Annotated in this window: 53 protein-coding genes and 1 riboswitch; of the genes, 46 read left to right on the top strand and 7 right to left on the bottom strand. The window is 41.1% G+C overall.

Annotated elements, in window-relative coordinates; translation table 11 throughout:
- From ACLOR3_RS06270 to nth, 20 genes are all read left to right on the top strand, one after another.
- Positions 1-460, top strand: a 460-nt coding sequence (locus ACLOR3_RS06270; RefSeq protein WP_412037074.1) for a hypothetical protein, incomplete at its 5' end; no start/stop codon positions are given.
- Between the two features lie 98 nt (positions 461-558).
- Positions 559-843 (top strand): hypothetical protein, encoded by a 285-nt coding sequence (locus tag ACLOR3_RS06265; RefSeq protein ID WP_061563717.1) that lies wholly within the window; start codon positions 559-561, stop codon positions 841-843.
- A 54-nt stretch (positions 844-897) separates the two neighbouring features.
- On the top strand, positions 898-1,461 hold the full coding sequence (locus tag ACLOR3_RS06260; protein ID WP_238656059.1) for a hypothetical protein: 564 nt from the start codon (positions 898-900) through the stop codon (positions 1,459-1,461).
- 27 nt (positions 1,462-1,488) lie between these two features.
- Positions 1,489-2,184, top strand: coding sequence for an SMI1/KNR4 family protein (locus ACLOR3_RS06255; protein ID WP_238656061.1), 696 nt, complete (start codon positions 1,489-1,491; stop codon positions 2,182-2,184).
- Positions 2,185-2,345: 161 nt separating this feature from the next.
- Entirely contained in the window at positions 2,346-3,086 is a 741-nt protein-coding gene (locus ACLOR3_RS06250; protein ID WP_411400593.1) for a hypothetical protein, read from the top strand.
- A gap of 83 nt (positions 3,087-3,169) precedes the next feature.
- Entirely contained in the window at positions 3,170-3,568 is a 399-nt protein-coding gene (locus tag ACLOR3_RS06245) for an NTF2 fold immunity protein (RefSeq protein ID WP_411400591.1), read from the top strand.
- Between the two features lie 89 nt (positions 3,569-3,657).
- Entirely contained in the window at positions 3,658-4,587 is a 930-nt protein-coding gene (locus ACLOR3_RS06240; RefSeq protein WP_411400589.1) for a hypothetical protein, read from the top strand.
- Positions 4,588-4,688: 101 nt separating this feature from the next.
- On the top strand, positions 4,689-5,048 hold the full coding sequence (locus ACLOR3_RS06235) for a hypothetical protein (RefSeq protein WP_411400587.1): 360 nt from the start codon (positions 4,689-4,691) through the stop codon (positions 5,046-5,048).
- Positions 5,049-5,102: 54 nt separating this feature from the next.
- Positions 5,103-5,690, top strand: coding sequence for an SMI1/KNR4 family protein (locus ACLOR3_RS06230; protein WP_411400585.1), 588 nt, complete (start codon positions 5,103-5,105; stop codon positions 5,688-5,690).
- Positions 5,691-5,713: 23 nt separating this feature from the next.
- Entirely contained in the window at positions 5,714-6,265 is a 552-nt protein-coding gene (locus tag ACLOR3_RS06225) for a hypothetical protein (RefSeq protein WP_239681764.1), read from the top strand.
- Between the two features lie 59 nt (positions 6,266-6,324).
- Entirely contained in the window at positions 6,325-6,930 is a 606-nt protein-coding gene (locus ACLOR3_RS06220) for a DUF6707 family protein (protein ID WP_048715526.1), read from the top strand.
- A 39-nt stretch (positions 6,931-6,969) separates the two neighbouring features.
- Positions 6,970-7,449, top strand: a complete 480-nt coding sequence (locus ACLOR3_RS06215; RefSeq protein ID WP_411400582.1) for an NUDIX hydrolase — start codon at positions 6,970-6,972, stop codon at positions 7,447-7,449.
- A gap of 7 nt (positions 7,450-7,456) precedes the next feature.
- Positions 7,457-8,185, top strand: a complete 729-nt coding sequence (locus tag ACLOR3_RS06210; protein WP_048715530.1) for a GNAT family N-acetyltransferase — start codon at positions 7,457-7,459, stop codon at positions 8,183-8,185.
- A 41-nt stretch (positions 8,186-8,226) separates the two neighbouring features.
- Entirely contained in the window at positions 8,227-9,126 is a 900-nt protein-coding gene (locus tag ACLOR3_RS06205; RefSeq protein WP_411400580.1) for a putative PEP-binding protein, read from the top strand.
- Entirely contained in the window at positions 9,071-9,511 is a 441-nt protein-coding gene (locus ACLOR3_RS06200; protein ID WP_411400578.1) for an ASCH domain-containing protein, read from the top strand. Before ACLOR3_RS06205 ends, ACLOR3_RS06200 begins: the two co-directional genes overlap by 56 nt.
- 377 nt (positions 9,512-9,888) lie before the next feature.
- Entirely contained in the window at positions 9,889-11,268 is a 1,380-nt protein-coding gene (gene glmU / locus ACLOR3_RS06195) for a bifunctional UDP-N-acetylglucosamine diphosphorylase/glucosamine-1-phosphate N-acetyltransferase GlmU (protein WP_411400576.1), read from the top strand.
- A 9-nt stretch (positions 11,269-11,277) separates the two neighbouring features.
- The gene (locus ACLOR3_RS06190; RefSeq protein WP_411400574.1) at positions 11,278-11,826 is read left to right on the top strand and encodes an NUDIX hydrolase; all 549 of its coding nucleotides are present in this window, start codon (positions 11,278-11,280) and stop codon (positions 11,824-11,826) included.
- A gap of 18 nt (positions 11,827-11,844) precedes the next feature.
- Positions 11,845-12,183, top strand: a complete 339-nt coding sequence (macP, locus tag ACLOR3_RS06185; RefSeq protein WP_411400572.1) for a cell wall synthase accessory phosphoprotein MacP — start codon at positions 11,845-11,847, stop codon at positions 12,181-12,183.
- Positions 12,184-12,210: 27 nt separating this feature from the next.
- Entirely contained in the window at positions 12,211-12,903 is a 693-nt protein-coding gene (locus tag ACLOR3_RS06180) for a 5'-methylthioadenosine/adenosylhomocysteine nucleosidase (protein ID WP_411400570.1), read from the top strand.
- Positions 12,904-13,065: 162 nt separating this feature from the next.
- On the top strand, positions 13,066-13,695 hold the full coding sequence (gene nth / locus ACLOR3_RS06175; protein WP_125375054.1) for an endonuclease III: 630 nt from the start codon (positions 13,066-13,068) through the stop codon (positions 13,693-13,695).
- A gap of 25 nt (positions 13,696-13,720) precedes the next feature.
- Here nth and ACLOR3_RS06170 read toward each other — a convergent pair whose 3' ends face one another.
- The 3 genes from ACLOR3_RS06170 to ACLOR3_RS06160 form a co-directional block, all read right to left on the bottom strand.
- Positions 13,721-14,314, bottom strand: a complete 594-nt coding sequence (locus ACLOR3_RS06170; RefSeq protein WP_411400567.1) for a helix-turn-helix domain-containing protein — start codon at positions 14,312-14,314, stop codon at positions 13,721-13,723.
- Positions 14,315-14,484: 170 nt separating this feature from the next.
- A complete protein-coding gene (locus ACLOR3_RS06165; protein ID WP_129822255.1) occupies positions 14,485-14,871 on the bottom strand; it encodes a bleomycin resistance protein in 387 nt (128 codons plus the stop codon).
- A 10-nt stretch (positions 14,872-14,881) separates the two neighbouring features.
- Positions 14,882-15,709 carry an exodeoxyribonuclease III gene (locus ACLOR3_RS06160; RefSeq protein WP_411400565.1) on the bottom strand — a complete coding sequence of 276 codons (828 nt, stop codon included), beginning with the start codon at positions 15,707-15,709 and terminating at the stop codon, positions 14,882-14,884.
- 315 nt (positions 15,710-16,024) lie between these two features.
- Here ACLOR3_RS06160 and pbp2b point away from each other — a divergent pair, with 315 nt between their 5' ends.
- The 10 genes from pbp2b (at position 16,025) to ACLOR3_RS06110 (ending at position 27,867) form a co-directional block, all read left to right on the top strand.
- Positions 16,025-18,106: a penicillin-binding protein PBP2B gene (gene pbp2b / locus ACLOR3_RS06155; RefSeq protein ID WP_411400563.1), complete on the top strand. Its 2,082-nt coding sequence runs from the start codon at positions 16,025-16,027 to the stop codon at positions 18,104-18,106.
- Between the two features lie 10 nt (positions 18,107-18,116).
- Positions 18,117-18,713 carry a recombination mediator RecR gene (gene recR, locus ACLOR3_RS06150; RefSeq protein ID WP_117745019.1) on the top strand — a complete coding sequence of 199 codons (597 nt, stop codon included), beginning with the start codon at positions 18,117-18,119 and terminating at the stop codon, positions 18,711-18,713.
- 171 nt (positions 18,714-18,884) lie between these two features.
- Positions 18,885-19,931 carry a D-alanine--D-alanine ligase gene (locus ACLOR3_RS06145; RefSeq protein WP_411400560.1) on the top strand — a complete coding sequence of 349 codons (1,047 nt, stop codon included), beginning with the start codon at positions 18,885-18,887 and terminating at the stop codon, positions 19,929-19,931.
- Between the two features lie 88 nt (positions 19,932-20,019).
- Positions 20,020-21,390 carry a UDP-N-acetylmuramoyl-tripeptide--D-alanyl-D-alanine ligase gene (locus ACLOR3_RS06140; protein WP_347087860.1) on the top strand — a complete coding sequence of 457 codons (1,371 nt, stop codon included), beginning with the start codon at positions 20,020-20,022 and terminating at the stop codon, positions 21,388-21,390.
- Positions 21,380-21,991: an NUDIX hydrolase gene (locus ACLOR3_RS06135; protein WP_006596691.1), complete on the top strand. Its 612-nt coding sequence runs from the start codon at positions 21,380-21,382 to the stop codon at positions 21,989-21,991. The genes ACLOR3_RS06140 and ACLOR3_RS06135 overlap by 11 nt, the downstream gene beginning before the upstream one ends.
- A gap of 30 nt (positions 21,992-22,021) precedes the next feature.
- Positions 22,022-22,723 carry a YwaF family protein gene (locus tag ACLOR3_RS06130; protein WP_006596941.1) on the top strand — a complete coding sequence of 234 codons (702 nt, stop codon included), beginning with the start codon at positions 22,022-22,024 and terminating at the stop codon, positions 22,721-22,723.
- 28 nt (positions 22,724-22,751) lie between these two features.
- Positions 22,752-23,441, top strand: coding sequence for a YwaF family protein (locus tag ACLOR3_RS06125; protein WP_411400557.1), 690 nt, complete (start codon positions 22,752-22,754; stop codon positions 23,439-23,441).
- A gap of 12 nt (positions 23,442-23,453) precedes the next feature.
- On the top strand, positions 23,454-24,134 hold the full coding sequence (locus tag ACLOR3_RS06120; protein ID WP_195214095.1) for a YwaF family protein: 681 nt from the start codon (positions 23,454-23,456) through the stop codon (positions 24,132-24,134).
- A 60-nt stretch (positions 24,135-24,194) separates the two neighbouring features.
- On the top strand, positions 24,195-26,120 hold the full coding sequence (locus ACLOR3_RS06115) for a DUF2207 family protein (RefSeq protein WP_411400555.1): 1,926 nt from the start codon (positions 24,195-24,197) through the stop codon (positions 26,118-26,120).
- 202 nt (positions 26,121-26,322) lie between these two features.
- Complete coding sequence (locus ACLOR3_RS06110) at positions 26,323-27,867, top strand: peptide chain release factor 3 (protein WP_129822246.1); 1,545 nt, start codon at positions 26,323-26,325, stop codon at positions 27,865-27,867.
- A gap of 398 nt (positions 27,868-28,265) precedes the next feature.
- On the opposite strand, the gene thiT is transcribed toward ACLOR3_RS06110, so the two are convergent.
- Entirely contained in the window at positions 28,266-28,838 is a 573-nt protein-coding gene (gene thiT / locus ACLOR3_RS06105) for an energy-coupled thiamine transporter ThiT (RefSeq protein WP_411400553.1), read from the bottom strand.
- 81 nt (positions 28,839-28,919) lie between these two features.
- Positions 28,920-29,044: riboswitch (TPP riboswitch) on the bottom strand.
- A 101-nt stretch (positions 29,045-29,145) separates the two neighbouring features.
- On the opposite strand from thiT, the gene ACLOR3_RS06100 reads away from it, so the two are divergent.
- From ACLOR3_RS06100 to ACLOR3_RS06040, 13 genes are all read left to right on the top strand, one after another.
- Positions 29,146-29,526 carry a PH domain-containing protein gene (locus ACLOR3_RS06100; RefSeq protein ID WP_006596927.1) on the top strand — a complete coding sequence of 127 codons (381 nt, stop codon included), beginning with the start codon at positions 29,146-29,148 and terminating at the stop codon, positions 29,524-29,526.
- Positions 29,527-29,608: 82 nt separating this feature from the next.
- Positions 29,609-30,517 (top strand): magnesium transporter CorA family protein, encoded by a 909-nt coding sequence (locus ACLOR3_RS06095; protein ID WP_411400550.1) that lies wholly within the window; start codon positions 29,609-29,611, stop codon positions 30,515-30,517.
- A 693-nt stretch (positions 30,518-31,210) separates the two neighbouring features.
- The gene (gene cshA, locus ACLOR3_RS06090; RefSeq protein WP_126403975.1) at positions 31,211-32,785 is read left to right on the top strand and encodes a degradosome RNA helicase CshA; all 1,575 of its coding nucleotides are present in this window, start codon (positions 31,211-31,213) and stop codon (positions 32,783-32,785) included.
- A 326-nt stretch (positions 32,786-33,111) separates the two neighbouring features.
- Positions 33,112-33,858 (top strand): DeoR/GlpR family DNA-binding transcription regulator, encoded by a 747-nt coding sequence (locus tag ACLOR3_RS06085; protein WP_126403976.1) that lies wholly within the window; start codon positions 33,112-33,114, stop codon positions 33,856-33,858.
- A 207-nt stretch (positions 33,859-34,065) separates the two neighbouring features.
- The gene (locus ACLOR3_RS06080) at positions 34,066-34,542 is read left to right on the top strand and encodes a PTS sugar transporter subunit IIA (RefSeq protein ID WP_270288801.1); all 477 of its coding nucleotides are present in this window, start codon (positions 34,066-34,068) and stop codon (positions 34,540-34,542) included.
- 39 nt (positions 34,543-34,581) lie between these two features.
- Positions 34,582-34,887 (top strand): PTS sugar transporter subunit IIB, encoded by a 306-nt coding sequence (locus ACLOR3_RS06075; protein ID WP_006148587.1) that lies wholly within the window; start codon positions 34,582-34,584, stop codon positions 34,885-34,887.
- 96 nt (positions 34,888-34,983) lie between these two features.
- Entirely contained in the window at positions 34,984-36,459 is a 1,476-nt protein-coding gene (locus ACLOR3_RS06070) for a PTS galactitol transporter subunit IIC (protein WP_048715587.1), read from the top strand.
- Between the two features lie 103 nt (positions 36,460-36,562).
- Positions 36,563-37,447, top strand: coding sequence for an aldose 1-epimerase family protein (locus ACLOR3_RS06065; RefSeq protein WP_048715588.1), 885 nt, complete (start codon positions 36,563-36,565; stop codon positions 37,445-37,447).
- A gap of 69 nt (positions 37,448-37,516) precedes the next feature.
- Entirely contained in the window at positions 37,517-37,942 is a 426-nt protein-coding gene (lacA, locus tag ACLOR3_RS06060; protein ID WP_023026584.1) for a galactose-6-phosphate isomerase subunit LacA, read from the top strand.
- Between the two features lie 16 nt (positions 37,943-37,958).
- Positions 37,959-38,474: a galactose-6-phosphate isomerase subunit LacB gene (gene lacB / locus ACLOR3_RS06055; RefSeq protein WP_023026585.1), complete on the top strand. Its 516-nt coding sequence runs from the start codon at positions 37,959-37,961 to the stop codon at positions 38,472-38,474.
- A gap of 11 nt (positions 38,475-38,485) precedes the next feature.
- Positions 38,486-39,415: a tagatose-6-phosphate kinase gene (locus ACLOR3_RS06050; protein WP_023026586.1), complete on the top strand. Its 930-nt coding sequence runs from the start codon at positions 38,486-38,488 to the stop codon at positions 39,413-39,415.
- Position 39,416: 1 nt separating this feature from the next.
- Positions 39,417-40,397 (top strand): tagatose-bisphosphate aldolase, encoded by a 981-nt coding sequence (lacD, locus tag ACLOR3_RS06045; protein ID WP_123159363.1) that lies wholly within the window; start codon positions 39,417-39,419, stop codon positions 40,395-40,397.
- Between the two features lie 251 nt (positions 40,398-40,648).
- A complete protein-coding gene (locus ACLOR3_RS06040) occupies positions 40,649-41,287 on the top strand; it encodes a GNAT family N-acetyltransferase (protein ID WP_129268762.1) in 639 nt (212 codons plus the stop codon).
- Positions 41,288-41,361: 74 nt separating this feature from the next.
- Here the strand turns inward: ACLOR3_RS06040 and ACLOR3_RS06035 are convergent, their stop codons facing one another.
- The 3 genes from ACLOR3_RS06035 to ACLOR3_RS06025 all read right to left on the bottom strand — a co-directional run bounded on the left by ACLOR3_RS06035 (position 41,362) and on the right by ACLOR3_RS06025 (position 44,808).
- Positions 41,362-41,634 (bottom strand): GIY-YIG nuclease family protein, encoded by a 273-nt coding sequence (locus ACLOR3_RS06035; protein WP_048689170.1) that lies wholly within the window; start codon positions 41,632-41,634, stop codon positions 41,362-41,364.
- Positions 41,624-42,370 carry a tRNA1(Val) (adenine(37)-N6)-methyltransferase gene (locus tag ACLOR3_RS06030; RefSeq protein ID WP_129268764.1) on the bottom strand — a complete coding sequence of 249 codons (747 nt, stop codon included), beginning with the start codon at positions 42,368-42,370 and terminating at the stop codon, positions 41,624-41,626. Before ACLOR3_RS06030 ends, ACLOR3_RS06035 begins: the two co-directional genes overlap by 11 nt.
- 98 nt (positions 42,371-42,468) lie before the next feature.
- Complete coding sequence (locus tag ACLOR3_RS06025; RefSeq protein ID WP_129268766.1) at positions 42,469-44,808, bottom strand: HAD-IC family P-type ATPase; 2,340 nt, start codon at positions 44,806-44,808, stop codon at positions 42,469-42,471.
- 137 nt (positions 44,809-44,945) lie between these two features.
- Here ACLOR3_RS06025 and ACLOR3_RS06020 point away from each other — a divergent pair, with 137 nt between their 5' ends.
- From ACLOR3_RS06020 to ACLOR3_RS06010, 3 genes are all read left to right on the top strand, one after another.
- Entirely contained in the window at positions 44,946-45,689 is a 744-nt protein-coding gene (locus tag ACLOR3_RS06020; RefSeq protein ID WP_154852376.1) for a lysophospholipid acyltransferase family protein, read from the top strand.
- A 102-nt stretch (positions 45,690-45,791) separates the two neighbouring features.
- Entirely contained in the window at positions 45,792-46,475 is a 684-nt protein-coding gene (locus tag ACLOR3_RS06015; protein WP_411400544.1) for a helix-hairpin-helix domain-containing protein, read from the top strand.
- Positions 46,459-47,026: DUF4131 domain-containing protein (locus ACLOR3_RS06010; RefSeq protein ID WP_412037073.1), on the top strand; the 568-nt coding region annotated here is incomplete at its 3' end. The genes ACLOR3_RS06015 and ACLOR3_RS06010, both read left to right, overlap by 17 nt.

Below are 47,026 nucleotides of genomic sequence, written 5' to 3'. Positions count from 1 at the left end.
GAATGATGGAGCACAAACAATGAGTGACTTAAAAAAGAAATTATCCTTGTTAAAAGTGAAAAGACGAATCAAGAGTTTGAAGGGGATAAAGGATGTCCATTTTCTGACCGATAAACCTAAAGAAATTGCTTGGTATGCTGGGGAGTTGAATCCTATCGATTCTCCGATTCCATGCCTTTATGAGTTTCCTGTTGCCCACACTACTCAAGATTTAAGTAGGTTAATTCAAAGTCTAGTTGGCAATAGCAGGCAGTTTATCCTAGTTTTTTGGGAATTTTCACCGATTTATGTCTTGTTTCAAATGGAGTCTCTGGATGAATTTTTGCCCTCTTATTTTAGTGAATTTTCTACCAGAGACTTGACGCTATTCTTTAAAGACCAGGAAAAAGTATTGGATCTCCATTTAGCGGAGGATAAAGTAGAAGTGAGAGTCTTGGAAAATAAGGCTAAGAACCGGTAAATTCTATAAATTGAAAATGAACATAGAATTAGTCGATGAAAGAGACAGAGAGGAAAGAATGCCATTCTTGGAGAGACAAATGGTAAAGGAAGATTCTAATGTGTGAAAAAGAATATTATTATTATGGCAATAGTGAGTTTATGTCAGGCCTAGGAGTTATTTATACAGAGTTTACTGGTCAGCGTGCGAGTCGACAAATTAACGTTTTGAATGGGCACTCTTATGCTTCCTCTTGCCTACAGGATTATGTTCCAGAAGTAGGGTTTCTACTCTATGATGGTCGAAAAGATGAGTTGGATCTATCAGACTCCATCAAGATTAGTCAAGAGGAATTTGAACGAATTTGGGCTCAGGCTGTCGCTAGCGGTCAGAATGATACGTAATCGTCAGTTGAAAATAGCCAAATATAATCCCAAAAATGTGAGAGGAGTCTAATAATGATGTTCAATTTGTTGAAGGAATTCGTAGAAGTCTATCATAGAAACAAGGGCTTAGGAGAGCTTGTATTTACTAGTGACTGTTTCCATGTCGAAAAGCCAGATTTGTCTGGTCAATTGAAAGAGTTCTACCAGCATTTAGACTTTGATGAAGAAGCTTATTTTAGAGGAGCTCCCTATGATCTTGCTCTAATTCCTCTCCCTCTATGTGAAGCTGCATCAGAAGGATGGCAGGATCCTAGCTGGAAAGAGAGTTATATGGTTTTTGCTCACATGATGGGCGATGAGCCAATTTTTTGTGATCTTACTAGCGAGCGTAGTCCTGTATTTGGCAAGATTCCTGGGAATTCCAAGCTCTATTGCTTAAGCCCCTCTTTATCTACTTTCTTGTCTACCTATAGTCAGATGAAAAAGCTAGAAATCACCAAGTTTGAGAATGACATCTACATTGATGAGGACTTGTCGGACTATAAAGAAGGTTTTTTAACAGGAATCATGGCTATTATCGAGGAGCAACTTCCTGAAGCCTATCGAAAAGACTTTATTGAATTTATGCTTGGCTAAAGCCAAAGATGAAGAGATGAGAAGCAAATGAAAATGAAGAATTTTTTAAAATGTTGTGAGGATCTGGTCATACAAGAAAGTGGGGCCTCAGCTTTTGAACTAGAAAAACTCAAAGCCAGACAATTTCCTCAAGCTCACCTGGATTTGCTCTCCATGACCAATGGCTTGGAGTTTTATGGTGGCTATTATCGCTTGTTTGGGACGGATTCTACTCAAGCTATTACGCTAGATTCCTGGAATTCGGATGAGCTATGGAAAGACGTCTGGAGAGATTATGCATCAGACTACTATTTTTTTGGTATGTCTGCTATTGGAGATCAATTCGCATATAGATTGAAGGATGGGAATATTCAAAGTAATCAAGTTTATTATTTAGATGGGATTACTATGGATGTCATCGAGATCTACGACAGTTTTGAAGCATTTTTTGAGAGGGAATTTGTTCTGAAAGCCCAAGGTGGAATGGAATCTATTTTTGTTTCTGCTAGGGAACGATTTGGAAATCTAGACTTCTCCAGAAGCTGTATTTATTCTCCTTCCTTAATGATAGTGAATGATCCAAGTGTTGAAAATCTCATGCTTTTACCGACAAAGGATGTCATGACTATCAATGGGGATTTGCTTGTTCAATTATCTGATTCGGAGGAGTCGATTACGAAACTAGAGCAATATCTAGACGCTTCGGGTAGAGCCAGAGTCAAGGTTATCTTTGATCGAGATTGAGCAAGCAGGATAAGGTTTATATAGAAAAGAATATTCTTGAGATTTATGATGTTAGTTTTTGCGACAAGAGATGGCTTAGTTTTCTTGTAAAAGTGTCATTGTAAAAATAGATAGGTTGAACAAAGAAAACGAAGCATGATATTCATGGAAAGAGGTGAATGATGACCGGTTTAGATAAATATTTAGAGATCATTAAAAAAGGATTTTCCGAAAGAGAGAATCTAATGGCCATGGAGCCCTTGCATTCTATTGAAGAGATTGCACCATTATTGGACGAAAAATTGACTTATAAAGAATTCATCACTATCAATCGCCTATTAAGACAAAAGTACATTGTTGAAAACCCAGAGGATATGCTGAAGGATGTGGATTTTAATCAGCTTTCGTTACCTAGCAATACGAGAGTGATTTACTTGATGGGAAGTAAATCTGATGTGCTAGACTTTTCAAAATATGAACAAGTAGAAAAGATTTTAATAGTTGGGGCTAGAAAAGTAAGAAAGATCATCTTACCCCAAAATGATTGTGTGAAAGCTCTAGGGATATCTTCCATGACAAATTTGGAAACGATAGAGAACATTTCTTTTCATAAAGGCATGCGTTATCTGCACGTTGATTATGGTGTAAAGTTGCCGGACTTTTCTTTTATTAGAGATTTAAATCAGTTGCTCTATCTTTCATTTACAGCAAATAAAAATTTACCAGAATTGGATTTTATCCAGCCCTCTAGCGAGCTTCGTTTTTTAGATTTTGTTGACACGTCTATTTTTAACTACGCATCAACAGTTAGCTACCTGAAGAGTCTGAAACATCTCCGATTTTTAACAACGGGAAGAACAAATCAAAAGCAAAGGGAACTTCTTAGAAGAGAGTTACCACATGTTTGCATGCGAGAGGGGTAAAAAATGCCTTTAATACAGCTTTTTATGACCGATGTCTTCATAATAAACGAACCTTTAGTCCCGTTGTTTAAGTAGGAGGAATTATGAGCCATACGAATCTAGCAAAAGAAACCTTACTCCAGTTTATGCAGGCTATGTATACTTGGGAAAGAAAAGCCACTAAGAGTCTAAGAAACCAAACCTATAAAGAGATGTTGAAGGATGAATTAGCTACGATTTTTGATCAGTTTTGTACATCTAAAAAAACACTCAGAGCAAGGGAAGTATCTTTATCCGTCCGGTTTCCGTTTGACTATAAATTAGAAACACATCCCATCGTTGATGAAGAGCATGACGGGAATCAAGCTTATTTCTACATCAAGGAGAATCGTTCTGGTATAGAAACCCTCTATCGTTTTCGAATGGTGTTTCAAGAAGGACGATGGTGGATTGATAAGAAAGAATGGCTTGGTGATGGGAAGTGGATCAATTCTTCTTTGTGATATACTGAAGAATGTAGGAAGACAGGAAGAAATGTGTTTCAAAAGACAGTGGTAGTCTAAGTGTAAGTAATGAAATGTTAGAGGTCAATATGAATAAAACACTTTCAAATCAAAAAAGAAAATTAACAACCACTAGAAATCAAGTACTAAAGGCGAGAGATTTTGATCTTGAAAAAGCACAGCTTTTTACTACTAAAGCAATTTTAGAAGCATTAAAAGCAGGCAAAAAAAGCCTTGAGATCAATTGGGAGGAAAACGGGAAAACAGAAACTTACTCCTATAAACATGTACGGATGGTTCATGCTATTAAACCATATACTTTGGTTTCTGAGTTCATTGAAAACAAGACCTCTGAAACCTATCAATCTTTGCTAAATGGCTGTTTTTGTTCTGTAATGGCAGATATGGCTTCTGCTAAATATTTAGCGAAAGGGGGCTCAAACTTTGATACAGATATTTGTTTGAATATCTTATTTGCCCTTGCCTATTTAGATGATACTTATGTAGAGTTTTTAATTGATAAATTAGTTTATTTTAAAGATGCTCAAGTTGAAAAAGGGAAGAAACCTATTTTCTTTTCATCAAAAAGTTTATTGCCTTTAGTCGTTTTTCTTTATGGAAATGGACAGGGAGAGCGGTTAGCTAGCTTGCTCGAAAATGCCTGTGATGCTAAATATAAACCCTTGGACTCCAATCCTTATCATAATGTGAATGATGCCTATAAACAGGTTATGGAAACTATTTTTTCAGAGGATGTTGGTGTTTTTAGAGAAACAATTATATCCATGTGTGATTATCATTTAGCGAATACCAGAGATAGTCATTTAGTAGATTTCAATACCTTACTATGGCAGTATTTCCCAATTGAAATCTTAGTTTTACTAAAAGAACGTCAGAAAAGAGGCCTCCCAATCGACGGGATTAGCCATCCCTTGCTTGATGACTTTCTGCCCTATTTCATGGATGAATTTCAGCTATCTGAGCAAAATAAGATGATACTTGGCACAATCATAGAGTAGCAGTGTGAAATGATGAGCAATCGATTTATAGTAGTATCAATGTATAAGAAACATCCTCTTGAGGGAGTGATATTTCAATAGTAACAAAAAAGAGATAATTAATGAAAACCTATTTACTGGACGAAAGGATATTCCAGTATCCTGAATCGTTTAAAAAATTGATCGAACTCAATTTAGTTGATTTTGATTGTTGGTATCTATTGGATTCAGAATGGGCCCTGTCTTTGTATGAGGGATTGCAGGAAAGGTATCCAAGCAGAAAGTTGATTCCATTTGCTAAAAGAGGAGACTGTGATGATACAGCTTGTTTTGAAATAGGAAAGGGCAATAAGGTCCAACTCATTCATGATTTTGCTGCCGAAGGATGGGAGCAACGGAAAGAGTTTAACGACTTTTGGGAATGGGTAGAATATGCGGTAAAATGCATGATAGAGTATAACAAAGAGGATGGGATTGAATAATCTTCTAGGGACGAAGGAACTCGTCCCTAATAATCTACAAGGTAAGGAGAATAAATGGAAGTGATCACCCAATTATTAAATGAGATTGAAAAAAGTCTCCAACAGCTACATCATCCTTGTGTAGAACATCTAAATCCGGGACTTACTTCTCAAAAGATACAAGAATTATTTGAGGAAATCCCATTACAGCCCAACCAGGACTTGCATGCCCTATATGCTTGGAGAAATGGATCAGAAGATAGTGACGGAATCACACTCGGTGAGCTGGCATTTTTTCCTGGTTTCTATTTGATGTCTCTGGAAGAAAGTATCCAGACCTACTTGGAACTAATAGAAACGGATACTTGGGAGAAGTCTTGGTTCCCAATTTTTGCTAGCGGAGGGGGAGATTTTTATGCCATGATCCTGGCTCCAGAAGCTCAGGGGCAAATACTTGGTTTTTATGTATTTGAAGAAGAGGCTCAGGTCGAATACCGGTCATTGAAATCTATGCTCACAACCTTTAAAGTATGTTATGAACAAGGTATTATTTTCCGGAATGAACAAGGCTACTTGGCTATGGATTATAGGAAGCATGCTGAGGTAGCGCATGAGATAAATCCAGAAGTGAAGATATGGCAGGAATTCTTAAGGGAGATGTAAGAAGAATGACCAAGGAGAAAAAAATGGCAGTAGTTACTGTATTAAAAAAGATCATTAAACTCTATGAGGAAACAACGTTTATTGCCCAATCGGTGAGTTTTTCAGATGAAAAATTGAGAATCCAATCCTCAAATTTGACAGGAGAATTGCTTGATTACTATCAACACATAGTGTTCAAAGAGGATTTATTTTTTGCTAATCAAAATTTTAATATCGTTTTGTTGCCATTAGATTCTCCCGCAAGGACAGTTGAATGCTGGGCCTTACAAGATGTTCTTCAATTTTGTGAAGGGCAATACCAAATATTCGCTACTACAGATACAGACGATATTCTTTTCTGTGATATGAAAGATGACAGTTCTCCAGTTTACGCAGGCAGTCCTGGAGATCCTAACTTCTATAAACTCAGCGCAAGTTTGACGGAGTTTTTTGAGTTCTATTTTGCTTTTTCAAATTTCTGGGGGCAAAGAGAAGATGTCCCTCTGGAGGAATATATTGCAGGGACAGGTGACTTGATAGAGCGCTACCTTTCCCCGGATGTCCAAACAACAGCGAAAGAATATCTATTTCGGTAAGATTGACCTGAGAAAAGCCTTTCTCAATAACAAAAAGTGAACTGGATAGGAGAAAAGAAATGAAAGTGAAAGAACTAATCGAAGAGGTTGAAAATGATGCTGAGTTAGTATCGTATTTAAACCAGGTTCCCAAAAAGAATAAGAAAACTCAAGCTAGCTATCTCGAATCGCTAAATCATCTGGCCTATCTACTTTATCTGGATGGTCAAGAGGAAATGGCTAAGGAATTATTAGATAGGATCATACAAGTTCCATTTGAAGGGAATTATAACACTTGGACCTTTGTTGCTAGCTCTCTGGTTTTATTGGTCTATCTGGAAAGAGAGGCAGAAAATCAAGTATTCGTCTATAAAAAACTCCTTTTATCTCCGTTAGACCAAGGGGAGGAATCCACTCAAAACATAAGAAGGAGAGTTCATCAGAGATTTTTGAATGGTGATAGCTTGGAGCAAAAGCTTGCAAAAATCGAGCAAGCTTCAAGTCCTGAATCGGAAATGGAACGTCGTCTGCTATACTTAACAGATCTACTGAAAATTTACCTCTTTATTACTGAGTCGACTTGTGAAGAGACTGATATCAAGGCAAAAATCGAAGAGAATATGGAGATACTGAAGAAGTATATCAAAGAGCATGAAATCTATAGCCTCTTTCCTTTTAAGGGATAAGGTGAGCTAGCGATCTTTGACTTATAGAAAGAATGGAATATGGAAATCAAAAATCACTTTGGTGTATATGGAATCTGTCTTCAAGACGGGAAATTGCTTTGCATTGAAAAAACGAGAGGACCTTATCAGCATCGTTTTGATTTACCGGGTGGTAGTCAAGAACCAGGGGAAGGGCTGACAGAAACTCTCAAGAGAGAAGTTCTGGAGGAGACAGGCTATACGCTTAGCGAGTATTCAAATCCTAGGATGTATGATGTGCTGGTTCAAGAAGAAGGGCAAGACTTCGCTGTGCACCATATCATGGCCTTTTATGATATCGTACTCGATTTCGAGAGCTCTCAACAATCCCTTCCTCAGGAGGTTCATGATGGAAGCAATGATTCAGCAAATGCAATTTGGGTCCCTATTGAGCAGATGACCCAAGAAAATGCCTCACCCTTAGTATTGAAGGTGAAGGCAGAGTTACGAGGATTTCCAGAATTAGAACTGACAAGCTATTGGAATTGGAAGGTAAAATAGAGGGATAATGGAACTATTTAAAACATGGAAGAAATATATGGTTCTCTATGGACTTAAATCTCAAATCGGTACTGTTTATCGAAACAGTGATAGGACAACGAGCTTTTATGATATTGGAAATTTTCTATACCTAGCAGGGGAGTTGGATTCCAGATTTTGGGAAGATTTTGTTAGGCAATATGGTTTAGATTATAAGATTATTATTTCAGAAGACACTAAGTGGCAAGATTTTCTGCATCGGCAAGGTGGGTTAATTTCTTTTACTCGCTATTCTTTTAAGGATAAGGCAAATTTTCAAGTTGAACTTCTAAATGATCTAGTTACTCATATAGAGGAAGGTTACAATATTGTGCCTATTGATAATCGTATTTATAACAGCCTTTCTGAGGAAGAATGGTCACAAGATTTACAGGGGGATTTTGAGTCCTACCAGGATTTTGCTTTAAAAGGTGGATTTGGCTTTGTTATTCTTAAAAATAATGAAGTGATTGCTGGGATTTCCTCAGGGTTAGTTTACCACGGAGCAGTTGAAGTGGAAGTTGCAACTAGACCAGACAAACAAGGAAATGGATTTGCTAAAAAACTTGGTGCTGCAATGATTCTAGAGAGTTTAAATAGAGGAATGTTCCCACTTTGGGATGCTCATAACGAGGCTTCCAAAAAAGTAGCAGAATTTTTAGGATATGAGTTAGTTGAACCTTATGAAGCTTTTGAACTAGAGGAAAGTGTCGTATAATGATATCTGATATTGTATCTTTTAAGACGAGGTGAATGAACATGCAAAATCAACTAGCTCTTAGTGGAGAACGAATTGTTGAAAAAGTTTATTCCCATTTATTGCACCACGTCGGCTTGATTCGTGGGGAATACTTGTTGAGAGAACTAAACCAAAACATACTATTACCAAATTGTCAGCAATTTGTAAAAGATTATCTAGACACTATTTGTCATTTGTACTCAGATGAAGAAGTCTGGTATCGCTTTTCAGAGTTAACAAATGCAGAAGCAAATAGTCTAGACGGGACTAAAGAGTATTTTGACGAACGCCACCCCTTATTTGGATACAGAGGTATCAGGCGTTTGTTGGCATGTCCAGATGAATTTCAGGCTGAGACAAATGTTGTTACAGAAGTTTTTCAAACCAATCCCAATCTGTCTGTTATTTTTCCTTTTGTCAATGATGCCGACCAATTAAAACAAGCTATTACAGTGTTACGTCAGCATGGTTTTACTGGGAAAGTCGGTACGATGATCGAATTACCGTCAGCTTATTTTGACTTAGACAGAATACTGGAAACTGGTATTTCAAAGATTGTAGTTGGAATGAATGATTTAACTTCTTTTATTTTTGCGACTGTGAGAAACAGTCAATGGCATGATATGGAAAGTCCAATTATGTTAGATATGTTGAGACAGATGCAGGATAAAGCAAGGAATAACAAGATTGATTTTGCTGTAGCAGGCTATCTGAATACTTCTTTCATACAAAAAATGAATCAGATGGGTATCGAATGTATTCTCCATTACAGCTCTATTCCAGAGATTTTTGATTTAGAAATTGACCATGCAGACCATCTTAAACATATAAAAGAGGAAAGTAAAAAATTACAAAGGAGAACCCATGACACCGCAAGAAATGTGGAATGCATACAAGAAAATCAATCTCTCTATCGGTGATGAGATAGACGCCTGGGCTTTTGGAGTAGAGGCAGATCTCTTGGCTGACTTGGTTCTAAGAGGCGAAAAGACTGCAACCGCCTCAGCCTACGACCTCTATACAGTAGAAGATGAACCCCTTCCACAAGAAGGGACTTTCGATGTCATTTTAGACAGTCAAGATCAGGCTGTCTGCATTGTCGAACTTACAAAAGTTTCTGTTCAACCTTTTCATCAAGTGTCAGCCGACCATGCCTACAAGGAAGGCGAAGGAGACAAATCCTTAGCTTATTGGCGTCAGGTTCATGAAGACTTTTTCAAAGCCTGTCTAGAAGAAGCAGGTCTGACGTTTACACCTGATAGCAAGGTGGTTTTAGAAGAATTTCGCAAGGTTTATCCATTATAGATACGCTCTCCATTTAGAAAATCAGAAAAAAAAAATAACTGTTTTTATACAAAATAGGCCTAGTGATTGTGACAAGTTAAAAATACTGCCCAGTTCTTAGAACTATTAAAATATTTTTTGAGACTTTCCGCTGTGAGAAAAGCGCTTGAAACCTAAAGTTTCAAGCGCTCGGGAGTTTTGAAACTTTAGGTTCAAAACTAAATCATGGAACTTCGAAGAAGTTCGCTGATGTCCGTACTCACCTAAGGAAAGTCTCAACGAAGATATGATCTTAATCTGGCTCTCCTTTTAGGAGAGTTTTTTGATCTACGTCAATTTTTCAAATCAGCTAAAAAATGGTATAATGTAAGCGATATTGTACAGAAAAGAGAAATGTTATGCCAAATTATGCCATTATTTTAGCAGCGGGAAAAGGTACCCGTATGAAATCAGATTTGCCTAAAGTTCTTCACAAGGTCGCAGGGCTCTCCATGTTGGAACATGTTTTCCGTAGTGTTGGAGCCATCTCACCTGAAAAGACTGTGACGGTTGTGGGCCACAAGGCGGAATTGGTAGAACAAGTATTAGCGGGACAAACAGACTTTGTTAAGCAAACGGAGCAGTTAGGAACTGGTCATGCGGTTATGATGGCGGAGTCAGTTTTGGAAGGTCTTGAAGGTCACACCCTCGTCATTGCAGGAGATACTCCTTTGATTACGGGTGAAAGCCTCAAACACTTGATCGACTTCCATATCAATCACAAGAATGTGGCAACGATTTTAACAGCCGAAGCGGCTAATCCATTTGGCTATGGTCGGATTGTCCGTAATGATAATGCGGAAGTGCTTCGAATCGTCGAGCAAAAAGATGCGACAGAATATGAGCAACAAATCAAGGAAATCAATACAGGGACTTATGTCTTTGACAATGCGCGTCTCTTTGAAGCTTTAAAGAATATCAATACTAACAATGCCCAAGGAGAATACTATATCACAGATGTGATTGGGATTTTCCGTGAAGCTGGCGAAAAAGTCGGAGCCTATACGCTCAAAGACTTTGATGAAAGTCTTGGGGTTAATGATCGCGTAGCTCTTGCGACAGCAGAAGGTATCATGCGTCGTCGCATTAACCAAGTCCACATGGTTAATGGAGTGAGCTTTGTTAACCCTGATGCGACCTATATCGATATCGATGTCGAAATCGCATCAGAGGTACAAATTGAAGCCAATGTCACCCTAAAAGGACACACAAAAATTGGGGCTGAAACAGTCTTAACCAATGGAACTTATGTCGTGGACAGTGAGATTGGTGCAGGTGCTGTTATTACCAACTCTATGATTGAAGAAAGCACTGTAGCTGATGGTGTGACAGTGGGACCTTACGCCCATATTCGTCCAGGATCTAGCCTTGCCAAAGATGTCCATATCGGAAACTTTGTCGAAGTCAAAGGTTCGTCTATCGGCGAAAATACCAAAGCGGGCCATTTGACCTATATTGGTAACTGCCAAGTCGGCAGCAACGTCAACTTTGGTGCAGGAACTATCACTGTCAACTATGATGGGAAGAATAAATACAAGACCCTTATTGGCAACAATGTCTTTGTTGGCTCAAATTCGACCATCATTGCACCAGTTGAGTTAGGCGACAATTCCCTAGTCGGTGCTGGATCCACCATTACCAAGGATGTACCAGCTGACGCGATTGCGATTGGTCGTGGCCGTCAAGTCAATAAGGATGAGTACGCTACTCGCCTTCCTCACCATCCTAAAAATAAATAGGAGATTTTCATGCAATTTGAAGAAAAAACCATTGATCGCAAGGAGATTTACCAAGGACCGATTTTCCAAGTAGTTACAGATCAAGTGGAACTGCCCGATGGAAAAGGTCAAGCGCAGCGTGATTTGATTTTTCATAATGGAGCAGTAGCGGTTTTACCGATCACAGATGAGGGCAAGACCATTTTGGTCAAGCAGTACCGCAAGGCGATCGAGAGAACTTCTGTAGAGATCCCAGCAGGCAAGTTGGAAAAGGGTGAAAATGCGGATCCCCAAGCAGCTGCTTTGCGTGAATTGGAAGAAGAAATTGGTTACACAGCGGATCTAGAGTTGTTGTATGATTTTTATTCTGCCATTGGATTTTGTAACGAGCGAATCAAACTCTATCTTGCGACCAATTTGAAAAAAGTGGAAAATCCTCGCCCTCAAGATGCAGATGAGACTTTGGAACTCTTTGAGGTGACTTTAGCAGAAGCTGAGGAGCTGATCCAAAGGGGTGATATCTGTGATGCCAAAACCATTATGGCAATTCAATACTGGAAACACCTACAAAACAAATAAAGAATAGAGGAGAAACCGATGGGCAAACCTTTATTAACAGATGAAATGATTGAGCGGGCAAACCGGGGAGAAGCGATCTCTGGTCCCCCGCTCTATGATGAGGAAGAGACAAAAATTCTCCCGACAGGGAACAGAGGCTTTGGTTATGAACGGCCAGTGACCTCAAGAGAAGTAGATGGTGGACGAGGAACCTCCTATCCTCAGGAGACTATTCCAATCAGAGTCCAACCTACAGTGACCAAGAGCCGTCGGATTGAAAACCAAAAGGATGAGGTTTTTCAATCAAAATTAAATAAGATTTTATTTTGGGTCATCTTGCTCCTCATCTTGTTAATTCTTGCAATCTGGCGCTTATAAGGAGCGTCTACCAAAGGAGTGACGATTATGAAAGTTGGAATCATTGCGGCCATGCCACAAGAGTTAAAAATCTTAGTGGAAGCTTTGCAGAACGGAGAGAAGCACCTTCGCTTAGGAAAAGTCTACTATACAGGATCGATTGGTCGCCATGAAGTGGTCTTGGTTGAAAGTGGTATCGGCAAGGTCATGTCTGCTATGAGTGTCGCTGTATTGGCCAACGATTTTAAGGTGGAAGCCATTATCAACACGGGCTCTGCAGGTGCCGTAGCACCAGGGATGGCTGTTGGAGATATCGTCCTAGCAGACAAATTGGCTTATCATGATGTGGATGTGACAGCATTTGGCTATAAGTATGGTCAAATGGCAGGGCAACCACTTTACTTTGAATCCAGTCGCTATTTTGTATCAGAAATGAAAAAAGTGCTAGCTGAGGAACGAACACCAACTCATGTTGGCTTGATTGCGACTGGGGATAGCTTTATTGCGAGCGAAGAAAAAGTCGCTTCGATTCGGGAGCATTTTCCAGAAGTCTTGGCAGTTGAGATGGAAGGGGCAGCCGTTGCCCAAGCGGCTCATGCAGCTGGGCGTCCTTTCATGGTCATTCGGGCTATGAGTGATACGGCAGATCACGCGGCTAATATCTCTTTTGATGAATTTATCGTAGAGGCTGGCGAACGCTCTGCTCAAACCTTGATGACTTTCTTGAAGAGATTGGTGTAAAACAAACAATAGAGGCTAGGCGCCTCTACTATATGTAGGAAGTGGGACAGAATGAATATCATTTAAATTTCATTCTGTCCTACTTCCTTTTCTGAAGCTGATTCCTTCAGAAATAGACGGACTTCATGCTATAATAAAGTCTAGTAATACAAAGGAGACGTTATGGTTTTATCAAAAAAACGGGCACGACATGTGATTGAAGAAATTATTGCCCTCTTTCCAGATGCTCAGCCAAGTTTGGATTTTCGTAACCATTTTGAATTATTAGTAGCGGTCATGCTCTCTGCTCAGACGACGGACGCAGCGGTCAATAAGGCAACGCCCGCTTTGTTTGAAGCTTTCCCAACTCCTCAAGACATGGCGGTCGCCAGTGAAGCTGACATTGCTAAGCATATTTCCAAATTAGGCCTCTATCGAAACAAGGCTAAATTTCTCAAAAAATGTGCCCAACAATTGTTGGACAACTTTGATGGCCAAGTCCCTCAGACACGGGAGGAACTGGAGAGTTTAGCCGGAGTGGGACGTAAAACAGCCAATGTGGTCATGAGTGTCGGTTTCGGAATTCCTGCCTTTGCTGTTGATACCCATGTAGAGCGGATTTGCAAGCACCATGACATCGTCAAGAAATCAGCAACACCATTAGAAGTGGAAAAACGAGTCATGGACGTTCTTCCTCCTGAACGCTGGCTCCCAGCTCATCAGGCCATGATCTATTTTGGACGGGCTATCTGCCATCCTAAAAATCCTGAATGTGATCACTATCCGCAATTGTATAACTTTAAAGACAGTTAAAAAGCGAGGTCTAATGACTTCGCTTTTATTTGATAGGGAAGAAAGTAAGTAAGAGCCAAGAAATCAGTAGAGTAATAGCGCCAATTCCAAGGACAAATAGAATAGGAATGAGGATTCTTTGGTAGGGATCTTTACCCCTTTCTTCAGCTTCTTCAATCTCGCTCAGACTGCGTCCTTGTTCATAGGCGACAAGCTGGCGATAAGTACGAAGATTATGCTTTTTCTTGAATTTTTCAATGCGTAGGGCGTAGAATATACCGACAGCAAGAATCAAGCAACTAATAGCGATGCCGTATCCATCCAAATAAAGAATGAGGGGAATGCTAATGATAGGACTGCCAATTAGCAGTAAGCTAAAAACCACTTCATCTTTTTGATAGCGCATAAATTCTTGGTCGTGAATAATTTGTTTCATGGTTTCCAAATCTCCTTTGACTAGTTTGTCCAATGACACTCCAAAGACCTTGCTTAGTAAGAGCAGGTTTTGAATATCAGGATAGGTTGCGCCGCGTTCCCAGTTGGAAATGGATTGACGGCTGACAAAGATGATTTCAGCTAATTCGTCTTGAGATAAGTTTTTCTCTTTACGATAGTGCTGGAGTTGTTTTCCGACTTGCATAAGATTTCCTCGCTTCCTGATTTCATTCTACTCAATTTTATAAAAAAGGGCTATCAAAGTTCTTTGACATGTTGATTTCATAGGGTTTAGCAACTGTTTTTGACTATAGATTTACAAGCCTGTCAATGGATAGTTAGCTAGCGAAAAAGAGGCCAAGAGCCTCCTTTTTCTTATTCGCTAAATCTTAAGAAATAACCATCTGGATCCAAAATCGCAAATTCCTGGGGATAGATAAAGCTATCTCCGACTCGAAATTTTCTTTGTATCAACGGACGATGGATGGGATAGTTAGCTTCCAACAGTTTTTGGTGGAGTTGTGGGACATCCTTGATACCAAAGGAGATATTTATACCGCGACCGAAAGGATAGGTCAGTTGGGATAATTCTTCTGCGTTGCCTTCTTCTAGCATAAGCTGGCAGTCTTCAAGCGAGAGGAAGAGAAATTTCTCCTCTGGACGTTCGTATTCGACAGAGAAACCCAGCAAGTCGCAGTAGAAGTGGCGCGACTTTTCGATGTCAGATACTACAAATTCAGGGATGACGGCTTGATAGTCCATTGTTTCCTCCTTAGAGATTAATCTCCATTACAATTGGTGTATGGTCTTGACGAGCTCCTGAGTCAATCATATCTGACTTGGTAACCTTGTCTGCCACACGGTTACTTGTGAGCCAGTAGTCAATTCTCCAGCCTGTGTTGTTGATTTTAGATGTCTTGCTACGTTGTGCCCACCAAGTATATTGATCTGGAAGGTCCCCATGCAAGTGGCGGAAGGTATCAGTGAACCCTTTGGCTAGCAAGTTAGTAAAGCCAGCACGCTCTTCATCGGTAAAGCCTGGGGAACGACGGTTGCTGGCTGGATTGGCCAAGTCGATTTCCTTGTGGGCTACGTTGTAGTCTCCTGTTGCCAGAACAGGCTTTTGCTGATCTAGTTCTGCCAAGTAGTCTGCATATTTGGCATCCCAGATTTGGCGTTCTTCCAAGCGTTTGAGCCCATCTCCAGCATTCGGAGTATAGACCTGGGTCACAAAGAAGTCATCAAATTCAAGGGTAATAATCCGACCTTCGACGTCCATGGTAGAAGGAGCACCGATTTCTGGGAAGGTTACGGTCGGTTTCAATTCTTTTTTGTAGAGGAACATGGTTCCTGCGTAGCCTTTACGGGCTGGTTCTACAGAGGACCGCCAGGTGTTTTCATATCCAGGGAAGAGTTCTGCTAAGACCTCTAAATGTTTTTTTGTTGGTCCTTTGGCAGATAATTTTGTTTCCTGAATGGCAATGATATCCGCATCCTCTGCAACCAAGGTGAGGAGGACGTCTTGTGAGAGCTTTGCGCGTGCAGAGTCACTCGTCAAGGCGGCATTCAGTGAGTCAATATTCCATGAGATTAGTTTCATATCGTTTCCTTTACTAACTTTTTCGATGTTTCTATTATACCAAAAAATCTCCTATCACTTGTCTCCTGTGATTTGAGGAAGGAGCTATTTTGCAGTCAAGAGCTATGCATCCTGCATATGTATAAAAGGATGCTTGCTAAGGAGTTCAGAATGACGATTATTTTATCTGGTCTAGCGACTCGTGTCTGGATGAAATGTGCTATAATGGAAGTTGAGTTTAAAATAGAAATATTCCTCAGATTCCCTTTAAAGTTATCCTATTTTTACCAGGTATTGTTAGGGACTGGGGCTGAGAATCACAGTGAAAGGAGAGGTATGGCGCAAAAATCTAAACGTTCAAAAAAAGCGAATGCTAAGGTGAGAAAATTTGATAATCGGTGGATTACTAGACGACTTTATTTGTTATTCAGTATCGTCTGTACCCTCTTTTTGATTTTAATTGCTCGACTAGGCTATATGCAGATTACTCATCAAGGCTTTTATACACAAAAATTAGCAAAAGCCACAAAAAAACATTTAACAAGGGGAAGTCTCCGGGGACAGATTTATGATGCTTCTGGTCAGCCTCTGGTAGAAAATGTTGACAAGAAGGTCTTGTCTTTTACCCGAAGCAATAAGTTTACTGCAGAAGAAATGCGTCAAACAGCTCAGCTTCTTCTGAATTATGTAAGTGTTTCGAATCCCCAAATCACCAAGCGTCAAGAGATCGACTTTTATCTCGCAAATTCGGAAGTCTATAAAGAGGTAGTGGATAAGTTGCCCAAGGAGGAGCGTATCGACACGGACGGCAACCCACTTCCAGAAGCAACTATCTATCAGCATGCTGTTGATAGTATTGAGACTGAAAAATTAGGTTATACAGAAGAAGAAAAGAAGGCCATCTATCTCTTTAGCCAAATGAATGCCGTTGAAAACTTTGCCAGTGCTACGATTGTGACCGATCCGATGTCCGATGAGCAGGTAACGACGGTCAAAGATCATTTAAAAGAATTTCCAGGATTTGAAGTGATCACGAGTTGGGATCGAAAAGTGGTTGATAGCCCCTTGGCTTCCATCGTCGGTAGTGTGTCGACAGAGCAAGCAGGTCTTCCAGCTGAAGAAGTGGATGATTATTTGGAAAAAGGCTATGCCTTAAATGATCGCGTCGGAACTTCTTATCTAGAAAAACAATATGAGTCTGTCCTTCAAGGAGAACGGGTTGAAAAAGAAATCCATTTGGACAAGAATGGCAATGTCGAAAAGATCGAAACCCTCTCCAAAGGAAGCAAGGGAAACAATATCAAGCTTTCCATTGATTTGGATTTTCAAAGAGGAGTGGAAGACATCTTGAAGAAGTCCTTCCAGGCAGAATTGGCCGCTGGCAATGCCACCTACTCAGAAGGGGTCTATGCTGTTGCCTTAGATCCAAAAACGGGTAAAATCCTTGCGATGGCGGGGATGAAACATGAAGCAGGTTCACAAGATCTTTCTCCCGATGCTTTAGGAACAGTGACCAATGTCTTTGTTCCAGGATCGGTTGTGAAAGCAGCTACTTTGACAGCAGGATGGGAAAATGGGGTGATTTCTGGGAACCAAGTCCTATTGGATCAACCAATCTCCTTTTCTGGTTCAGCTCCAATCACTTCGTGGTTCACCCAGTTTGGAAGCCAAGAAATCAATGCGGTGCAAGCATTGGAATATTCTTCCAACACTTATATGGTGCAGATTGCACTTGATTTGATGGGGCAACCCTATCAGCCAAACATGAGCTTGAAGACTGACCAATTGGATCCAGCTATGAACAAATTGCGTTCGACCTTTGCCTCTTATGGTCTAGGAACAGAAACAGGGATTGACCTTCCGAATGAATCGACAGGCTATGTTCCCAAAGAGTACACTATTGGCAATTACCTAACAGATGCCTTTGGCCAGTTTGATAACTATACACCTATGCAGTTGGCTCAATATGTTGCAACTATTGCCAATGATGGGAAACGCGTGGCTCCCCATCTGGTACAAGGGATCTATGAAAATGATGCCAAGGGAGGTTTGGGACCTCTGAAAGAAGAAATTGCAACAAAAGAACTCAACCAAGTGGCTCTAACACCTGAAAATTTAGCCATCATCAAACAAGGTTTTTATCAGGTGGTATATGGAACCAGTGGCTTAACAACTGGTAAAACCATCGGAGAAGGTGCAGCGGTTCCAATCAGTGCAAAGACCGGGACTGCGGAAACATTTGTAAATGGTGGGACCCCTGCTGTAAACACCAATGTTATCGCCTATGCTCCCTCTGAAAATCCTCAGATTGCAGTAGCAGTCGTCTTCCCTCACAACACCAATCTCCAAGCGACTGTTAGTCACAGTATTACCAGAGAGATTATCAATCTCTACCAGCAAAAACATCCTATGAATTAGAAAGGAAGCTATGCTCTATCCAACACCTATCGCAAAATTAATTGAAAGTTATTCGAAGCTCCCTGGTATTGGGATCAAGACAGCAACTCGTCTGGCCTTTTATACTATTGGAATGAGTGATGACGATGTCAATGAGTTTGCTAAAAATCTCTTGTCAGCAAAGCGGGAATTAAGCTATTGTTCCATCTGCGGGAACCTGACAGATGAAGAAGAGTGTGCCATTTGTCGAGATGAGACACGCGATCCATCGATCATCTTAGTAGTGGAAGATAGTCGAGATGTGTCGGCTATGGAAAATATTCAGGAGTACCACGGTCGCTACCATGTCCTTCATGGCTTGATTTCGCCCATGAATGGGGTTGGACCGGATGATATTAACCTCAAATCCTTGATCACACGATTAATGGATCATGAGGTCCAAGAAGTCATTGTGGCGACCAATGCAACAGCAGATGGTGAAGCAACTTCTATGTATATCTCACGCGTCCTCAAACCAGCTGGTATCAAAGTGACCCGTTTGGCACGTGGATTAGCTGTCGGAGCAGATATCGAGTATGCGGACGAAGTCACTCTTCTTCGAGCTATTGAAAATCGAACCGAGTTATAAGCGGTTACAGAAACTGGAGGGAAGCCTCCAGTTTTTTGTTTTTTAGGTGTTCTCTCTCGTTTTCTTTCTTTTTAAAGTGTGGTATACTAGAGGGACGAACTCGTATGTGAGGAGTGCTTCTGACAAGTCAATTAGGAAGCACAAAATTAAAAAAAGGATTAGGATCAAACAATGGCAAAAGAAAAAATTGTACTTCTTTATGGTGGCCGTAGCGCAGAGCGCGAAGTGTCTGTGCTTTCAGCTGAAAGCGTCATGAGGGCGATTAATTATGACAAGTATTCTGTTGAGACCTATTTCATTACTCAGGCGGGAGACTTCATCAAGACCCAAAGATTTGAAGAGAAGCCTGCTGAAACAGAACGCTTGATGACCAATGAAACCATTGATTGGGATGCTAAAGTAACTCCGAGCAGCATCTACCAAGAAGGAGCGGTTGTCTTTCCAGTCCTTCATGGACCAATGGGAGAAGATGGATCGGTTCAAGGTTTCCTAGAAGTATTGAAACTCCCTTATGTGGGATGTGATATCCTTTCTTCTAGTGTGGCGATGGACAAGATTACCACCAAACGGGTCCTAGAATCTGCAGGGATTCCACAAGTTCCTTATGTGGCTGTCCTTGAAGGAGATGACCTAGAGGCCAAGATTGCCTTAATCGAAAAGGAATTGACCTATCCGGTCTTTACCAAGCCTTCTAATATGGGTTCTAGTGTCGGGATTTCAAAAGCAGAGAACCAAGCAGAACTTCGTCAGTCTTTGGAATTGGCCTTTAAATACGATAGCCGTGTTTTGGTTGAGCAAGGTGTCGTAGCCCGCGAAATTGAAGTGGGATTGTTAGGCAACTACGATGTCAAGAGCACCCTCCCTGGTGAAGTGGTCAAAGATGTAGCCTTCTATGACTACGAAGCCAAATACATCGATAATAAGATTACGATGGCGATTCCAGCTGAAATTCCTGCAGAAGTTGCTGCGGCCATGCGTCACAATGCAGAACTAGCCTTCCGTGCCATTGGTGGGAAAGGTCTCTCCCGTTGTGATTTCTTCTACACAGAGGACGGGGGTATCTACTTGAATGAGCTCAATACCATGCCTGGCTTTACCCAATGGTCTATGTATCCTTTACTTTGGGATAACATGGGCTTGGCCTATCCTGATTTAATCGAGCGCTTGGTAGAATTAGCCAAAGAAACCTTTGAAAAGCGTGAAGCGCACTTACTTTAAGAAACTGTTCCTAGCGGGAGTGGGAGATGAAGTCAACTCATAGAGGAGTCGCTTTTCTTCCTGCTCCCACTTTTTAGAGGAGAATACCATGAATGTAACCTTGCACGAAGTGGCTCGTGTCCTGGCTGTTCGCAATGATATCAGTCAATTTGAAGATTTTGCTTTACAGAAGCCAGAATTTGATAGTCGTCTTATTGGTCCGGGGGACCTCTTTGTTCCTCTCAAGGGGGCGCGTGATGGGCATGATTTTATTGAAACCGCCTTTGAAAATGGGGCTGTAGCGACCTTGTCTGAAAAAGAAGTAGAAGGCCACCCGTATTTGTTGGTAGATGATGTTCTAGGAGCCTTTCAAAAATTAGCACAATATGTTTTGGAGAAGAGTCAGGTAGATGTCTTGGCGGTCACCGGTTCAAACGGTAAGACAACGACCAAAGATATGTTGGCTCAATTATTATCTACTACTTATAAAACCTATAAAACACAAGGGAACTACAATAACGAGATTGGCCTTCCTTACACGGTTCTCCATATGCCAGAAGGAACAGAGAAGCTTGTCCTTGAAATGGGACAGGACCATCTGGGAGATATCCATCTCCTCTCAGAAATTGCCCATCCAAAAGCAGCAATCGTGACCCTCATTGGGGAAGCTCACCTGGAGTTTTTCAAAGATCGCACAGAAATCGCTAAAGGGAAATTGCAAATTGCGGACGGCATGCCAGCTGGTGGCTTGCTTCTAGTACCGGCCGATCCGATTGTAGAGGATTTTTTACCCAATCAACAAGAGCTTGTGCGCTTTGGTGAAGGAGCAGATATCCGCATTACCAAATTGGACGAGCGCAAGGACAGCCTGACCTTTGAAGCGAATTTTTTAGAAGAAGCCATTGACCTGCCTGTAACAGGCAAATACAATGCGACCAATGCCATGATCGCTTCCTATGTTGCCTTAAAAGAAGGGGTGAGCGAAGAGGCTATCCGTGCAAGCTTTAAAGGCCTAGAGCTTACTAAGAACCGCACAGAATGGAAGAAGGCAGGTAATGGAGCGGATATCCTATCCGACGTCTACAATGCCAACCCAACTGCCATGCGCCTGATTTTAGAAACCTTCTCAACCATTCCTGCCAATCCAAATGGTCGCAAGCTAGCGGTCTTGGCAGATATGAAAGAGCTAGGGGAGCAATCCATTGATCTGCACAACCAAATGATTCTCAGCCTGTCACCGGATGTCTTGGATACAGTGATTTTCTACGGTCAAGACATTGCGGGCTTGGCTCAATTAGCGAGCCAGATGTTCCCACTCGGACATGTCTATTATTTCAAAAAGACCGCTGAGGAAGATCAATTTGAGGACCTGGTCAAACAAGTCAAGGAAAGCTTAAAAGAGCAGGACCAAATCCTCATCAAGGGAAGTAATTCCATGAATCTAGCCAAATTGGTAGAGGAGTTGGAGAATGGCGAGTAATAATGTACTAAAGAACATTCAGCGCTTGATTTCAATCACCAATACAGGCTTAGCGTTCTCAAAAGATCCATTTGATCAAGAGCGCTATCAGGATATTCGTGCCATTTTACAGGATCTTGTCAGAGAAGCGACTGATTTGAATCCACAAGAATTATCGGATTTGTTTAGACCGACAGACCATTACGACACTCCCTTGATTGATGTTAGGGCATGGATTGTCAAAGATGGAAAACTTTGTCTGGTGAAAGGTCAGGGAGAAGAGACCTGGGCCTTGCCGGGTGGCTTTGGTGAGGTTGGCTATTCTCCGACGGAAAACATTTTAAAGGAAATCCAAGAAGAAACGGGCTATTCTGCGCGTGTAATCAGATTGTTGGCAGTATTTGATACCAATCGCTACCAATTGCAAAGCCGCCAATATGTGAAATTGGTATTTGAATGTGAATTATTAGATGGAAATTTTGAAAAGAACCAGGAAATTTCCGACCTTGCCTTTTTTGAGAGAGAAAAAATGCCTGCTCTTTCTACCAAGCGCAATACAGAAGAACAATTGAACTTCCTTTGGGAGGTCTATGATGGGAAACGAGATTTGTATTGTGATTAAAAACGATCTATAAATTAAAGGAATATGAAAATGACACTTTGGGATTTATTGTTTACGAACCAAAAATCAGCCCCGCCTGAATTTGGGCTCTGGTATTTCATTCTGCCAGCTTCTTTGTTGGTGGTTGGCTACTTTTCCATCAGATTTGCGCAGTCCAAAAGCTACCAACGCTTTTGGTATTGGGCACAGTTGATCCAAGTCTTGACCATCAATGCTTGGTATATTCTTGCCCACATGCCTTTGACGGATAATTTGCCTTTCTATCATTGCCGCTTGGCCATGCTGGTGATTCTCTTTGCCCCTAAAGGGACCTATATCAAGCAATATTTTGCTCTTTTGGGAGTTTTGGGATCGATTGCGGCCTTGGTGTATCCAGCCTTTGATCCCTTCCCATTCCCTCATATCACTGTGTTGAATCTGATTTTTAGTCACTGGGCCTTGCTTGCTAATAGTTTGATTTACCTGCAGGATCATTATCAATCTGAAAAACAAGACGGTTTGAGAATTTTCAAGATCACCTTTGGCATGAATGCTTTGATTTTCTTGGTCAACCTTTTGACGAAAGGGGATTATGGCTTCTTACGGCGTCCACCAATCATTGGGGACCACGGTGCACTTTTGAACTACCTTTTGGTTAGCTTTGTGATGGTAGCTGGAATTTTCTTGGTCAACCAACGGTATAAGTACAAATACAAGATGGTTGAAGAGACTGTTATTTCCCGATCAGAATAGAAAATAAATGTGAAGGGGGAAGGAAGACATGACGCTTTGGGATTTGTTTTTTACCAGTCAACCAACAGCCCCTCCTCAATTGGGGGCTTGGTATTTCTTGTTGCCGACCTCATTGGTAGTGGTGGTCCTTCTATCTATTCGATTTGCCTCTTCCAAAGGCTATCAAACCTTTTGGTATTGGGGTCAATTGATCCAGTTGCTGATGATCAACGTTTGGTATATTGCAGCACATTTGCCTTTTTCAGAGAGCCTGCCCTTCTATCATAGTCGGATGGCCATGTGGATTATTCTCTTGGCTCCCAAGGGAAGCTTCAAGCAATATTTTGCTCTTGTTGGCGTCTTTGGCTCCATCATGGCCTTGGTTCATCCTGTCTTTTATCCCTATCCTTTTCCTCATGTATCCTCAATCAACAATGTTTTTGGCCACTGGGCCCTCTTGGCCAATTGCTTGATTTATCTGGTTCAATCCTACCAGGTGGAAGAAAGAGATGCTTGGAAAATCTGTCAGATGACTTTTGGGGTCAATGCTATTATTCAGCTGGCTAATCTCGTAACGGGTGGAAATTACGGATTTATGCGTCGTCCTCCTGTAATTGGCAATCATGGGCTCGTGCTCAACTATTTGATCGTGACGATCCTGATGACAGGGACCCTTATCCTGATCAATGCAATCGTTAAGTCCAGTAAGAAAAGAAAAAGAACATCTGAATCCGTTTAATAAGGAGATCCTATGCATCATTTTTTTACAACTGAATCCACTGCACCACCTGTTATCCCGCTCCTCTGGTATGGGGTCATGGTTCTTTTAATCCTAATGGCAGTTTGGGCTTCATTACGTTACTATCAAAATGAACAATTTCGGAAGATCTTTCGAAACTTACAAATATTTCAATTGATCTGTCTCTATATCTGGTATTTTGCTTTTCAACTTCCCTGGTCCAATAGTTTACCCTTGTACCATTGCCGTTTGGCCATGTTTGCTGTCTTGCTGTTACCAGACCGATGGAAGAGCAAGCAGTTCTTTGCCTTGATGGGAGTCAGTGGGGCGATCTTTGCCTTGGGCTATCCAGTCTTTGATCCCTATACCTTCCCTCATATTACGAGCTTTTCTTTCCTCTTAGGGCATTACTGTCTCTTGGTTAATTCCTTGATTTATCTCTTGAGATGGTATGATTCGAGGCTCTTAAAAAATCGAGAAATTGTTCTTTATACCTTCGTCTTGGATTTATTCCTTGTGGGAGTCAACCAAGTCACTGGAGGCAATTATGGACTTATGGCACGGCCACCAATTATCAAGGGGGACAGCCTCCTGGTGAATTATGTCGTGGTTTCCAGCATCCTAGCAGCAGCCTTGCTTCTCTTTAATGTATTTTTCAGTCGCAGACTTGCTAGAGAAAGAGTTGTTCGATAAAAAGAAAAAGGAGGGTGGGACAATCAGTCTCAGCCTTCTTTTAGTTAATAGGAGTTTGAAATGAAGAGGTTTTTATTAGTCCTTGCTATCTTGTGTGGCTTATTTTGTACGGTTAGTCCGGCCCAGGCAGATGATGAAGTTCGTTATTCGATTGAGTCCTATGTGGGACACCTCCACTTGCAGGAAGATAACCAGGCGACATTCACACAAGAGATTAGCTATGTTTTTTCAACAGGCTACAATGGGCAGTATGTAACTTTAGGGAGTGTAGATCCCCTTCCCAAGGGGTTTAAAATCCATGAAAATCCTCAAGTTGAAGCCTATGTGGATGGTGAAAAACGAGAGATCCGTGTAGAAGAATCGGATCTCGGGGATGGACGTCTATTAAAAATCTACAATTCAAGAATCGTTGGGGGCAAAGTTACCATCAAGGTCGTATGGAAGATTGATCATATTCTAGAACTGTATTCCGATATAGCCGAGCTCAATTGGTTCCCTATTTCAGATGGGGATGAGGACGTCGCGAAATTAGATTTTTATGTGGATGGCTTGGATGCCAATGAGGGAGAGTTGTATGCTCATACCGGTTTTTTTAATCCACCAGCCCAGATTGAACGGACTGCGACTGGCTATCACATTCAGTTAAGAAACTTCCCAAAGAATGGAAAATTGGAACTCCACGCCTATTGGCCCATGACAGAAGCTCTGCGTCGAGGCCAATCTAATGAGATTAAAAAGGAAAAGGGAAAAGAGACATTTCTAAAAAAAGAGAGATCCATTCAACAAAAAACATTCATCTACAAGACACTGTTTCTCAGAGTCGTGCCAATTGTATCGATTCTTTTATTTGTCCTAGCTTTTATTCCATGGATTCGCTATATGATCAGTACCAGAAATCGTCGGATTGCAAAAGGAGTAAGATTATACGAACCACCGCAGAATTTACCACCATTAGTTCTAGCTAAGGCGCTGTATCAACTTGATTTTGAACAAATGGTGATATTTAGAGAGAAAGGTCAATTAAAATTTAACCATCTCATTCAAGCAACAATGTTAGACCTCATTGACCGAGGAAATCTTCGTTTGACTAGGAATGAAAACGGGGAAAGGTTGACCTGTCTTCACCATGAAGGCTTGGCTGATTTTGAATTGAAGTTTATTGACATGATCTTTGATCAAGAAACGGAAATCAATATCAGCGAGGTATTCTCAAAATATAAAATTAATCAAGTAGCTCTAAAAAAAGATTTTCGGGCTGCTAAAACAGAGGCGCAACGAGATCGCATTCGAAAGGTCGGAAGTGATGTTCAATCGCTTTTAAAAAAAGATGCCCAGCAATTGTCAAAAGGTGTTGACAAGGAGATTGCGAAATTAGGATTGCCCTCTTATTTTAGAGACTTAACTGAGAAAGAAGAAGCTTTTTCAAAAACAGGCTGTGCCTTACACTTTTGGCTCTTACTGATCTTATTTGTGAGCATGTGTTTCTTAACATTTGGATTTGGTTCACACCTATCTTCATTCTATTTTTGGATCATTTTACTTTTGGTTCTGTTATTCATTCCATTTTATATTGTTGTGAAAATCCGTGAAGATCATCTACAATCCTTAGAGAACTTGGATTCGCAATTCCAATGGATGGCTTTTAGAAATATGATCGAAAGTATTCCAAATTTCAACCAAGCAGAACTTGAGAGTGTGGTCCTATGGAATCGTATTTTGGTGTACGCGACCTTGTATGGTCAAGCTAAAAAAGTGAGTCAGGTACTCCAAAATCATCAGATTTCCTTACCATATGAAGACTGGGATGCTCTTGTTTGGCTAACATCCTCTTCAAATACCTTTCTAGATGGCTCTACTTTAATGGCCTATGCAGATAATTCCTATAGTGTTTCAAACTTCTCTATTAACTCTTCAGATGGCAGTGGTGGCTTTGACGGCGGTGGTTTCTCTGGAGGTGGTGGAGGAGGAGGATTTGGCGCCTTCTAATAGTACTTGTTATTTAATGAAGTCTAGGATGTAGAACTATTGTAGTTCTCACTCGGGCTTTTTAAATTGTAACTATACTGACGATTGAAAAAAGGCTCTATTTCCGCTATAATAGGTTAGTTAAGGTAAAAGGAGAGAACCAATGTAGAAGGATCCTACCTACTAAAAAATACGTTTTAAAAAAATAACTGAGGAAGAAAGAATGACAATAACTGACGAAATTAAAAAACGCCGTACCTTTGCCATCATCTCCCACCCGGATGCTGGTAAAACGACGATTACAGAGCAGTTGCTCTACTTTGGGGGAGAGATTCGGGAAGCCGGTACGGTAAAAGGAAAGAAAACAGGTAACTTTGCTAAATCTGACTGGATGGATATCGAGAAACAACGTGGGATTTCGGTAACTTCATCCGTGATGCAGTTTGACTATGATGGAAAACGGGTCAACATCCTAGACACCCCAGGGCACGAGGACTTTTCAGAAGATACCTACCGTACCTTGATGGCGGTAGATGCTGCAGTCATGGTGGTGGACTCTGCCAAGGGTATCGAGGCCCAAACCAAGAAATTGTTTGAGGTTGTCAAACACCGTGGCATTCCAGTCTTTACCTTTATGAACAAGCTGGACCGTGACGGTCGCGAGCCACTGGACCTCTTGCAAGAACTGGAAGAAGTCTTGGGCATCGCAAGTTACCCAATGAACTGGCCGATTGGGATGGGGAAAGCCTTTGAGGGACTCTATGACCTTTATAACCAACGCTTGGAGCTCTATAAAGGAGATGAGCGTTTTGCTAGTCTAGAAGATGGGGACAAGCTTTTTGCTAACAATCCTTTCTACGAACAAGTGAAAGACGATATCGAACTCTTGCAAGAAGCTGGAAATGAATTCTCAGAAGAAGCCATCCTTGCGGGTGAATTAACACCAGTCTTCTTCGGATCAGCTTTGACGAACTTTGGAGTACAGACTTTCTTGGAAACCTTCCTTAAGTTTGCTCCAGAACCACATGGCCACAAGAAGACAGATGGAGAGCTTGTCGACCCTTATGACAAGGATTTCTCAGGCTTTGTCTTTAAAATCCAGGCCAACATGGACCCTCGTCACCGTGACCGGATCGCCTTTGTCCGTATTGTATCGGGTGAATTTGAACGCGGGATGAGTGTTAACCTCCCTCGTACTGGTAAGGGAGCCAAACTTTCTAATGTCACTCAGTTTATGGCCGAAAGCCGTGAAAATGTGACCAATGCCGTAGCGGGAGATATCATCGGGGTATACGATACTGGTACTTATCAAGTTGGGGATACGCTGACTGTTGGAAAAAACAAGTTCGAATTTGAACCACTGCCAACCTTTACCCCTGAAATCTTCATGAAGGTATCTGCTAAGAATGTCATGAAGCAAAAATCCTTCCACAAAGGGATTGAGCAATTGGTGCAAGAAGGGGCCATCCAGCTCTATACCAACTACCAAACAGGTGAATACATGTTGGGAGCTGTCGGGCAACTACAGTTTGAAGTCTTCAAACACCGCATGGAAAATGAATACAATGCAGAAGTGGTCATGAGCCCAATGGGTAAAAAGACCGTTCGCTGGATCAAACCAGAGGACTTAGATGAGCGCATGTCTTCAAGCCGGAACATCTTGGCTAAGGACCGCTTTGACCAGCCTGTTTTCCTCTTTGAAAACGACTTTGCCCTCCGTTGGTTTGCGGACAAATATCCAGATGTTGAACTAGAGGAAAAGATGTAACTCAGCACCAACAATTGGAACTAAAGTCCCTAATTGTTGGACGCTAGCCACTATTATGTGGGCTAGCTAACTGTCTTTCAGATTACTTTGGGATAGTTAAAAAACCAGCTCAAGCGAGCTGGTTTTGTGATATCGACAAATTTTCTTTTTCCATAAAAACCAAGTGGTTGTTCAATAAATAAAAATAATTCTATATTTTTTGTGTTTTTAAAGCAAGGACTGAAACTTTCCGCTGTGAAAAAAGTTCTAGAAACAATAGTGTTTCTAGAACTCGGGAGTTTTGAAACCTTAGGTTCAAAACTAAGTCATGGAACTTCCTGGATTGCTGAAATCATCCACCGGATAATTTCACCTAACTTCCGTTCTCACATAAGGAAAGTTTATAAGAATACTTATTATTATTCTGTAATTAGGAGTCTTCCCAAAAATTCTTGTAAGATAAAGAAGACAATGAGGCTGGCAATAGTCTCGCCTAAGAAGGAGGAGCTATTTACAATTAGAGAGTAGAGGTAGGCACTTTGGCCTGCCGGTGCGTAGCTTCCCCAGAAGATGACCCCTGCAATGTAGTGAATTGTGTAACGTGCGAACCCTCCTAAGACGACTCCAATAGTAATATAAGTGAGTGTCTGAACTCGTTTCTTATCTCTGATAGCCTTGTCAAGCGTAGGTTTGACAATTCCACTCAGTCCAATCAAGCTGAAGGCTACAAAGTATTCTAAGAAACCTTGGATTGGAGTCAACCAACCACCAGCTGCTTCCCCCGTTACGACTTGCAACAGTCCCCAGAGGAATCCCCCCATGGCACCAGCCTTAACGCCCCAGCGGAAACTGAGGAGAAAGATGGGAACCATCTTAAAAGATAGAGAAATCCAAGGACCTAAGGACATGGGTTGAGTAACCAAATCCAAAATATAAGCAATGGTCGCTAAAAGAGCAACCTCAATCATTGGTCGAATCGTAGTTTTCGACATAAAAAAACCTCCTATACCAATCGTTTTGATTGGCTCATTTGTTGCCACATCAAAACGTTGTCATAGAAGTTCTCTATTTCATTCTGTTTTGAGACACATCCCTACGCAGGTCCTAACCTGATCAGGTGGTAAGAGTTTAGGCCAGCAACGAACACCTCTGGTATCCAAGTTAGCCAATCTCAGCAATTGCTCCTCTTGTGACTCTCTCATTATACTATCAAAAAAACGTTCCCGCAACTTTTTAACTCGTAAAAAATATGGTATAGTTATTAAGATAGAAAATGCACAAGTTGTGGAGGAAAAAATCATGGGTATTTTTGCAGGTTTGATGGGCAATGCTTCTCAAAAAGACGTCGATAAGGTTGAAAAAGATTTAGGAGATATCCTGGTTCCAGGTGAGCAAGTAACTCTGGCTTTTAGTTTGATTCGTGACTTGATTGTCTTTACGGAGTACCGTCTGATTTTGGTGGACAAGCAAGGAATGACAGGGAAGAAAACATCTTATAAATCCCTCCCCTATCGTTCCATTTCACGGTTTTCAGTAGAAACATCTGGTCATTTTGATTTGGATGCAGAATTGAAAATTTGGGTTTCATCAGCTGTAGAACCATCAGAAACACTTCAATTTAAGAGTGATAATAGTGTTATCGAGATCCAGCAGGCCTTAGCAGCCGCTGTATTGCGTTGATCAGTGAATGAGGACAGGACTCATCTAGCGATTTCGGATAATTGGGTAGGAGTACTGGTAGATAAGGTAAAGAGGAAACGAAATGTTCGTTGAAAAAAAGTTAGGAGATGGTCGGAGTTGGATCAATATTGATTCTGACTTGATTGCAGAAACATCCCAGTTGTACCAAAAGTATGGTATTGATCAAGAAACCATTGAATATGCACTGGATAAAAATGAACGTGCCCACATGGATTACAACCGTGAAAATGGAACTGTGACTTTTATCTATAATGTATTGGATATGGAAAAGGAAAAGGAATATTACGAAACCATTCCGATGACTTTCATTGTCCAGGGGCCACGTCTTGTGACTATTAGTAACCGAGACAACGCCTATATTATTGCACAAATGGAACGCTATGTTGATGCTCATGAAATTTTATCCACCTTTAAACTCTTGTTTGCGGGGCTTGAGATGATTAGTAATGCTTATTATCCGATTATTGAGCGTCTAGATAAGCACAAGGATGAGATTACTCGTCTCTTACGAAAAACGACAACTAGTAAGAACCTTTATGCTCTTTCTGATGTGGAAACAGGTATGGTCTATCTAGCATCCGCTGCCAAGCAAAATCGCATGCTTCTGGAACATATCAAGGCTCACCTAATCTACCGCCAATTTGATGATGTGGAAAAAGAACAATTTGATGATGCCATGATTGAGGCCAGACAGTTGGTATATATGACGGAGTTGAACTCTCAGGTCTTGCAGCAATTGTCTAGCTCTTACAATAACATCCTAAATAATAATTTGAATGATAATTTGACCACCCTGACCATATTAGAAGCTCTGTTAGCGGTCTTAGCAGTTGTCACTGGTTTCTTTGGAATGAATGTTCCATTGCCGTTTACAAATGATCCCAATGCCTGGATTTATATTTCGGTCGCTAGCTTCGTCTTGTGGTTGATGTTATCACGAATCTTGCGCTGGATTGCCCATAAACGATAAAAAAAGAGAGGTAGGGAAGAAATTCCTTACCTCTTTCGTATCTTGGCTATTTCAGAAAATCCTTCATTTTTAACTCTGCCTCCCCTAAGAAGAAGAGGCAGTTTTGATACAAGTGATCGACTGTACAAAATCTTCTTGGAAATAGTAGGAGTAGATTTAAAAGTACTGAGTGGATTATAAACAATTTATAATTGGATTGAATCGTTGAATCAGTTAAATGAATGAAGCATTTTAATGATACTGAAATAACCTAGATACTAGAATCATTATACATATTTTCATATTAAAAATCAAGGAAACAATCCCAAAATAAAAGGGGATTTATTGTGAGTGAAAATTTTTAGAAAGCCTATTGTAACGCTGTTTTTATGAGGTGATTCAAAGTAAAGAAGAGACTTCACAGTCTTTTATATTATCGCAAATTTAAAAAATAAATTATACTAATTATCCAAAGGTGGAAAGAGCTTTTTTGAAAGGGGTTACGAAATAAAAAAACTTTTAACCTGTTTCGTTTTACTATCTTTTAACCCTAGTCTATGGTATACTAGATAGGTTGCAAAGAAAGCAGTACTTTTCTTTAGTGGAAAAGAAGCAACACGGTCTTTCATAAAAACTGAAAGTACGTCATGACAAGAAAAGTATAAACTAAGCGCTATAGGATGGCTTCGCACCATCTTTAGAAAGAAGAATAACGTGAAATTTAATGAATTTAACCTTTCTGCTGATTTGTTAGCAGAAATTGAAAAAGCAGGATTTGTAGAAGCAAGTCCTATCCAAGAGCAAACTATTCCTTTGGCTCTTGAGGGAAAAGATGTTATCGGTCAAGCACAGACTGGTACAGGGAAAACTGCAGCCTTTGGCTTGCCAACTCTTGAAAAAATTCGTACAGAAGAAGCAACTATCCAAGCTTTAGTAATTGCCCCAACTCGTGAACTGGCTGTTCAAAGTCAGGAAGAACTCTTTCGCTTTGGCCGTAGTAAAGGTGTGAAAGTCCGTTCAGTATACGGTGGTTCAAGTATTGAAAAACAAATCAAGGCTCTTAAATCAGGTGCTCACATCGTTGTAGGAACACCGGGACGTTTACTTGACTTGATTAAACGCAAGGCCTTGAAATTGCATGATATTGAAACCTTGATTTTAGATGAAGCAGATGAAATGCTGAACATGGGATTCCTTGAAGATATTGAAGATATCATCTCTCGTGTACCGGAAAATCGTCAAACCTTGCTCTTTTCAGCGACTATGCCAGATGCTATCAAACGTATTGGTGTTCAGTTCATGAAAGAACCTGAGCATGTGAAGATTGCTGCTAAAGAATTAACAACAGAACTGGTAGACCAGTACTATATCCGCGTTAAGGAACAAGAAAAATTCGACACCATGACTCGTCTTATGGATGTTGATCAACCTGAGTTGTCAATCGTTTTTGGTCGTACCAAACGTCGTGTAGATGAGTTGACTCGTGGGCTGAAAATCCGTGGTTTCCGTGCAGAAGGGATTCATGGAGATTTGGACCAAAACAAACGTCTTCGTGTCCTTCGTGATTTTAAAAATGGCAACCTTGATGTCCTCGTTGCAACAGACGTAGCTGCTCGTGGTTTGGATATTTCAGGTGTGACTCATGTCTACAACTACGATATCCCACAAGACCCTGAGAGTTATGTTCACCGTATTGGTCGTACAGGACGTGCAGGTAAGTCAGGTCAGTCTATAACCTTCGTTTCACCTAATGAAATGGGTTATCTCCAAATCATTGAGAACTTGACTAAAAAACGCATGAAAGGTCTTAAACCTGCAAGTGCAGAAGAAGCCTTCCAAGCTAAGAAGCAGGTTGCACTGAAGAAAATTGAACGTGATTTTGCGAATGAGGAGATCCGTAGCAACTTTGAAAAGTTTGGAAAGGATGCTCGTCAATTAGCATCAGAATTCAGCCCAGAAGAATTGGCCATGTATATCCTCAGCTTAACTGTTCAAGACCCAGATAGTCTTCCTGAGGTTGAGATTGCACGTGAAAAACCGTTACCATTTAAACCATCTGGTGGTGGCTTCGGTGGCAAAGGCAAGGGTGGTCGAGGAGGCCGTCGTGGGGATGACCGTCGAGACCGTGATCGCCGTGGCAATGGACGTCGTGATGACTATCGTAAAGGTGGACGTTCAAAGGATCGTTTTGATAAAGAGAAGCGTTACCGTAAGGATAATAAAAAACCACGCAATACTTCAAGCGAGAAGAAAACAGGCTTTGTGATTCGGAACAAAGGAGATAAATAAAACATACAAGGGTAAACATATGTTTACCCTTGTATATTTATAAGGAGACCGAAATTCGTAAACAAAACGTTTGCTATTACTCTGTGGTAACGCTATCAATTCTGTTAACATATTAAGAATACAACTTTTTATAAGTCCTGTCAACAGATTTGCTAAAAAAAATCTACTTTTTTTAAAAAGATGAACAAAAAATAAATTTTTTCTACAAAAATAACCAACAAAATAAGTGGTTAATATAGAAAAAAATCGATAAAATGTTTGTTTCTTATTGAAAATGTTCACTATTATAGTATAATGAAAGCAGAAATAGGAAAGTAGGACGTCATATGAAAGAGAGTAGACACGTAGCAATCTTACAAGAGTTGGATAAAAATGAAGTAGTCTCTGTTAAGGATCTGAGCGATCTCTTAGGTGTAACCGATATGACAATTCGACGAGATTTGATGGACTTAGAAGAACAAGGCTTGTTGGTTCGTGTTCATGGAGGGGCCCATCGAAAAATCAAAGATAGTCTGGCAGAAGTTTCCCATACAGAAAAGAACATGTTGAACGTGGAAGAGAAAAGGGAGATTGCTCAAAAATGTGCAGCTTTGATTGATGAAGGCGATACAATTTTTATTGGAGCAGGGACCACTACAGATTTTATTGGCGATTATCTTGATGGGAAACATGTCAGTATTGTCACCAATTCCTTGCCGATTTTTGAAAAATTAAAAGACCAACCGAATTGTGATATCATTTTAGTTGGCGGACGCTATAGGGTCAAGACACAGACCTTTGTAGGACAGTTTGCAAATAAGCTCTTAAAGGAAATAAAAGTTTCAAAAGCCTTTATCGGAGTAAATGGGATTGATGGCCATACAGCTATGACCGCAAACGAAGAAGAAGGAAATGGCAATAAAATTATTCTTAACAATGCCATTGAAAAGTATATAGTAGCAGATAATAGTAAGTTTGATAGCTATTCTTTCTATGCCTTTTACCGTTTAGATGATTTAAATGCAGTGATTACCGATCATTCTATCTCTAAAAAGGTGCGAGAAAAATACAATTCCTATACAAAAATTTTGTAAAAATTAGAAAAGAAACAGCTAAACGGCCAGGATTCAAGCAGATCCTGGCCGTTTTCATATCCTTTCATAGGGTAGGGTCTACAAAATAAATCTATAAAAAATAAACAAAAAAGAACAAAAAATTACATATTGTAATTGACAGCGCATTCATATAGTGATATACTTATCGTGTAAATAAAAAAAGGTAAAAGTGGAAGGGGTGAAAAGATGGGATTAAATCAACTGTTTAATCGGGAATTAGTCTTTTGCCTAGATGTTGCGAATCAAGAAGAATTGTTTGAACAGGTTGCAACTTTATTGGAAGAACGTCAGATTGTGACAGATTCTTATCGAGTTGCATTAAAAGAAAGAGAGAAATCGTTCCCTACAGGCTTAGATATGGAATTTCTAGGAAAGGATTTGCCAAATGTGGCCATTCCTCACACGGATATCATCCATAACCTGACAGAGAATATTGTAGTTGTTCGATTAAAAAATCCGGTAACCTTCCACAATATGATCGCGCCTGATAAGGAAGTAGAAGTTTCGCTTTTATTCTTCATCATTAACAATTCTAGTTCCAGCCAAACAAACATTTTGGCGCATTTGATGGATTTCTTTACGACAAATGGAAATCTTGAAAACATGTCGAAATTGGAAACTGAAGAAGACTTATATCGCTATATCACAGAAGCGATTGCTTAATAGTAAAAATTAAAAATATTTATAATGGAGGTCATTCAAATGATTAAAATTTTAGCTGCCTGTGGTGCAGGGGTTAACTCAAGCCACCAAATCAAAAGCGCTCTAGAAGAAGAGCTTTCAAACCGTGGATATGATGTACAATGTGATGCGGTAATGGTAAAAGATGTGAATGAAGATTTGATTAAAGGTTATGATATCTTTACACCAATCGCTGCAACAGATTTAGGCTTTGATCCTGGTATTCCAGTAGTTGAAGCTGGTCCAATCTTATTCCGTATTCCAGCTATGAGCGCTCCGGTATATGACAATATCGAAGCAGCCATCAAAGAACACGGTTTAAGCTAATTCGTTTATCTGTATTTTGTAAGCGGTTCCTATGCCTGGAATTGCTGACATTCTTAATTTTGTAAAATATAAAAATATAAATCGGGAGGATTTATTATGAATGGCATTATCGATTTTGCCAATAAGTTTTTCAAACCCATTCTAGATATGGGTGCACCGATCATCATGTTGATCGTCCTAACTCTATTGGCACTTTTGTTTGGAGTGAAATTCTCCAAAGCGCTTGAAGGTGGTATTAAACTTGCCATCGCCCTTACAGGTATCGGTGCAATCATCGGTATGTTGAATGGAGCTTTCTCAGCGTCTCTTGCAAAATTCGTTGAGAACACTGGTATTCAATTGAATATCACAGACGTTGGTTGGGCACCACTTGCGACCATCACTTGGGGGTCTGCCTGGACACTTTACTTCTTGCTAGTTATGTTGGTTGTCAACATTGTCATGCTTGCAATGAAGAAAACAGATACACTTGATGTCGATATCTTTGATATCTGGCACTTGTCTATCACAGGTCTTTTGATTAAATGGTATGCGGATAAAAATGGAGTTAGCGCAGGAGTTTCCCTCTTAGTTGCCACTCTTGCAGTTGTTCTTGTAGGGATTATGAAAATCATCAACTCAGACTTGATGAAACCAACATTTGACGATTTGTTGAATGCACCAAGTTCATCACCTATGACTTCAACTCACATGAACTACATGATGAACCCAATCATCATGGTTTTGGATAAAATCTTTGACAAATTCTTCCCAGGTCTTGACAAATACGACTTTGACGCAGCTAAATTGAACAAGAAAATTGGTTTCTGGGGATCTAAATTCTTCATCGGTTTCCTTCTTGGTATCGTCATCGGTATCATGGGTACTCCACATCCAGTTGCTGATGTAGCTGATGCTAAAACTTGGGAATTGGTTATTAAAGGTTGGATCAGCCTTGGTTTGACTGCCGGTGTCTGCTTGGAATTGTTCTCATTGATCGGTTCTTGGTTCATCGCAGCGGTAGAACCATTGTCACAAGGTATTACAAACGTTGCTACTAAACGTCTTCAAGGACGTAAATTCAATATCGGTTTGGACTGGCCATTTATCGCTGGTCGTGCAGAAATCTGGGCTTGTGCAAACGTACTTGCACCAATCATGTTGATCGAAGCAGTGCTTCTTTCTAAAGTCGGAAATGGTATCTTGCCACTTGCAGGGATCATCGCTATGGGTGTGACTCCAGCTTTGTTGGTTGTAACACGTGGTAAATTGATCCGTATGATCGTGTTTGGAACACTCTTGTTGCCACTCTTCCTTCTTTCAGGTACTCTTATCGCACCATTCGCTACTGAATTGGCGAAAAGTGTAAAAGCCTTTCCAGAAGGAGTTGACAAAGCTCAATTGATCACTCACTCAACTCTTGAAGGACCTGTTGAAAAATTGCTTGGTTGGACAATCGGTAATGCAACAACTGGTGATATTAAATTGATTATTGGTGTTGTTGCCTTCTTAGCATTCTACGTTGGAATCTTTGCATGGTACAGAAAACAAATGATCAAACGTAACGAAGAATACGCAGCAAATGCAAAATAATCCGCTCCTAAATATGTAACTTGATAAAACTAGGGTATCAATTTTCCAGACATGGAGGGGTAGCCTAGTTTTTTCTCTAAAATAACATGCTAAGGAGTGAAATATGAGGATAGCTTTAAAAAATAATGATCTGGAAGTTTGTTTCAAGGAGTTAGGTGGTGAGCTGACCTCTATCAAGGATCAGGAAGGTATCGAATATCTTTGGCAGGGTGATGCTCAGTATTGGAGTGGCCAAGCCCCAGTTCTCTTTCCTATCTGTGGTTCGGTTCGAAATGATACAACCATGTATCGCCCTCAAGGTGTTGGGAAGATCCCTCGCCACGGGCTGGTTCGCAAGAAAAACTTTGAGCTGGTAGAGCAAACAGAAGATCGGGTGACTTTTGGGATAGAAGATACGGAAGAAATGTATCAGCAATATCCCTATCATTTCAGATTAGAAATTTCTTATCAATTACTTGGTAAGAAGATTCAAGTAACCTATCGGGTTCACCATCTTGGTGAGGAAGGAGTCATGCCCTTTTTCGTTGGTGGCCATCCAGGATTTAATTGTCCGTTACTGGCGGATGAAGGATTTGAAGATTACTACCTGGAATTCGAACAAGAAGAGACCTGTAGTATTCCTAAATCCTATCCAGAGACAGGCTTGCTAAACGTCTTTGATCGGACACCTTTCTTACAGCAAGAGAAAATCCTAAATCTCGATTACGATCTCTTCCAAAAGGATGCCATCACCTTAGATTGCTTACAATCAAGAAGGGTGATCCTCCGCTCTAAAAAGCACGAAAAAGGAGTAAGCCTTCATTTTCCAGATTTTTCAAACTTGATTATCTGGACAACACCAAATAAAGGACCTTTTATCGCTTTAGAGCCTTGGTCTGGTTTATCCACTTCCCTTGAAGAGAGTGATTATTTGGAATATAAAAAGCAAGTTCGACTTTTGCCAGCAGGTCAAGAAGCAGAACTTAGTTTTGAAATCGAAATTTTATAGATAATAATGTTGTTGAATATAGAAGTTTCTGTATTTGATTGAAAAATGAATTAAAAGAAGGAGCATAATATGTCAGTTATTATTGGTGCGGATGCAGCAGGTATCCGCTTAAAAGAAGTAGTCAAAGAATATTTGGAAGCAGAAGGTTTCCAAGTAGTGGATGTGACAGAAGAAGGGCAAGACTTTGTCGATGTGACTTTGGCTGTCGCTAAGGAAGTCAAACAAGCAGAAGACAATCTTGGTATCGTCATTGATGCCTATGGTGCTGGTCCATTCATGGTCGCTACTAAAATTAAAGGAATGGTTGCGGCAGAAGTTTCAGATGAGCGTTCTGCCTACATGACTCGTGGCCACAACAATTCTCGCATGATCACCATGGGTGCTCAAATCGTGGGTGACCAATTGGCCAAAAATATCGCCAAAGGTTTTGTAAACGGTAAGTATGACGGCGGTCGCCACCAAATCCGTGTCGATATGCTCAACAAGATGTGCTAAGGGGAGGAGTAAACGAATGAAAATTGCAATTGGATGTGACCATATTGTCACAAATGAAAAAATGGCTGTTTCTGAATTTTTGAAATCAAAAGGTTATGAAGTCCTTGACTTCGGAACCTATGACCATGCACGTACCCACTACCCAATTTTTGGGAAAAAAGTCGGAGAAGCAGTCGCTAGTGGTCAAGCAGATCTTGGAGTATGTATCTGTGGTACTGGTGTTGGAATTAACAACGCTGTTAACAAGGTTCCTGGAATCCGTTCAGCCTTGGTTCGCGACATGACAACTGCTCTTTATGCGAAAGAAGAGTTGAATGCCAACGTGATTGGTTTTGGTGGGAAAGTAACCGGTGAGTTGCTCATGTGTGATATCATTGAAGCTTTCATTCATGCAGAATACAAACCAAGTGAAGAAAACAAGAAATTGATTGCCAAGATTCAACATTTGGAAACCCATAATGATCACCAAGAGGATGCAGACTTCTTTACAGAATTCCTTGAAAAATGGGATCGTGGTGAATACCACGACTAAGAGGTGAGGATATGATCTTAACTGTCACCTTGAATCCTTCCATTGATATTTCTTATCCCTTGGAAGAATTAAAGTTGGATACTGTGAATCGTGTGTCGGAAGTTTCTAAGACGGCTGGTGGGAAAGGGTTAAATGTCACCCGTGTCCTAGCTGAGAGCGGTGAAACAGTTGGAGCAACAGGTTTTGTTGGGGGGACCAATGGTCAATTCATCAAGACCCATCTTCCACGAGATGTCCAATCCTTCTTCTATGATATCCTGGGAGATACGCGGAACTGTATCGCCATCTTGCATGAAGGAAATCAAACAGAAATCTTAGAAGCGGGTCCAGAAATTATCCGGACGGAAGCTTTAGGATTCCTTCATCATTTCAAACTCCTCATGCCGACAGCGGATGTGATTGCTATTTCGGGGAGTCTTCCTACAGGGCTACCAGTGGACTATTATGCGAGCCTAATTGAGATTGCAAAAGAAGCAGGACGCAAGGTTGTACTTGATTCATCAGGCAAATCTTTAGAAGCGGTCCTTCACTCACCATTCAAACCAACGGTGATTAAACCCAATCGCGAAGAATTATCTCAACTCTTAGGACGGGATGTTTCAGCGGATTTTGAGGACTTAAAAGAAGTTTTGAAAGACCCACTGTTTGAAGGAATCGAATGGATTATCGTCTCCTTAGGTGGAGATGGTGCCTTTGCCAAACATGGGGACAGCTTCTATAAGGTCGATATTCCAAAAATAGAAGTGGTCAATCCAGTGGGATCTGGAGATTCAACCGTGGCTGGGATCTCTGCTGCCCTCAGTAGCGGAAAAGATGACGCGGCCCTCTTGACCCATGCTATGGTCTTAGGGATGCTAAATGCCCAAGAAAAGATGACAGGGCATGTCAATATGGCCCACTACGATGATTTGTATCAGAATATAATTGTAAAAGAGGTATAAGATGGTATTAACAGAACAAAAACGCAACTATTTAGAAAAATTGAGCACCAAAGAGGGTGTGATTTCAGCCTTGGCCTTTGACCAACGTGGTGCCTTGAAACGCCTCATGGCTCAGTACCAAGATACAGAACCAACAGTGGCTCAAATGGAAGAATTGAAGGTCTTGGTGGCTGAAGAATTGACACCATTCGCATCTTCTATGCTCTTGGATCCTGAGTATGGACTTCCTGCTACTAAGGTCTTGGATGCAGAAGCAGGTCTCTTGTTGGCTTATGAAAAAACTGGCTACGACACTTCTAGCACCAAGCGTCTGCCAGACTGCCTTAACCTTTGGTCAGCTAAACGCATCAAAGAACAGGGTGCAGATGCAGTGAAATTCTTGCTCTACTATGATGTGGATAGTGCAGAAGAACTTAACCAAGAAAAACAAGCCTACATCGAACGCATTGGTTCAGAATGTGCTGCAGAAGAAATTCCATTCTTCCTTGAAATCTTGGCTTATGATGAAAAAATCGCGGATGCCGGATCTGTAGAATATGCGAAAGTAAAACCTCGTAAGGTCATCGAAGCTATGAAAGTCTTCTCAGACCCACGCTTTAACATCGATGTCTTGAAGGTAGAAGTGCCAGTCAATGTCAAATACGTTGAAGGCTTTGGCGATGGAGAAATCGTTCATAGCCGTGAAGAAGCGGCAGCCTTCTTTAAAGAACAAGAAGAAGCAACCAACCTTCCATACATCTACTTGAGTGCAGGTGTTTCTGCCAAACTTTTCCAAGAAACCCTCGTCTTTGCGCATGAAGCAGGCGCGAACTTTAACGGAGTCCTTTGTGGTCGTGCAACTTGGGCTGGATCTGTAGAGGCCTACATCAAGAATGGCGAAGCAGCAGCTCGTGAATGGCTCCGTACAGAAGGTCGTCGCAACATTGAAGAGCTCAACCAAGTCTTAGACCAAGTCGCAACTTCTTGGAAAGAGCGTATTTAATTTTCTTAGTTCCTAACGTATCAAATAGTCTTTCTAGAAAAATCTAGAAGGACTATTTTTTTGTTTCTATGCAGGAGTAGTTCCGTCATTCATCAAAAATTGGTTCCCAATGTTCATAAATCTGATTAAGCTTTCATTCACTATTCAAATGGCTTCTGATTTGTAAGAATTTATGTGATAATTTCATATTGCAATCGAAAAAAAGAGTATTTTACAGTATAATGGACTTATTAGAATGAAGGAGTTGGCGTATGGAAAGGATCGTATATAGAGAAGCAAGGCTAGATGAGTACAAGCTAATTGGAAAAGTCTGCGCTGATGCTTTTATGAATTATCCATTTTTAACCGTCATTAAAGAAGATTTAAAAAAGCCTGAATACTTTCCGGCCTTTATTGAGCTATTGCATACCTTGTTAGTCAAGCTCTACATCAAAGGGGAAACTTGCCTAGTTGCTGAACGAGATGGAGAAATTATAGCTGTAGGACTCTTGCAACAAAAAGATTTCTCAATGGTCTCTTACCTACTAAATGGAATTTTTAAGTTATTCCGTTACATTAGCCCTTGGAAATTAATGAAATATCTGGACCTGGTGGAGCGTTCGGAGCAACATTTGAAAAAATCCGGAAACTTCGACTGGTATTTAATGATGTTTGCTGTGAGCCCAACTATTCAGGGCCAAGGTGTTGGTAGTCATTTTCTCCAAAACGGGATTGAGCCTTACGTCAAGGCCAAAGGTTGTAAGCGTCTAGGCTTGATTACCAGTACCCAGCAAAATGTCTTTTTCTATGAAAAAAATGAATTCGTTCTATTAGATTCTATGGTGCTTGACTATGGAAAACAAAGTGTTGGAAATTGGGCATTTTTGAAGACCCTTGATGACGAATCCTAGATGATTAAAAAAAGGAGCTCTTGTGGCTCCTTTTAGCATGCAAACAGATGATTGTTAGATCATTTAGGTTACCTCTATTCTGGATCTAGTTTAGATTGTTGATGCTTGATATAGGTCAGTTTTTCCTCTCGGCTCTTCCGTTTAAAGAGTGCTTCGGCTGACATAGCAGCTCTTTTGTCGGGGAAAGACTCTTGGTAGATCAAGGTCACAGGAAGTCTGGGACGTGTATATTTGGCGCCTTTGCCAGCATTGTGGGTTTTGATACGGCGTTCGATATCGGTGGTGTAGCCAGTATAAAGGGTCCCATCTGCACACTGGACTACATACATATAAGCTTTAGTTTCCATAATAAATCTCATGAATCTCCGGCGTATAGCTTCCATCTTCCTCATGGATGAACAGTGGAGGCAGAATTTTTAGACCATCTCGCGATCCATCTTTAATGGCCTCAATGAGAAGCATGTTGGCATCTTTATGGACCTTGGGATAGACAAATTGAATCCGTTTAGGAGCCAGATTGTAGTGTTTCATGGTTTCAATGATATCTAAGAAGCGATCCGGACGATGTACCATGACGAGTCGGCCATTGGACTTGAGAGTCCGTTGGGCCACTTGACAAATTTGGTCCAAATTGGTGGTGATCTCGTGACGAGCTAGCAAATAATGAGGGCTCTCATTTAAATTGGAATGCTCGTCCACTTTAAAGTAGGGAGGATTACAGAGAATAAGGTCGATTTTACTACCAGGGAAATGGTGGGGCAAATTTTTTAAATCATCGGTAATCATGGACATACGGTCGGAGAGGCCATTCAATTGGATGGAACGCTCTGCCATGTCGGCGAGTCTTTCTTGAATCTCCACTCCAACGATGGTTGCTTTGGTGCGCGTGCTAGCGAAGAGTCCGACAGCGCCATTGCCGGCACAAAGATCGACAATCAGACCACGGTTGGGCAACTTAGGAAAACGTGACAAAAGGACACTATCAATAGAATAGCTAAAAACCTCTCTGTTTTGAATGATTTTTACATCACTAGAAAATAGTTGGTTGACGCGTTCGCCGTCTTTTAATTCGATATCGTTCATGGCTCTATTATAGCATGAAAAGAGGGCGGGGAAAAGCATAGAAAGGGATAAGAAAAAATAAGGACAGAACCTTTGTTCCATCCTTATCAAAGAGTTGTTTAATCAAATTCATATTTTTGATAAATGGTCGCCAAGATGAAGATTCCCGTAAAGAGAGCCATCAAGGCAAGGTAGACTGGGAAGGTCACAGCTGTCAATGTTCCGATTTCAATCAGACCTTTCAAGTAAAAGGCAGAGAGATAGAAACCGCAGACAGAGAAGATAATTAAGAGACCTCGCCAGATATTGAGTGGCAAGCAAGCCCGAATAACGGACAAGAAGCCAATAGATCCTAACAAGTAGTAGGAAAGGGTAGACATGTCCAGGCTAGACCAGCCATGATGAGCTCCCCATAAACGAACAAATAAGACGCTAAAGACAACCATCAAGGCATTTGGTAAGGCCAGATGCAAGGAGCGTTTGAGGAAGTGTTTTTCCACTGGCTTAATGTTTCGTTCAAAGGTCAAGACAAATGGAGGGAATCCTTCGACAAACTGGTCAATCAGTGTAATCTGAATCGGAATAAATGGGAAGATCAACAAGTAGTTGATGTCAAATAAAAGGGCACTTGCGATACAAATAATCGCCAGAATGAAGGAGTAGATCGTCTTAATAAAGAAGATAGGAGCGATTCGTCCAATGTTATTGACGACCCGACGACCTTCAAAGAGAATTTCTGGAACATCATTAAAGTCAGAGTTTAACAAGACGAGATTGGCAATTTGACGAGTTGCAGGATCGCCTTCGGCCATCACGATGGAGCAGTCAGCTTCTCGTAAGGCTAGGATATCATTGACCCCGTCCCCTGTCATGGCAGTGGTTCGACCAGCAGCCTTGAGGGTTTGAATCAAGAGTTTCTTTTGATGAGGAGAAACCCGTCCAAAAATGGCTGTACTTTCAGCTAGGTCCACCAACTCATCGTCCTCAATCTTAGAACAGTCAATATAACTTTCGTAGCTTTCAAAACCAGCTTCCTTAGCAATGTAAGAAACAGTGACTGGATTATCACCAGAGATGATTTTGAGATCTACATCTTGGGAGCGAAGATAATCCAAGGTTTCGGCAGCCCCTTCGCGGATTGGATCGAGGATTTCAATGACGGCGATCGCTTCTACATCACTTGGCAAAGTCAAATCATGCATATCAATGGCTTCCACACTGCGAGCTAAGATCAAGACCCGTGATCCATGGGCTTGGGCTTCCAATACCGCTGGAGGATTTTCTTTGAGGAGCATTTCTGGGGCCCCTAAATAAACGGTCCCCAAGTTGGTCAGGGTCATGGCCCCCCATTTTCGATCACTTGAAAATGGAATGATTGATTCTGCTGTATAAGCGTGTTCTAACTCGCCATATGCTTTGCGGATAGCTTGGGCAGTTGGGTTGTTATCCTCAGAATTTTGCATATAGGCAGCGAGAATAACTTCGATAGTTTCTTCAGAAAAGTGTTCAGACAGGGAGTGAATGCCTTTGACGGTCATTTTTCCTTGGGTGATGGTTCCTGTCTTATCCAAACAAAGAGTATCGACACGAGCCAGGGTTTCCACAGAGTACATCTCTTGGACCAAGACCTTGCGCATCCCCAACTTGATCACGGCTGTCAAGAGAGAGGTCACTGTCAGAAGGGCAATTCCTTTTGGCAACATGCCCAGGAGAGCAGTGGAAGAGGTAATCACAGAATCTTTCACTGGAAGCAGTTTAATCAAAAAGGCTTCACAGAAGAGGGCGATTCCAAATGGGATAATAATCTTTCCAGTAAAACTAGAGATTTTTGCGAGATTGTAGAGGATGCGAGAGTTGATGGGTTTGAGAGTTTTCGCCTCAACCATCAATTTATTAGCATAGTTATTGGCCCCCACACGTTTGACACGAGCGTAGACCTGGCCACTCGCTAAGAAGCTACCGGATAGAAGTTCATCTCCCTCTTCCTTGAGAACCAAGTCACTTTCTCCCGTCAGCATGGCTTCGTTGGCTTCAGCAACTCCCTTTTGAACGATGGCATCACTCGGAATTTGGTCTCCAGCAGATAGCTTAATCAGGTCGCCAAGGACGATTTCCTCTGGATCAATGGTTTCCTCTTCCCCGGCTCGGATGACAGTGACGAGCTCCTTACTCATCAAGTTCAATTTATCAATCATCCGTTTAGCGCGGAGCTCTGTAGCAATCCCGGATAAGGCATTAAAGCAGATGACTGCAAAAAAGACCAGATTGCTCCAGGCTTGTACCGCAACCAAAGCGAGGGCGATCACAAAGTTCAAAGCATTAAACAAGGTGAAGACATTGCGCTTGATGATTTGCCAGGTACTGGTACTGGTATTCGCTTTAAATTCGTTGGTTTGGCCACGCTGTATTTTTTTGCGGACCTCTTCATGGGTTAATCCCTTTAATTCATTCATTTCCATAAAAACATCATATCATTTTTTTAAGAAAAAGACTAGATGCAGTCAGTTTGTTGAGTCATCAAGTTTTTGAAAAGATTTGCGGGGAAGAGAAGGATACGGTATAATGGATAAACAAGAGAATTATCAAAGGAGAAAGCATGTTTTATACCTATTTACGTGGCTTAGTGACCTTTATTTTATGGGTTCTGAATGGAAATGCTCATTACCATCATAAGGAACTGATTCCGAGTCAAGAGGAAAATTACATTCTCGTAGCTCCTCATCGAACTTGGTGGGATCCGGTCTACATGGCCTTTGCGACTAAACCCAAGCAATTTATCTTTATGGCTAAGAAGGAACTCTTTACCAATCGGATTTTTGGATGGTGGATTCGCATGTGCGGGGCTTTCCCAATTGACCGTGAAAATCCAGGTGCAGCAGCGATTAAATACCCAGTGAATATGCTCAAAAAAAGCAAGCGTTCCTTGATTATGTTTCCAAGTGGAAGTCGCCATTCTCAGGATGTTAAGGGTGGAGTTGCTGTGATTGCCAAGATGGCCAAGGTACGTATTATGCCTGTCACTTATACGGGTCCAATGACTTTGAAAGGACTAGCGACCTGTGAACGGGTTGACATGAACTTTGGGCACCCTATTGATATCTCTGATATTGCAAAAATGAATGATGAGGGAGTGGAAGAAGTTGCAAGACGTATCCAGGCTGAGTTTGATCGCTTAGATGCGGAATCTCAGGCACTCCGCAACGACCGAAAACCTTTTATCCTCATCCGTTTGTTGAAGTTTTTACTGCTGCCATTTGTCTTGGTTGTCGCTTTACTGACCCTCTTGTTTAGTTATATCGCTAGTTTTGTTTGGGATCCGGACAAGCATCGGAAAGACTAAGCAGTACTCTAGATAAAAAGAATGTCAAAAATCATGTGATTTTTGACATTCTTTTTTTATTTCTTCGATTTTTTACGAATAATAAAAATAAAAGGGGTATTTATGGAGACGTGGATTGAGAAGATCAAGGAATATAAACTGTTTTTAGGTTTGGCTGCTGTGGGGCTAGTGATGGGAGGAATATTTCTCTTTTGGCCTAAGCAACCCCCACAAGGACCGGAAACTGTCATTTCTCAGTTAGAAATGGTGGATCAGGAGATTTCCCCTAAGGAAGAGACAAGCCTCCCTTCTAGCTCTCAACAGAGGAGTGAGGAAAAGACGGACTCCTCTCAAGAGAAAATCATGGTGGATGTGAAGGGTGCTGTTAGACAGGCAGGGGTCTACGAACTTCCCGTGGGGAGCCGGGTCTATGATGCTGTCCAAAAAGCAGGAGGGATGACAGACGAAGCCAACAACCAATCCGTCAACTTAGCGCAAAAATTGGAGGATGAGTCCATCGTCTATGTTGCTAAGAATGGAGAGGAGGTAGCGCCTGTTGCGTCCGCATCTGCATCTGCTGGGACGACCGGTGGTGAAAAGCAGTCAAAAGATGGAAAGGTCAATCTCAATACGGCAACAGAAGCGGAACTACAGACGATTTCTGGTATAGGTCAAAAGCGAGCCCAAGATATCATTGCTTATCGTGAGGAAAAAGGAAAATTTCAGTCTGTTGATGAATTGAAAAATGTTTCTGGGATTGGCCAAAAGATGCTAGAAAAGTTAAAAGAGCATGTTACAGTGGATTAGAAGTCTCAACATTCATCCCTTTCATCTCACCCTGCCGGTTTTAGCTCTCTATTATTGGATCTACACGGGACACTGGCTCGCTTCGATCTTCCTTCTGGCCTTCTTCATCTTGTTTAGGAGACGCTACGATGGCAAACGATTTCTGTGCCTCCTAGGGTTTCTTTCCCTCTTTGCCCTTTGTTTTGCTTTCCGGATCGAACAGGGAAAACAAGAGTCAAGCGATTATAGGGTCCCAAGGGTCATTCAGCTTTTACCGGATACCATCAAGGTGAATGGAGATGCTTTATCCTTTCGTGCCAAGTCGGGTAGCTGTACTTTTCAGGTTTTCTACCAGCTTCAGTCAGAGGAAGAACAAGCCTATTTTAAACACCTGGATCATGGGCTAGAATTACGGATCAAAGGGGAGTTAGAGACCCCGACAAAACAGCGTAATTTTATGGGTTTTGATTACCAGGCTTATCTGAAAACACAAGGGATTTATCACCTTTTAAAAATCAGCCACATCCTTGAAAAGAGACCTGCTGAGCTTAGAGATTTCATAGGACTGCTGT

This window comes from Streptococcus intestinihominis (genome assembly GCF_046824975.1).
Taxonomy (GTDB): domain Bacteria; phylum Bacillota; class Bacilli; order Lactobacillales; family Streptococcaceae; genus Streptococcus.
This window is presented reverse-complemented; position numbering and strand designations above follow the sequence as displayed.

What these genes read in the sequence shown, in the direction of transcription:
- ACLOR3_RS06140 (WP_347087860.1), top strand. Translation starts at nt 20,020, where the DNA reads ATGAATGTAACCTTGCACGAAGTGGCTCGTGTCCTGGCTGTTCGCAAT.
- ACLOR3_RS06260 (WP_238656059.1), top strand. Translation starts at nt 898, where the DNA reads ATGATGTTCAATTTGTTGAAGGAATTCGTAGAAGTCTATCATAGAAAC.
- ACLOR3_RS06070 (WP_048715587.1), top strand. Translation starts at nt 34,984, where the DNA reads ATGAATGGCATTATCGATTTTGCCAATAAGTTTTTCAAACCCATTCTA.
- ACLOR3_RS06025 (WP_129268766.1), bottom strand. Translation starts at nt 44,808, where the DNA reads ATGGAAATGAATGAATTAAAGGGATTAACCCATGAAGAGGTCCGCAAA.
- ACLOR3_RS06240 (WP_411400589.1), top strand. Translation starts at nt 3,658, where the DNA reads ATGAATAAAACACTTTCAAATCAAAAAAGAAAATTAACAACCACTAGA.
- ACLOR3_RS06165 (WP_129822255.1), bottom strand. Translation starts at nt 14,871, where the DNA reads ATGGACTATCAAGCCGTCATCCCTGAATTTGTAGTATCTGACATCGAA.
- ACLOR3_RS06050 (WP_023026586.1), top strand. Translation starts at nt 38,486, where the DNA reads ATGATCTTAACTGTCACCTTGAATCCTTCCATTGATATTTCTTATCCC.
- macP (WP_411400572.1), top strand. Translation starts at nt 11,845, where the DNA reads ATGGGCAAACCTTTATTAACAGATGAAATGATTGAGCGGGCAAACCGG.
- nth (WP_125375054.1), top strand. Translation starts at nt 13,066, where the DNA reads ATGGTTTTATCAAAAAAACGGGCACGACATGTGATTGAAGAAATTATT.
- ACLOR3_RS06040 (WP_129268762.1), top strand. Translation starts at nt 40,649, where the DNA reads ATGGAAAGGATCGTATATAGAGAAGCAAGGCTAGATGAGTACAAGCTA.
- ACLOR3_RS06245 (WP_411400591.1), top strand. Translation starts at nt 3,170, where the DNA reads ATGAGCCATACGAATCTAGCAAAAGAAACCTTACTCCAGTTTATGCAG.
- pbp2b (WP_411400563.1), top strand. Translation starts at nt 16,025, where the DNA reads ATGGCGCAAAAATCTAAACGTTCAAAAAAAGCGAATGCTAAGGTGAGA.
- ACLOR3_RS06100 (WP_006596927.1), top strand. Translation starts at nt 29,146, where the DNA reads ATGGGTATTTTTGCAGGTTTGATGGGCAATGCTTCTCAAAAAGACGTC.
- ACLOR3_RS06065 (WP_048715588.1), top strand. Translation starts at nt 36,563, where the DNA reads ATGAGGATAGCTTTAAAAAATAATGATCTGGAAGTTTGTTTCAAGGAG.
- ACLOR3_RS06115 (WP_411400555.1), top strand. Translation starts at nt 24,195, where the DNA reads ATGAAGAGGTTTTTATTAGTCCTTGCTATCTTGTGTGGCTTATTTTGT.
- ACLOR3_RS06145 (WP_411400560.1), top strand. Translation starts at nt 18,885, where the DNA reads ATGGCAAAAGAAAAAATTGTACTTCTTTATGGTGGCCGTAGCGCAGAG.
- ACLOR3_RS06205 (WP_411400580.1), top strand. Translation starts at nt 8,227, where the DNA reads ATGCAAAATCAACTAGCTCTTAGTGGAGAACGAATTGTTGAAAAAGTT.
- ACLOR3_RS06130 (WP_006596941.1), top strand. Translation starts at nt 22,022, where the DNA reads ATGACACTTTGGGATTTATTGTTTACGAACCAAAAATCAGCCCCGCCT.
- ACLOR3_RS06080 (WP_270288801.1), top strand. Translation starts at nt 34,066, where the DNA reads ATGGGATTAAATCAACTGTTTAATCGGGAATTAGTCTTTTGCCTAGAT.
- glmU (WP_411400576.1), top strand. Translation starts at nt 9,889, where the DNA reads ATGCCAAATTATGCCATTATTTTAGCAGCGGGAAAAGGTACCCGTATG.
- thiT (WP_411400553.1), bottom strand. Translation starts at nt 28,838, where the DNA reads ATGTCGAAAACTACGATTCGACCAATGATTGAGGTTGCTCTTTTAGCG.
- ACLOR3_RS06135 (WP_006596691.1), top strand. Translation starts at nt 21,380, where the DNA reads ATGGCGAGTAATAATGTACTAAAGAACATTCAGCGCTTGATTTCAATC.
- ACLOR3_RS06035 (WP_048689170.1), bottom strand. Translation starts at nt 41,634, where the DNA reads ATGGAAACTAAAGCTTATATGTATGTAGTCCAGTGTGCAGATGGGACC.
- ACLOR3_RS06120 (WP_195214095.1), top strand. Translation starts at nt 23,454, where the DNA reads ATGCATCATTTTTTTACAACTGAATCCACTGCACCACCTGTTATCCCG.
- ACLOR3_RS06085 (WP_126403976.1), top strand. Translation starts at nt 33,112, where the DNA reads ATGAAAGAGAGTAGACACGTAGCAATCTTACAAGAGTTGGATAAAAAT.
- ACLOR3_RS06075 (WP_006148587.1), top strand. Translation starts at nt 34,582, where the DNA reads ATGATTAAAATTTTAGCTGCCTGTGGTGCAGGGGTTAACTCAAGCCAC.
- ACLOR3_RS06015 (WP_411400544.1), top strand. Translation starts at nt 45,792, where the DNA reads ATGGAGACGTGGATTGAGAAGATCAAGGAATATAAACTGTTTTTAGGT.
- ACLOR3_RS06170 (WP_411400567.1), bottom strand. Translation starts at nt 14,314, where the DNA reads ATGCAAGTCGGAAAACAACTCCAGCACTATCGTAAAGAGAAAAACTTA.
- ACLOR3_RS06225 (WP_239681764.1), top strand. Translation starts at nt 5,714, where the DNA reads ATGGCAGTAGTTACTGTATTAAAAAAGATCATTAAACTCTATGAGGAA.
- ACLOR3_RS06030 (WP_129268764.1), bottom strand. Translation starts at nt 42,370, where the DNA reads ATGAACGATATCGAATTAAAAGACGGCGAACGCGTCAACCAACTATTT.
- ACLOR3_RS06095 (WP_411400550.1), top strand. Translation starts at nt 29,609, where the DNA reads ATGTTCGTTGAAAAAAAGTTAGGAGATGGTCGGAGTTGGATCAATATT.
- ACLOR3_RS06220 (WP_048715526.1), top strand. Translation starts at nt 6,325, where the DNA reads ATGAAAGTGAAAGAACTAATCGAAGAGGTTGAAAATGATGCTGAGTTA.
- lacD (WP_123159363.1), top strand. Translation starts at nt 39,417, where the DNA reads ATGGTATTAACAGAACAAAAACGCAACTATTTAGAAAAATTGAGCACC.
- lacB (WP_023026585.1), top strand. Translation starts at nt 37,959, where the DNA reads ATGAAAATTGCAATTGGATGTGACCATATTGTCACAAATGAAAAAATG.
- ACLOR3_RS06160 (WP_411400565.1), bottom strand. Translation starts at nt 15,709, where the DNA reads ATGAAACTAATCTCATGGAATATTGACTCACTGAATGCCGCCTTGACG.
- ACLOR3_RS06230 (WP_411400585.1), top strand. Translation starts at nt 5,103, where the DNA reads ATGGAAGTGATCACCCAATTATTAAATGAGATTGAAAAAAGTCTCCAA.
- ACLOR3_RS06250 (WP_411400593.1), top strand. Translation starts at nt 2,346, where the DNA reads ATGACCGGTTTAGATAAATATTTAGAGATCATTAAAAAAGGATTTTCC.
- ACLOR3_RS06215 (WP_411400582.1), top strand. Translation starts at nt 6,970, where the DNA reads ATGGAAATCAAAAATCACTTTGGTGTATATGGAATCTGTCTTCAAGAC.
- ACLOR3_RS06255 (WP_238656061.1), top strand. Translation starts at nt 1,489, where the DNA reads ATGAAAATGAAGAATTTTTTAAAATGTTGTGAGGATCTGGTCATACAA.
- lacA (WP_023026584.1), top strand. Translation starts at nt 37,517, where the DNA reads ATGTCAGTTATTATTGGTGCGGATGCAGCAGGTATCCGCTTAAAAGAA.
- ACLOR3_RS06200 (WP_411400578.1), top strand. Translation starts at nt 9,071, where the DNA reads ATGACACCGCAAGAAATGTGGAATGCATACAAGAAAATCAATCTCTCT.
- ACLOR3_RS06180 (WP_411400570.1), top strand. Translation starts at nt 12,211, where the DNA reads ATGAAAGTTGGAATCATTGCGGCCATGCCACAAGAGTTAAAAATCTTA.
- ACLOR3_RS06110 (WP_129822246.1), top strand. Translation starts at nt 26,323, where the DNA reads ATGACAATAACTGACGAAATTAAAAAACGCCGTACCTTTGCCATCATC.
- ACLOR3_RS06190 (WP_411400574.1), top strand. Translation starts at nt 11,278, where the DNA reads ATGCAATTTGAAGAAAAAACCATTGATCGCAAGGAGATTTACCAAGGA.
- ACLOR3_RS06235 (WP_411400587.1), top strand. Translation starts at nt 4,689, where the DNA reads ATGAAAACCTATTTACTGGACGAAAGGATATTCCAGTATCCTGAATCG.
- ACLOR3_RS06125 (WP_411400557.1), top strand. Translation starts at nt 22,752, where the DNA reads ATGACGCTTTGGGATTTGTTTTTTACCAGTCAACCAACAGCCCCTCCT.
- recR (WP_117745019.1), top strand. Translation starts at nt 18,117, where the DNA reads ATGCTCTATCCAACACCTATCGCAAAATTAATTGAAAGTTATTCGAAG.
- ACLOR3_RS06020 (WP_154852376.1), top strand. Translation starts at nt 44,946, where the DNA reads ATGTTTTATACCTATTTACGTGGCTTAGTGACCTTTATTTTATGGGTT.
- ACLOR3_RS06210 (WP_048715530.1), top strand. Translation starts at nt 7,457, where the DNA reads ATGGAACTATTTAAAACATGGAAGAAATATATGGTTCTCTATGGACTT.
- ACLOR3_RS06265 (WP_061563717.1), top strand. Translation starts at nt 559, where the DNA reads ATGTGTGAAAAAGAATATTATTATTATGGCAATAGTGAGTTTATGTCA.